Annotated in this window: 37 protein-coding genes and 1 pseudogene; 17 read left to right on the top strand and 21 right to left on the bottom strand. The window is 72.6% G+C overall.

Translation table 11 applies throughout. The features are described from left to right. Window positions 1–252 precede the first annotated feature (252 nt). A complete protein-coding gene (locus ABZ948_RS33895) occupies window positions 253–1,194 on the top strand; it encodes an LAETG motif-containing sortase-dependent surface protein (RefSeq protein ID WP_359766117.1) in 942 nt (313 codons plus the stop codon). 108 nt (window positions 1,195–1,302) lie between these two features. Here the strand turns inward: ABZ948_RS33895 and ABZ948_RS33890 are convergent, their stop codons facing one another. Both ABZ948_RS33890 and ABZ948_RS33885 read right to left on the bottom strand, forming a co-directional pair. Further along, window positions 1,303–2,259: a nucleoside hydrolase gene (locus tag ABZ948_RS33890; protein WP_359766115.1), complete on the bottom strand. Its 957-nt coding sequence runs from the start codon at window positions 2,257–2,259 to the stop codon at window positions 1,303–1,305. Between the two features lie 87 nt (window positions 2,260–2,346). Next, window positions 2,347–2,886: a YceI family protein gene (locus ABZ948_RS33885; RefSeq protein WP_359766113.1), complete on the bottom strand. Its 540-nt coding sequence runs from the start codon at window positions 2,884–2,886 to the stop codon at window positions 2,347–2,349. Between the two features lie 156 nt (window positions 2,887–3,042). On the opposite strand from ABZ948_RS33885, the gene sigJ reads away from it, so the two are divergent. Further along, the gene (sigJ, locus tag ABZ948_RS33880; protein ID WP_359766111.1) at window positions 3,043–3,972 is read left to right on the top strand and encodes an RNA polymerase sigma factor SigJ; all 930 of its coding nucleotides are present in this window, start codon (window positions 3,043–3,045) and stop codon (window positions 3,970–3,972) included. A gap of 47 nt (window positions 3,973–4,019) precedes the next feature. Next, on the top strand, window positions 4,020–4,844 hold the full coding sequence (locus ABZ948_RS33875; RefSeq protein WP_359766109.1) for a nucleotidyltransferase domain-containing protein: 825 nt from the start codon (window positions 4,020–4,022) through the stop codon (window positions 4,842–4,844). 12 nt (window positions 4,845–4,856) lie between these two features. On the opposite strand, the gene thrS is transcribed toward ABZ948_RS33875, so the two are convergent. After that, window positions 4,857–6,077, bottom strand: coding sequence for a threonine--tRNA ligase (thrS, locus tag ABZ948_RS33870; protein ID WP_359766107.1), 1,221 nt, complete (start codon window positions 6,075–6,077; stop codon window positions 4,857–4,859). Window positions 6,078–6,786: 709 nt separating this feature from the next. Between thrS and ABZ948_RS33865 the strand changes: the two genes are divergently transcribed. After that, the gene (locus ABZ948_RS33865) at window positions 6,787–7,569 is read left to right on the top strand and encodes a hypothetical protein (protein WP_359766105.1); all 783 of its coding nucleotides are present in this window, start codon (window positions 6,787–6,789) and stop codon (window positions 7,567–7,569) included. A 22-nt stretch (window positions 7,570–7,591) separates the two neighbouring features. Here the strand turns inward: ABZ948_RS33865 and ABZ948_RS33860 are convergent, their stop codons facing one another. The 4 genes from ABZ948_RS33860 to ABZ948_RS33845 all read right to left on the bottom strand — a co-directional run bounded on the left by ABZ948_RS33860 (window position 7,592) and on the right by ABZ948_RS33845 (window position 11,732). Then, window positions 7,592–8,374, bottom strand: a complete 783-nt coding sequence (locus ABZ948_RS33860) for a GAF and ANTAR domain-containing protein (RefSeq protein ID WP_359766103.1) — start codon at window positions 8,372–8,374, stop codon at window positions 7,592–7,594. A 172-nt stretch (window positions 8,375–8,546) separates the two neighbouring features. Then, window positions 8,547–9,314, bottom strand: a complete 768-nt coding sequence (locus ABZ948_RS33855) for a TIGR03943 family putative permease subunit (protein WP_359766102.1) — start codon at window positions 9,312–9,314, stop codon at window positions 8,547–8,549. Then, on the bottom strand, window positions 9,311–10,318 hold the full coding sequence (locus ABZ948_RS33850) for a permease (protein ID WP_359766100.1): 1,008 nt from the start codon (window positions 10,316–10,318) through the stop codon (window positions 9,311–9,313). The genes ABZ948_RS33855 and ABZ948_RS33850 overlap by 4 nt, the downstream gene beginning before the upstream one ends. A gap of 70 nt (window positions 10,319–10,388) precedes the next feature. After that, window positions 10,389–11,732 (bottom strand): helix-turn-helix domain-containing protein, encoded by a 1,344-nt coding sequence (locus ABZ948_RS33845; RefSeq protein ID WP_359766098.1) that lies wholly within the window; start codon window positions 11,730–11,732, stop codon window positions 10,389–10,391. 128 nt (window positions 11,733–11,860) lie between these two features. Here ABZ948_RS33845 and ABZ948_RS33840 point away from each other — a divergent pair, with 128 nt between their 5' ends. After that, the gene (locus tag ABZ948_RS33840; RefSeq protein WP_359766096.1) at window positions 11,861–12,013 is read left to right on the top strand and encodes a hypothetical protein; all 153 of its coding nucleotides are present in this window, start codon (window positions 11,861–11,863) and stop codon (window positions 12,011–12,013) included. 158 nt (window positions 12,014–12,171) lie between these two features. After that, entirely contained in the window at window positions 12,172–13,044 is an 873-nt protein-coding gene (locus tag ABZ948_RS33835) for a M48 family metalloprotease (protein WP_359766094.1), read from the top strand. On the opposite strand, the gene ABZ948_RS33830 is transcribed toward ABZ948_RS33835, so the two are convergent. From ABZ948_RS33830 to ABZ948_RS33805, 6 genes are all read right to left on the bottom strand, one after another. After that, a complete protein-coding gene (locus tag ABZ948_RS33830; protein ID WP_359766092.1) occupies window positions 13,045–13,260 on the bottom strand; it encodes a hypothetical protein in 216 nt (71 codons plus the stop codon). After that, window positions 13,239–13,715: a hypothetical protein gene (locus tag ABZ948_RS33825; RefSeq protein ID WP_359766090.1), complete on the bottom strand. Its 477-nt coding sequence runs from the start codon at window positions 13,713–13,715 to the stop codon at window positions 13,239–13,241. Before ABZ948_RS33825 ends, ABZ948_RS33830 begins: the two co-directional genes overlap by 22 nt. Window positions 13,716–13,808: 93 nt before the next feature. Continuing rightward, window positions 13,809–15,209, bottom strand: a complete 1,401-nt coding sequence (locus ABZ948_RS33820; protein ID WP_435857710.1) for an extracellular solute-binding protein — start codon at window positions 15,207–15,209, stop codon at window positions 13,809–13,811. Next, window positions 15,209–17,725: a vWA domain-containing protein gene (locus tag ABZ948_RS33815; RefSeq protein WP_359766086.1), complete on the bottom strand. Its 2,517-nt coding sequence runs from the start codon at window positions 17,723–17,725 to the stop codon at window positions 15,209–15,211. The genes ABZ948_RS33820 and ABZ948_RS33815 overlap by 1 nt, the downstream gene beginning before the upstream one ends. A gap of 4 nt (window positions 17,726–17,729) precedes the next feature. Next, entirely contained in the window at window positions 17,730–18,065 is a 336-nt protein-coding gene (locus ABZ948_RS33810; RefSeq protein WP_359766084.1) for an effector-associated constant component EACC1, read from the bottom strand. 125 nt (window positions 18,066–18,190) lie between these two features. Continuing rightward, window positions 18,191–19,252 carry a serine/threonine-protein kinase gene (locus tag ABZ948_RS33805; protein WP_359766082.1) on the bottom strand — a complete coding sequence of 354 codons (1,062 nt, stop codon included), beginning with the start codon at window positions 19,250–19,252 and terminating at the stop codon, window positions 18,191–18,193. 194 nt (window positions 19,253–19,446) lie between these two features. Between ABZ948_RS33805 and ABZ948_RS33800 the strand changes: the two genes are divergently transcribed. Beyond that, window positions 19,447–19,887, top strand: a complete 441-nt coding sequence (locus tag ABZ948_RS33800; RefSeq protein ID WP_359766080.1) for a hypothetical protein — start codon at window positions 19,447–19,449, stop codon at window positions 19,885–19,887. A gap of 112 nt (window positions 19,888–19,999) precedes the next feature. Then, on the top strand, window positions 20,000–20,971 hold the full coding sequence (locus ABZ948_RS33795) for a hypothetical protein (RefSeq protein WP_359766078.1): 972 nt from the start codon (window positions 20,000–20,002) through the stop codon (window positions 20,969–20,971). Here the strand turns inward: ABZ948_RS33795 and ABZ948_RS33790 are convergent. Then, entirely contained in the window at window positions 20,868–22,226 is a 1,359-nt protein-coding gene (locus ABZ948_RS33790) for an aminotransferase-like domain-containing protein (protein WP_359766076.1), read from the bottom strand. The genes ABZ948_RS33795 and ABZ948_RS33790 overlap by 104 nt on opposite strands. Window positions 22,227–22,305: 79 nt before the next feature. On the opposite strand from ABZ948_RS33790, the gene ABZ948_RS33785 reads away from it, so the two are divergent. Both ABZ948_RS33785 and ABZ948_RS33780 read left to right on the top strand, forming a co-directional pair. Continuing rightward, the gene (locus ABZ948_RS33785) at window positions 22,306–23,133 is read left to right on the top strand and encodes an alpha/beta fold hydrolase (RefSeq protein ID WP_359766074.1); all 828 of its coding nucleotides are present in this window, start codon (window positions 22,306–22,308) and stop codon (window positions 23,131–23,133) included. Between the two features lie 43 nt (window positions 23,134–23,176). Further along, window positions 23,177–24,178, top strand: coding sequence for an endonuclease/exonuclease/phosphatase family protein (locus ABZ948_RS33780; RefSeq protein ID WP_359766072.1), 1,002 nt, complete (start codon window positions 23,177–23,179; stop codon window positions 24,176–24,178). A 61-nt stretch (window positions 24,179–24,239) separates the two neighbouring features. Here ABZ948_RS33780 and ABZ948_RS33775 read toward each other — a convergent pair whose 3' ends face one another. After that, window positions 24,240–26,324, bottom strand: coding sequence for a PhoX family protein (locus ABZ948_RS33775; RefSeq protein ID WP_359766070.1), 2,085 nt, complete (start codon window positions 26,322–26,324; stop codon window positions 24,240–24,242). A gap of 280 nt (window positions 26,325–26,604) precedes the next feature. Between ABZ948_RS33775 and ABZ948_RS33770 the strand changes: the two genes are divergently transcribed. The 4 genes from ABZ948_RS33770 (at window position 26,605) to ABZ948_RS33755 (ending at window position 31,521) form a co-directional block, all read left to right on the top strand. Beyond that, entirely contained in the window at window positions 26,605–28,326 is a 1,722-nt protein-coding gene (locus tag ABZ948_RS33770; protein ID WP_435857707.1) for a VWA domain-containing protein, read from the top strand. A gap of 89 nt (window positions 28,327–28,415) precedes the next feature. Continuing rightward, window positions 28,416–30,032, top strand: coding sequence for a methionine--tRNA ligase (metG, locus tag ABZ948_RS33765; protein ID WP_359766066.1), 1,617 nt, complete (start codon window positions 28,416–28,418; stop codon window positions 30,030–30,032). 122 nt (window positions 30,033–30,154) lie between these two features. Continuing rightward, window positions 30,155–30,520 carry a PH domain-containing protein gene (locus ABZ948_RS33760; RefSeq protein WP_031118097.1) on the top strand — a complete coding sequence of 122 codons (366 nt, stop codon included), beginning with the start codon at window positions 30,155–30,157 and terminating at the stop codon, window positions 30,518–30,520. Between the two features lie 86 nt (window positions 30,521–30,606). After that, window positions 30,607–31,521 (top strand): RpnC/YadD family protein, encoded by a 915-nt coding sequence (locus ABZ948_RS33755; RefSeq protein WP_359766063.1) that lies wholly within the window; start codon window positions 30,607–30,609, stop codon window positions 31,519–31,521. Between the two features lie 66 nt (window positions 31,522–31,587). On the opposite strand, the gene ABZ948_RS33750 is transcribed toward ABZ948_RS33755, so the two are convergent. Then, a complete protein-coding gene (locus ABZ948_RS33750) occupies window positions 31,588–32,943 on the bottom strand; it encodes an MFS transporter (RefSeq protein WP_359766061.1) in 1,356 nt (451 codons plus the stop codon). Between the two features lie 185 nt (window positions 32,944–33,128). Then, window positions 33,129–34,892: an aspartate--tRNA ligase gene (gene aspS / locus ABZ948_RS33745; RefSeq protein ID WP_359766059.1), complete on the bottom strand. Its 1,764-nt coding sequence runs from the start codon at window positions 34,890–34,892 to the stop codon at window positions 33,129–33,131. Between the two features lie 168 nt (window positions 34,893–35,060). On the opposite strand from aspS, the gene ABZ948_RS33740 reads away from it, so the two are divergent. Then, window positions 35,061–37,199 (top strand): ATP-binding SpoIIE family protein phosphatase, encoded by a 2,139-nt coding sequence (locus ABZ948_RS33740; RefSeq protein WP_359766057.1) that lies wholly within the window; start codon window positions 35,061–35,063, stop codon window positions 37,197–37,199. Here ABZ948_RS33740 and ABZ948_RS33735 read toward each other — a convergent pair. The 3 genes from ABZ948_RS33735 to ABZ948_RS33725 form a co-directional block, all read right to left on the bottom strand. Next, window positions 37,154–38,248, bottom strand: coding sequence for an AI-2E family transporter (locus ABZ948_RS33735; protein ID WP_359766055.1), 1,095 nt, complete (start codon window positions 38,246–38,248; stop codon window positions 37,154–37,156). The genes ABZ948_RS33740 and ABZ948_RS33735 overlap by 46 nt on opposite strands. Window positions 38,249–38,313: 65 nt before the next feature. After that, a complete protein-coding gene (locus ABZ948_RS33730; RefSeq protein ID WP_359766053.1) occupies window positions 38,314–39,291 on the bottom strand; it encodes a pirin family protein in 978 nt (325 codons plus the stop codon). Window positions 39,292–39,450: 159 nt separating this feature from the next. Continuing rightward, complete coding sequence (locus tag ABZ948_RS33725; RefSeq protein ID WP_359766051.1) at window positions 39,451–40,950, bottom strand: MFS transporter; 1,500 nt, start codon at window positions 40,948–40,950, stop codon at window positions 39,451–39,453. Window positions 40,951–41,089: 139 nt separating this feature from the next. Here ABZ948_RS33725 and ABZ948_RS33720 point away from each other — a divergent pair, with 139 nt between their 5' ends. Continuing rightward, window positions 41,090–41,827, top strand: a complete 738-nt coding sequence (locus ABZ948_RS33720) for a TetR/AcrR family transcriptional regulator C-terminal domain-containing protein (RefSeq protein WP_359766049.1) — start codon at window positions 41,090–41,092, stop codon at window positions 41,825–41,827. 42 nt (window positions 41,828–41,869) lie between these two features. Here ABZ948_RS33720 and ABZ948_RS33715 read toward each other — a convergent pair whose 3' ends face one another. Then, window positions 41,870–42,337 (bottom strand): SseB family protein, encoded by a 468-nt coding sequence (locus tag ABZ948_RS33715; RefSeq protein ID WP_031118109.1) that lies wholly within the window; start codon window positions 42,335–42,337, stop codon window positions 41,870–41,872. Between the two features lie 132 nt (window positions 42,338–42,469). Here ABZ948_RS33715 and ABZ948_RS33710 point away from each other — a divergent pair. Next, window positions 42,470–42,684, top strand: a pseudogene (locus tag ABZ948_RS33710) (intradiol ring-cleavage dioxygenase); the annotation flags it as partial.

Raw genomic sequence — 42,684 nt, 5'->3', positions numbered from 1 at the left:
AAGAGGAACCATCACACCGATCGGAGTCATCCGTTCCTGCTGTGATGAAAGTGTGATGAGGGAGCAACTCCCTTTGCATACTCGCAGGTTGACAGCCTGATGTGGCGCGGACACCATGGGGGCGCACCGAGGCGCATATGACCAATGAGCCCAGTGTTTCTCAGACCACTCACCCCCGGTATGGCCGGCGGCCGCATGCTGCCCTGCTGCCGTCCCCGGGTTCCGGCACACGCCAAGAAACGGGATACCCCTATGTCCATAGCGAGACGTGTCACCGCGCGCCGCCTGCTGGGGACGGGCGCCGCGGCCCTCGCCCTCTGCGCCGCCTCCGCCACCACCGCGTTCGCCACCGGTACGCCCGGCGGTGACGGCTGGTCGTCCGGCGGCAGCTACAAGCCCGGCACGGGCGCGGGCACGGAGACGGGGACCGACCGCTGCCAGTTCTCGCTCGACGGCGTGAACTTCTTCGACTCGGTGAAGGTCGACGACCAGAACCTGAAGCCGACCGAGGACGGCAAGGTCCACATCAAGGTCCGCACCGCCGGTGACGCGGCCACCTGCACGGCCTCCCTCGCCTCCTACCTGGCGCACGGCGCGACCTTCGCGACCTCCGGCGAGCAGGTCTTCGTCGACTTCGACACGGTGACGGTGAAGCCGGGCGGCACCGACTCGCTCGACATCGCCATCCCGGACAAGGGCTGCTTCGGGCAGATCGACCTCTACCGGGGCGCGGTGAAGTTCGACGGCGAGCTCGACGCGAAGGACGGCTTCGTCCACGGCGAGCTGCCCAAGGGCCCGGACCGCCCGGTCATCAAGGACAAGCTGATCGCGGCCTGGAACGGCGGCGTGAAGGACTGCACGACCCCGCCGCCCGCCGAGGAGGAGCCGCCGGCCTCCACGCCGCCCGCGAGCCCGTCGGAGCCGGCCGAGGGGACGACCCCGCCGGCCTCCCCGTCCGAGCCGGCCGAGCCCTCGACGCCGCCGTCCTCCGACACGGACACGCCCACCCCGACCGCCTCCGAGTCGAGCACGCCCCCGGCGCCCACGCCGAACGGCGGTGGCGGCGACCTCGCCGAGACCGGCGCCAACAGCAGCACCGGCCCGATCGCCGCCGGCGCGGCGGTCCTGCTCGCGGGCGGCGCGGCCCTCGTCGTGGTGACCCGCCGCCGCGCGGCGAAGCGCAACGCCGCCTAGCCGCTCAGTCGCGCAGCCGCCGGCACCCCGCAGCGCCGGGTTGCGCACGCCCCGCCCTGACGGTGTCCCACCAGGACCCGTCAGGGCGGGGTCTTCGAACAGGCAGCGCTACACCGTCTCCAGCCACAGATTCACGTACCGCTCCACGTCCACGTCCAGCGCGACCTCCACCAGCGGCTGGTCCCGCACGCCCTCGTGGATCTCGGATTCCCCGGGCCGCGGCCGGCGGTCGACGATCGTCTGGCCGCGCGAGGGCCCCGGGGCCAGCACGACCTCGACCGGCAGGCGCTCGGTGGTCAGCCCCTTCGGGTCGACGACCGCGCAGACCGCGCCCGCGTCACCGAGCCCGCCCATGGGCGTGGGGTCGCCGGACGTGGCCGGGTCCCGGTGGGCGAGCAGCTCACCGGCCATCCTGAGGCTCGGCTCCGGACTCGCCCGCAGCCGCTGCACCTCCCCCGCGGGCACCAGGACCTTCTTGAACACGTCCAGGCCGTACATCGTGATCGGCACGCCCGCGGTGAGCAGGATCGCGGCCGCCTCCGGGTCGTGCCACACGTTGAACTCCGCGACCGGGGTGGCGTTCCCCGTCGCCACCGCGCCGCCCATGAACACGATCCGCTCGATGTTGCGGGTCACCTCGGGGTGCGTGCGCAGCAGCAGCGCGATGTTCGTCAGGGGCGCGGTCGGGATCAGCGTGACCGGCCTCGGCGAGGCGAGGATCTCGCGGCGCAGCAGCGTCACCGCGTCCACGTCGACCGGCACGCGGGTCGGCGCGGGCAGCCCCAGATCGCCCATGCCGTCCTGCCCGTGCACGTGCCGTGCCGTCCGGACGGGCTCGATCAGCGGACGCTCGGCACCCCTGGCGACGGGGATGTCACCGGCGCCGGCCACCTCCAGCACGGTCAGGGTGTTGCGGACGACGCCGTCCACGTCCGTGTTCCCGGCCACGCAGGTGATCGCGCGCACGTCGAGCGCCGGGTGCCGGACGGCGAACAGCAGGGCGAGGGCGTCGTCGACGCCGGTGTCGCAGTCGATGACCACGGGGATGCGCTGACCGTCCGTCACGGCGGGGACTCCTTCCGCTTCGGCTCACCCCGGGCGGGGGCCGTACCGGCGACCTTACGGCCTCGCTCCGACGGCGTGCCGCCGTGATCAGGGCTGCCGTATCGCCGCGATGTCCAGCTCCAGTGCCACCTTCCGGCCAACCATGCCGCGGCCCCCGCTCACGCCCCAGTCGTCCCGGTCGATGACCGCCCGGCCCGTGAAGCCGACCCGGAAGGCGCCCCGCGGGTCGTTCCCGGCGCCGGTCAGCTCGACGTCCACGGTGACCGGCCGGGTCACGCCGCGGACGGTCAGGTCACCGGTGACCCGGAAGCCGGTCGCGCCGGCCCGCTCCACGCGGGTCGAGGTGAAGGTGAGGGACGGGTGGACGTCCGCGTCGAGGAAGTCGCCGCCGCGCAGGTGGTCGTCGCGCTTGTCGTTGCCGGTCCCGACGCTTCCCGCGCGGATCGCCAGCCGCACGGCGGACCTCGACGGGTCGGCGCCGTCCAGCCGCCCGCCGCCCTCGAACGCGCCGAACGTCCCGCGCACCCTGCTGACGAGCAGGGCCCGCGCCACGAAGCCGATGCGGCTGCCGGCGGGGTCGAGGACGTAGTCGCCGGTCAGTTCTCGAAGGGTGCTCGTGGTCGTCATGGTGGTGTCTCCTGGTAGGGAAGGCCTGGTGCGGGTCACGCCGGTACGACGACACAGCCCCGCGGAATGTGAGGCGGCGCGGGCCGGCCTCACATTCCGGGGCGCTGTCTCGTCATAGGGGTGAGGACCCGCGCGACCGAGGGAGCCAGCCGCACCATGACCACACCGTCCGAGCCCGCAGCCGACCCGAGCGCGATCACGCGCGAGCGGCGCCGGCTGCTCAACCTCGCGTACCGGCTGCTCGGCTCGCTCGCCGAGGCCGAGGACGTCGTGCAGGAGACCTACGCCCGCTGGTACGCCCTGACCCCGCGGCAGCGGGACGGCATCGACTCCCCCGGCGCCTGGCTGACGACCGTCGCCGGCCGCGTCTGCCTCGACCTGCTGGGCTCGGCCCGGGCCCGGCGCGAGCGGTATGTGGGCACATGGGTCCCGGAGCCGCTGCCCAGCGGTCCCGAGTGGGTCGGCGGGCGGTGGGGCGGCAGCACGGCCGACCCGGCCGATCCCGCCGACCGTGTCACGCTCGACGAGTCCGTCAGCATGGCCTTCCTCGTCGTGCTGGAGTCGATGACCCCGGCCGAGCGGGTCGCGTTCGTCCTGCACGACGTGTTCCGCTACTCCTTCGCCGAGGTCGCCGAGATCGTCGGCCGTACCTCGGCCGCATGCCGCCAGCTGGCCTCCTCGGCCCGCCGCCGCGTACGCGCGGCCCGGCCTACCGCGCCCCCGGCGGCCGAGCGGGCCGACCTCGTCCGCTCCTTCCGGCGGGCCTGGGAGGCCCAGGACATCGACGGCCTCATCGGCCTGCTGGCCCCCGACGCCACCGCGACCGGCGACGGCGGCGGACTCGTCACGGCCGCGCTCCACCCGGTCGAGGGCGCCGAACGGATCGCCCGCTTCTTCGTCGACCGGGCCCGCGCGGTCCCCGGCGTGACGCTCCTGGAGTGCGCGGTCAACGGCCAGCCGGGCCTCACGGCCCGCAAGGACGGCGTCACCGTGTCGGTGCTGGCGTTCGATGTCGCGGGCGACCGCATCACCCGCATCTGGGCCGTCCTCAACCCGGACAAGCTCCGCCCCTGGACGGCGGCCTGACGGGAAATCAGCTGAACTCCCGGAGCCCCTTGCCTAGCATCGCGCCCATGCGCTCCGCCTCCCCCGCACTCGACGACCGCATCGACCGCCTGCGCGAACTCGCCCACGCCGACCCCCGCCTGGAGGGCGTCCTGCTCTACGGCTCGTGGACCGTCGGCGAGGCCGACGCCCACTCCGACATCGAGGCCTACCTCTACATCCGGGACGACCAGGCCGACGGCTTCGACGGCCGCGCCTTCCTGGAGCAGCTCGCGCCGCTCCGGCTCGCGTACACCAACATGTGGGGCATCCTCGCCGTCGTCTTCGACGACCTCATGCGCGGCGAGTTCCACCTCACCCCCGCGGGCCCCGGCATCGACGAAGTCCCCACCTGGCAGGGCCAGATCCACCTGCCCCGGCCCGACGACGCCGTCCTGCTCGACCGCACCGGACGGCTGACGCGGGCCGCCCGGCAACTGGCCGAGCTCCGCCCGCGCGAGCCGGTGTCCACCGCCCGGCAGCTCACCGACGAACTGGCCAACTGGACGCTGATGGTCGCCCACGTCCTGGCCCGCGGCGAGATCGCCCGCGCCCACGCGGTGCTGCACATCGTCGTCGCCCCGCTGCAGCTCCAGCTCTGCCGCCTGCTGCGGGACAGCACCGCCCACTGGCTCACCCCCAGCCGCGCCCTGGAGCAGGAGCTGCCGGCCGCCGACCGCGAGCGCTACGTCGCCGTCACGGCCACCGCCCGCGAGCAGGAGGTGCGCAGGGCCGCGCGCGAGAGCTGGCGCTGGAGCCGGGACCTGGCCGGCGAGGCGGCCGGACGCTGGGCGCTGGACCTGCCGCACGAGCTGCACGACCAGATCACCGGTCTCCTGGACGCCCCGCGCTGACCCCGTCCCGTCCTACGCCGCTTCCCACAGGAGGGTTCCGCGCGCCGCCACCCGGTCCGCGATGCGCCGCAGCAGCTCCTCGTCCGGCAGCGGATCGGGCCGGCGCCCGTCCCGCAGGCGCGGTGCCACGAGGCCGGCGTCGGCCTCGCGCCCGCCGATCACCGCCTGGTACGGCACCAGCCGGGCCGCGCGGATCCGGGCGGCGAGGGTGCCCTGCTCGGGCCCGGCGACCTCGGCCCGCAGTCCGAGCCCGTGGGCGCGCTCCACCAGGGCGTGGGCGTGCCCGGCCTGCTCCTCCCCGACCGGCAGCACCACCAGCTGTACCGGGGACAGCCACGGCGGGAAGGCGCCGCCGTGCGCCTCGATGAGGTGGGCGACCGCGCGTTCCACGCTGCCGATGATGCTGCGGTGCACCATCACCGGGCGGTGCTTCGCCCCGTCGGCGCCGATGTAGTGCAGGTCGAAGCGCTCGGGCTGGTGGAAGTCGATCTGGACGGTGGACAGGGTGGCCTCCCGCCCGGCCGGGTCGGTGATCTGCACGTCGATCTTCGGGCCGTAGAAGGCCGCCTCGCCCTCGGCGGCCTCGTAGGGGATGCCGGAGCCGTCCAGGACCTCCCGGAGCAGGGCGGTGGCCCGCCGCCACAGGTCCGGGTCGGCCACGTACTTGCCGCCCTCGCCGGGCAGCGAGAGGCGGTGGCGGAACGCGCTGATGCCCAGGTCGGCGTAGGCGCGGCCGATCAGCTCCAGTGCCGCCCGGGCCTCCTCCACGGCCTGCTCCAGGGTGCAGAAGATGTGGGCGTCGTTGAGGGTGATGGACCGCACCCGGGTCAGTCCGCCGAGCACGCCGGACAGCTCCGAGCGGTACATGCCGCCCAGCTCGGCCATGCGCAGGGGGAGTTCGCGGTAGCTGCGGGAGCGGGAGCGGTAGATCAGGGCGTGGTGGGGGCAGAGGCTGGGACGCAGCAGGACCTGCTCGGCGCCCAGCTCCATCGGCGGGAACATGTCGTCGCCGTAGTGGTCCCAGTGGCCGGAGATCTCGTACAGCTCGCGTTTGCCGAGGACGGGCGAGTACACGTGCCGGTAGCCGGCCCGCCGCTCCGCCTCGCGGATGTACTCCTCCAGGGTGTGCCGCACGAGCGCGCCGTCGGGCAGCCAGTACGGCAGCCCCGCGCCCATCAGCGGGTCGGTGTCGAACAGGTCCAGTTCACGGCCGAGTCGGCGGTGGTCGTGCATGGTGGCTCCTCCGGATCTGGGACGAGCACCACGCGACGAAGCCCCGGGGCACTCGCCCCGGGGCTTCGGACACTCACGTCAGCTGTCAGCGCGCCGGGACACTCTCCGGCGTCGTCGTGCGGAACGGGAACGGCTGGGCGCGCTGCATGGACGGGACCGTAGCAAGGGGACCGACCTCGGGTCGACGGATTTTCCCGTCCCTGCTCGGCGCCGGGGCGACGGACTTCCCGTACCCGCTCGACCCCGGGGCGACCAACTTCCCGTACCCGCTCGACTCCGGGGCGACCAACTTCCCGTACCCGCTCGACTCCGGGGCGGCGGACGTTCCCCAACCCCGCTCGACTGTGGGCCGGTGGACTTCCCCACCCCCGCTCGGCGCCGGGGCGACCAACTTCCCGTACCCGCTCGACTCCGGGGCGAAGGACCGTCCCCGGCCGCCCCCGGCGCGAACGACCTCCCCACCTCCGCCTGCCCCCCGGCGCGACGTCGTTTCCGTTCCCGCTCGGCTCCGTGGCGGGCGGATTTTGCGCTCCCGGGCGGGTCGCCGCGGCTGTGCCGCGCCGTGGTCTCACCCGGACGGCCCGTCGCGCTGGTGGGCGGGCGGGCGCGGTGGTGCCGTATGAGCAGTACCCGATCCGGTGCCGTAAGAGCAGTGCCCGATCTCGGCCCGCCCGCTCCCACCGGGCCCGCCCCACCAGGAGGCACCCCGATGTCCCACCCGCCGGCCGCCGCCCGTGCCCTCCTGGCCTCCGCGCTGTCCGTGACCGCCCTGCTGGCCACGGCCGGCTGCTCCGTCGACGACGGGCCGCGCCCGCGCTGGTTCTCCGCCTCGGCCTCCGCCGCCTCGCCCGCCGTCGAACAGCCCGCCGGGCCGGGCGGCGCGCTCACCGAGGCGCAGGCCCGGGCGGCCCTGATCACCGAGGCCGACCTGGGGGAGCCGTGGGGCCCGACGCGGGGCGCCAGGACCTGGCGGGACGGGCTGCTCAAGGCGACCACGGACGACCAGGACTGCCAGCGGCTGCTCGACGCCCTGTACACGGAGGAGCTCCTCGGCGTCCCGAAGGGCCCGCACGCGATGTCCGCGCTGGACGACGGGGAGACCGACGCCCAGGTGCGCTACCAGGTCGCCGCCTATCCGCCCGCGGACGTGGACCGCGCCCTGGAGTGGCTGAAGTCGCTGCCGGGCAGGTGCGGCCAGTTCACGGCCACGACCGTCCGCGGCGTGGTCCAGGGCGTGGAGGTCCGCGACCTGCCGCTGCCGCCCGTGGGGGACGCCCGCCAGGCCCTGCGGGTGACGCTGGCCGGCGAGACGGAGGAGGGGGAGCTGACGTACCTGACCATGGACCTCGCCGCCGTGCGGGTCGGCGAGGAGGCCATCGTCCTCACCCACGGCGGTCTCGACGAGGTGTACGCGGAGGTCACCCAGCAGGCCGTGGAGCTCGGTACGCAGCGGCTCGTGGAGATCGGCGCGAAGGGGCGGGCGCAGATCTGACGCCCCGGGCCCCTCCGTCACGTCAGTCCCGGTCGAAGCGCCTGCGGTGGGCGATCACGTCACGGGCCACGTCGAGGGCCGTGCACCCGCGGGCGAAGGCGTCACCCCTCAGCCGCGCCAGGGCGTCGTCGGCGCCGACGCCGAGCTGCGCCATGATCATGCCGACGGCCTGGCAGACCTCGTGATGGTCGGCGGCCAGCCCGCCCAGCCAGGGCTCCCCGCCCCGCGCCTCGGCCTCGTCCTCGCGGGGGAGCGCCATCAGGGCCACCGTCATGACACCGGCCACGAGCCGGGCCACGTGCAACTGGCGGTCGGTGAGGCCGCCCGGCCTGTCCCGGTAGAGGTCCAGCGTGCCCACGCACACCGCGTCGCTGCCCAGCGGCACCGCGTACACCGCCCGTACCCCGGCCGCCGTCGCCTGCTGGGCGAAGACCGGCCAGCGTCCGGCGTCCCGTCCCGTGGTCAGATCGCAGGCCAGCACGGGCTCGCCCGCCTCCAGCGCGCTCTGGCAGGGGCCGTCGCCCAGGGTCGCCTGGATCTCCGCCAGGTGCGCGGCGTGCGCGCTGCTCGCGCTCAGCCGTACGGGCATGCCGTCGCTGCGCAGCGACACGCTGGCGCCGGTCACCGGCAGCAGCTCGACCGCCACCTCGCACAGCCGCCCCGGCACCTCCCCGGGCTCGGCCCCGCGCACACCTCTGGCGATCACGTCGGCGGCCCGGGCCCCGTCCAGGTCCAGGTCGCCGCCCCCGGTGCCGCGGGGACCGTGGTCGCCCCCGGGGGCGCCTGGGTCGTCCCTGGGCCGCACGACAACCGCCTCCTCTGATCACCGCGGCCTGCACGCTTGACGGTCTTCCGGGGCGGGCCCCTGGCTGGGTGCGGCGAGGTACGGCGCGCGACCGCCCTCCCGGAATCGAGCCCCGACTACCCGAGGCGGGTAGGGCGAAACCCGTGCCGGGCCGTCGCCGCGGGGCTCGTCGTCAGCGCTTCTCGTACGGGTTGTCCGGCTGCGCCACCTGCCGTACGGACGCGGCGTCGACGACCGGCGGCCAGGCGGCGTCCGAGCCCGGCGCGCCCTCGGGGCGCCAGGTGCCGGTGACCGTGACCCAGGTGTCCTCGGGCGGGGCGTCGGCGCCGCGGACCTCGGCCCTGGCGGTCGTCGCGTCGGCGGCGCAGCAGGAGACGAGGAGGCGGGTGACGTACCAGGTGCCGTCGCCGTCCCGGGTGACGAAGCCGGTGAGCCGGACGGTGCGCCCCCGCAGGGAGCGGTCGCTGTCGTAGACCGCCCGGGAGCCGAACTCTCCGAGCGTGAGGTCGACCGGGTCGCCGGACGGCAGCGCCGGGAAGCTGCCGACGCCCCGGGCCGCCCGCTGGTCCGCCTCGCGCTGCGCGCTGTAGGAGCCGAGGGCGGGCGGCGGGAAGAGCAGCAGGGCGAGGGCGGGGAGGGTGAGGAGCCAGGCGACCCGGGGGCCGGCGGGGCCGTGGTCATGACCGTGACCGTGGTCCTGGTCGTCCAGGTGCTGGTCGTCAAGGTCCTGGTCGGGGTCGTCGTCGTGGTCCCGCTTCCCCGCCGTCCGCGTCAGCACCGCCACCACCACTCCCAGCAGCACCAGCGACGCCCCGGACACCACCAGGTAGGGCCGCAACCCCGGCTGTACGTACCGCAGGTACAGCTCGCTGAAGGCCGACACCCGCAGGATCGCCGCCCCGACGAGCGCGAGCAGCACGGCCGGTCCGTAACGCCTCACAGCAGCCACCACCCCACCAGGACGCTGGCGGCCACGGCCACCACCCAGGTCGCGGCCGAGAACCGCAGCGCGAAGGCCCTGCCGAACGTGCCGGTCTGCAGGGCGATCAGCTTCAGGTCCACCATCGGCCCGACCACCATGAACGCCAGCCGCGCGGTCGGCGAGAAGCCGCTCAGCGACGCCGCCACGAACGCGTCGGCCTCGCTGCACACGCACAGCACCACCGCCAGCAGGGCGAGCAGCAGCACCGACAGCCAGGCCGAACCGGTGAACACCTCCAGCACCGACCGCGGCACGACGATCGCGAAGGTCGCCGCGGCCGCCGCGCCGACCACCAGGAAGCCGCCCGCGTGCAGGAAGTCGTGCTGGAGCCCGGCGACGAAGGCGCGCGGCCCGCCGCCCGGCCCGGGCGCGCCGCTCCGCTTCGGCGGCCGCAGCCACTCCTCCCGCCCGAACCGCGCCCACAGCCAGCCCATCGCCACGGCCGTGGCGAGCGAGGCGGCCAGCCGGGCGAGGACCATCTCCGGCTGCCCGGGGAAGGCGACCGAGGTCGCCACCAGGACGACGGGGTTGATGGCGGGCGCCGACAGCAGGAAGGCGAGCGCGGCGGCCGGGGCGACACCCCGCCGCATCAGGCTCCCCGCCACCGGCACGGACGCGCACTCGCAGCCCGGCAGCACGACGCCCGCCGCTCCCGCGACCGGCACGGCGAGCGCCTCGCGGCGGGGCAGCAGCCGGGTGAAGACCCGCTCGGGCACGAACGCCCCGATCGCCGCCGACACGACCGTGCCCAGCAGCAGGAAGGGCACGCCCTGCACGGCGATCGCGGTGAACACCGTCCACCAGGCCGCGACCGGCGGGGTGTACAGGTCGAGCGCGACCATCGGCCCGAGCACCGACACCACCGTCACCACGGCGATCAGCGCGGCGCCCCCGAGGACGGCGTACACCAGGGCCCGCAGGCCCAGCCGTATGCCGTCGGCCACCGTCCGTTGGTTCTCCACGCGCCCCGCCCTGGTCGTTCACATCCCCGCAGGAGGCTAACCCGCACGGCTGTGCGACGCCCGTGCTTCCTCAGAGAGGAGGCTGTGCGGGCGCGGGCCCGAGGGTGGTCGTGCCGGGGGCCGTACGGGGCCCGAGGCCCGTCCGGTAGGCGTCCAGGGCCGCCTCCACCCGCCCGGTGCGCCGCAGCAGGTCGCCCAGCAGCCGGCACAGGTCGGCCAGGTCCCCGGCCGCGCCCGCCCGCTCCAGCAGGCTCAGGGCGCGGACGTAGTGCTCCTCGGCCTCCTCGGTGCGGCGGGCGTCCTCGGCGATGATGCCGAGCAGCCGGTGCGCGGCGGCCGAGTGGACGGCGCCGCGCTCGGGGGAGAGGTGCCCGAGGACGTCGTGCAGCAGGGCCGCGGCCTCGTCGGACCGGCCGCGCCGGTGCAGCACGTCGGCCAGTTCGACGGTGACCTGGCTGCTGTACAGGGCGGCCCGCCTGGCCGACAGCATGCCGAGGGCCTCGCGCAGCTCCTCCTCCGCGCGCTCCAGTCGCCCGTCCTGGGCGTAGACGTAGCCGCGCATCCAGTGGCAGTTGGCGAGTTCCGTGCGGATCTGCAGGCTCCGGTACAGCTCGGCGGCCTTGGCCAGCGAGGCGTCGGCCTCGGCGAGGCGGCCCTCGGCGACCAGGGTGCGGGCGACCGAGCGGTGCATGCGGGCGACCAGGGCGGGGTCGCCGGACTGCGGGGCGAGCGCCAGGGCGAACTCGGCCGCCTGGGCGGCGCGGGCGTGCGCGCCCATGTCCATGTACGGGCCGATGGCGCTGGCGTAGAGCAGCAGCAGGGCGTCCGGGTCGTGCAGGCCGCCGCGGTTGAGTTCGTCGAGGGCGGTCTCCAGAAGGTAGACGGCGTAGCGGAGTTCACCGGCGAGGTAGTGGGCGACGGCCCGGCCGCGCAGGGCCGGGACGCGGGCGGGCAGCGGTGCCCCGGCGAGGCAGGCCTCGGCCCGCTCGAAGTACTGCCGTCCCGCCTCCAGCTCGCCGGTCTCCAGGGCGCACTCGCCGAGCCCGAGCAGCGCGGCGGCCTGCTCCGCGGCCACGTTGTGCGTCTCGGCCTCGCCGAGCAGCCCGGCGTACTGCTCCGCCGCGGCCTCGGCCTCGCCGACGGCGAGGGTGCGCTGCGCCTCGGTCAGCCGCAGCCGCAGCTCGGTGACGAGCCGCGCCGAGTGCCCGCTGGCGAGTTCGTCGAAGGCGACGCCGAGCCGCCCGGCGAGGTGCCGCAGGGCGTCGTCGGAGGGCCGTACCCGGCCGGACTCCAGGGTGGAGATGTAGGCGGGCGTGTACACCGGCTCCGCCAACTGCCTCTGTGTCAGCCCACGTTCGACACGCAACCGCTGCACCCGGCGGCCGATGGTCCCCGGATCGTCACGCTCCCCCACGCCAACTCCCCCTGCGCCTCTTGCCGTTCGGCCTGGACAGCCCCTAGGTTAAACGGAGTGTTAAGCGGCAGTGTTGGACACGCTTAATACTCCGCCGTCATAGTCGCCGCCCCTGTTGCGAGGTCGCCGTGCTCGAACGCACACGCACCGCCGAGCGGTACGCCAGAGGCTTCGCCGCCGCCGTGGTCGCCGTCGCGACACTCCTGCTGGCGGCGAACACGGGACCGGCACGGGCCGTGGAAGCGCAACAGGCCCCCCAGACGGTCACCGACGCCCACTGACAACCCCCTCCCCGGCAGGCGAAAAGGGCACGTCAGGAGGAGAATGGGACGGAGGGAGCTGAGACATCATGGCCCATCCCTTTGCTCCGGACGCCCCGCCGCAGGTCCGGTACTCGCTCGCACGACACCCGCATGAACGCACCAGGCTCGTACTCGCCGTGGGCAGCGTGTGGACCGGCTTCTTCATCTTCCTGATCATCGCGATGACGGCGGGGGGAGGTGCGGGAATTCTGTATCTGTTGCTGGCGATCCTCGTCGTCATCGGTTCCGAGTGGCTCTTCCACAGGCTCCGGAAAGCCGAGCTTCTCGGACGTGCGATCAAGGTGACACCGGACAGCTTTCCGGAGATCCACGCGGAAATCGCCGAACTCCGACGAAGGCTCGACTACCACCGCCCGATCGACGTCTACATCCTCGACGAAGTCGACGGGAAAATGGAAGTGACCAGCATGCTCGGGACGCGGGTCCTCCTCATCAAAGGAGAATTCGCGGCGGCCCTCCAGGAAGACGGCCCCGCGTCCCTGCGTTTCATGCTCGGCAATTTCATCGCCTGGCTCAAGGCCCGGCACGGGCGGCTGGCGCTGTCCGTGCTCATTCTCGATTATCTGAAGTGGCTGGCGTTCATCGACCCCTGGATGCTTCCCTACCGGCGCTCCGCGACCTACACGTGCGACCAGTTCGGTTATCTGTGTGCCGAGGACCTCTACGCGTCACTGGGCGTGCTGGCCCGGCTCGCCGTCGGCAGGGAGATGGGTCCCAGGGTCTCCCCCACCGGCGTGCTCGAGCAGGCCCAGCAGGCGTCCCGGCGTCCCCTCTCGCGCTACGCCGAGCTGTTCCAGTCGGAGCCCCACCTCGTGAAGCGCTACGCCAACCTCGTCGCCTTCGCGGGGGCCGTGATGCCCGCCGACCAGGAACGGTTCCTCGCCGGTCTGGACGAGAAGGGCCGCCGTATCCTCCGCGACCTGCTGATCCGGTCGCCTCATCGTCAGACGCCCGGATCGCGGCCCCGGCCGGCGGCCCACCCCGGCTGACTAGTGCGCGTCCCCGCGCGAGCGGACGAAGCGCCACCCGAAGTAGCACGCCCCGAGCGCCCCGCCGACCGCGCCCACGGCACACGTCGCCGTCGCCCACGCCGCCATGTCCTGGCCGATCCACAACAGGCTCACCACGACCAGCGCCAGGGAGAACAGCAGGCGTTCCCCGTGGCCCGGGCCGCGACGTCCGGTCAGTCCCCGGTCGCCGTGCACTTGTACGTCACGCCCTTCATCCTGATGTCGCGGTACCCGACCTTCACGGTCGGAGTGGCGGGGGCGACGTCGGTGCCGCCGCCACCGCCGCTGTCCTTCTTACGGCAGTAATAGCCGAGCGCGTCCAGCTTCTTGAGGTCGCTCATCGCCTGGTACTTCTTGTAGGACGCGATCATGGCGGCCCGCTTCTGCGCAGGCGTGGCCTCCTTGGCCTTGGTGTAGGCGTAGCACCCGATACTGGCGCCGATCCCCACCCAGGAAGCCCCCTTGGCCAGGGCCTTGGAAAGGCCCGCCGCGCCACTGCCGATCCCGAGGACCGCGCAGATCTCGTCCGCTCCGGCGCGTACTTCCGGTTGAGCCGGAGCCGCATTGGCCGCCTGCGCCCCGGCGCAGCACAGCGCGCCCGTCATGGCGAAAGCGATGACAGTGGATATTCCCTTGCTTCGTATGCTCACGAAGTCCGTCCCCGTTTTGCTGAGTTGCATGGTCAGTGCGGTAAAGAGGCTACGCACGGGGCGGACGCGTATGCAATGGCGAAATTGTGAACATCACTGGTTGGACAAGACTTTACGCAATGCCGCGTGCAGGCGTTTCGCCAACTCCGCGTCGCCCGGCGGGTCCGCTTCGGCCCGCGGACCGTACAGGGCGTCCAGTTCCGTGATGAGGGTCTGGCTGACCGCGCCGTACAGGGGAGTGCGCGGGCGATGGACCGCCTCGCGGAGGGCCGGGAGCAGGATGTCGCGGGAGTAGCTGAGGCCGCCCGCCAGCCGGTCGGGTGCCGTGCGCTGGGCCCTCTCCCCCGTGGGGGACGCCGAGGGGCCCTCGGCGTAGGCATGGGCGTGCCGGCACGCGGGGGCGGTGCCGGTCTCCTGGTAGGCGGAGACGCGGGTCGCGGCGAACCCGGCGCGCAGCAGGCAGCGTTCGCTGTCGGGGTCGGTGAGGAACGCGATCAGCTCGGCGGCCTTCGCGGCCCGCTGCTCGGTGGTGGCGGAGGTGACGGCCAGGTTCTGGCCGCCCAGCACGGCCTTGCCGGGCAGCCGGGCCACCCCGAGGTCCGCCTTGAAGGTCTCGGACAGGGTGGGGTAGACGTACGGCCAGTGCCGCAGGAACGTCGTGCGGCCCTCGGCGAAGGCGCTGAGCGATTCGGCCTCGCGGGACGCGGAGGTGTCCTTGAGGGTGTACGGCGACACCGTGCGCTCGCGGAGTTCGGTCACCCCGGCCGTCAACTGCTCCTCGTCGGCGGTGTACCCGCCGTCCGCGTCGGTCAGTTCGAAGCCCGGCACGGCCGAGGCGAACGCCTCGATCGCGTTGACGGTCCGGCCCTCGTAGGCGGCGAGCTGGGTGGTCCAGTCCGCCTGGGTGCCGACGCCGTTCACGGCGTCGAACATGCGCCGCAGCTCGTCCCAGGTCAGCTCGTCGTCGCCGAGGTCGGTCCGGGAGACGCCGGCCTCGCGCAGATGGTCCTTGCGGTAGTACAGCAGGCCCGCGTCGCTGTTGAAGGGGACCGCGTACCGCTTGCCGTCCCAGTACGACGTGCTGTCGACGGAGGGGATGATGTCGTCGGGCGCCTTGACGGCCGCGTCGGTCAGCGGGCGGATCAGGTCCGCCTCGGCGAACTCCGGGACCCAGGTGACGTCCAGGTTCACCACGTCGTAGTCGGCGCTGCCGGACTGGAGGGCGCCGAGCAGCTGGCTGCGCTGCTGGTCGGCGGAGCCGGGCAGTTCCACCAGGCGGGCCTCGTAGCCCTGCGCGCCCTCCGCGGCGTTCCAGGCGTCGATGAGCTGCTGCCGTATGCCGTTCTTGCCGGTGACGTCCTGGCCGCTGGCCACCACGATCCGGCGGCGCTCGTCGGCTGCCGTCGGCTCTTCGCGGACGTCACCGCCGGTGCAGGCGGCCAGGGACAGCAGGGACAGCAGCGCCAGTACGGCGGCGGGCAGGCGCCGGGCCATCATTCCTCCCCCCTTCCGATGCGGGCGACCTCGTCGCGCAGCGCGGGGACGAGGTCGTCCCCGGCGTCCAGGCAGCGGCCCTGGGCGGCCTCCGCGACGCGTGTGCCGGGGCGGTCCCGGTCGCAGCCCCCGCTGTTCAGCGTCACCATGACCACGGGCACCCCGGAGGCGCGTGCCCGCTCCTCCACCTCGCGGAGGCGGTCGCCGCTGAGGCGCTCGTCGTCCTCGCCGTCGCCGAGGTAGACGATCAGCTGCGGTCGTTCGTCGGAGGCACCGCGCTCCCGCATGAACGCCAGCGCGTCCAGCAGGGCGGCGCCCGGATCGGCTTCCGCGTCCCGCACCTCGGCGCCTCCCTTGCCGGTCTTGAGGGCCTGTTCCGCCCGCGCGCGGGAGTGCGTGCCGAAGTCCAGCAGTTCGGTGTGGGTGCGGCCCTCCAGGCCGTGCACCGCCCACACCCCGTACTCGTCCCCCCGGCCGAGTCCCTTCAGCGTCTGCTTGAGGATGCCGGGGCCGCCGCTGGGGCCGTCCCACAGGCCGGCCATCGAGCCGGAGCTGTCGAGGAGGTACAGCACCCGGCCGGGCCCGTGGGCGTTGCCGTACAGCTCCAGTGTCCGGTCCAGTTGTGTCGCGTCGGCGGGGTCCGCCGGCGGGACGGAGGTTTCCAGTCCGTGGTCGTCCGCCTTCCCGCCGAGCAGGCCGCGGGCGCCCGTCGCGGACCTGAACCCGTGCTCGCCGAGCACCTTCCGGCCGTCCTCGCCCGTCAGCCAGTCACGGAACCGGTCCACCTCGTCGTCGCGTGCCTGCTCGTCCTGGTCACCGCCCTCCCAGCGCACCCGCACGAACGTCGGCTCCAGACCGGGCACGTCGTCGGGGTAGAGGGCGGTGCGCTCGGCGCGCGTGACCGAGTGGCAGCCGACACCGCTCCTGAGCAGGAACTCCGGGACGAGGACCGCGCTGCGGCCGTCCGCGGCGTCGTCCTCGGGCAGTGTGCACAGCAGCCTGACGGCCGAGGACTCGGGCCGCCCGGCCCGGTCGACGAGCTGTTCGGCGCCGCGCACATCGGCCCCGGCGCCGTACAGCCCGGCCGTGGCCAGCAGCGCCGCGTCGCTGAACTCGGGGTCGGGCCTGCGCACTTCGGCCTTGGGGTCGGCCTGCTTGAAGGCACTGACCAGCTCCGTCAGCGACCGCCCGGTGGGCGGGAGGCCGGCACCGAGGTCCTTCGGGACGGCCAGCACGACCGGCGAGTACGCGAACGGCTCGGCGTCCGGCTCCAGCCGGGCGAAGACGCGTTCCACCTGTGCTTCCTCGGCCCGGCCGACGTCCGCGCGGGTCGCGGGGATCCACACGTCCGGCTGCGGGCCGATGTCCCGCTGCGGATTGACGTCGTCACGCGGCTGCTGCCACGGGTCGGACCGCTCCCCCAGGGCGGTCACCACGTGGGCGGCACCCGCGCTGTAGGGGGTGATGCCGCTGCGCCGGCACCCCTCGTCGGTGGTGTTGGCCGCCGAGGCCAGATAGGCGTCCGCCGCCGCCCGCATCGCCGGCTCCAGGTCCGGATCGGTGAGGACCCGCAGCTCCAGGGGCGGTTCGCAGGGGCCGGAGTCGCCGGTCAGGACCAGGACGCCGTAGCCGCCGGCGCCGGTGGCGATGAGCGCGAGCAGGGCCGACAGGGCGGTGCGGCCGAGCCGCTGGGCGGCTTTGCGGGCGGCGATGACGACACGCCGGAACCAGGAGGGCTCCTGGATCGGCCGTGACGAGATGGGGCCCGCCGCCAGCAGCACGTCCGCGTCCGGGTCCCACGGGGGCGCGAGCGCCTGCGGCCGCTGCGAGTCGTTGTCCTCCGCCTTGTACTTCGCCGCGGCCATCCGCTGCTTCACCGCGTCGTACAGCTTGGAGAGCCACACCTCCCCGCCCTCGTCGAGGACGCGCACCATCTCGCGGGTGAACGGCGTCGCGACGTCGGCGTCCCCGCCCAGGATGCAGCGGTTGGGCTGCACGCTCATCAGCAGCAGGATCTTGTGCTTCTTCCGCTTCGGGTCGTCGAAGCGGTGCCAGACGCCAGCGGCGTTGCCGGCGTAGCAGCAGTCGAGGATGACCACCACCTGCTCGGCCTTGCTCTCGACGAGTTCGCCCAGCACCTCGCTGAAGCTGACCGAGCCGGGCAGCCCGTTGCCGGTGAGCACCCGCGCGGTGCGCATCTGCAGGTGCAGTTCGTTGCCGGAGGTGGAGGTGACGGCATGCCCGGCGAAATAGAGCAGGAGCAGCCCCCTGGCCTCTTCGCAGGCGCGGTGCAGTGCCCCCGTGAAGTCGTCCGGGGTCGGCGAGGCCAGGGCCCGCACCTCGCCCGTGCCGAACACATGGCCTCGGTTCAGCGCGTTCTCGAGTGCCGTCCGGTTGCGCAGCACGGCGGGGAGCTGGCCGTTGACGCCCTGCGGATCCGGCGCCGTGTGGTCGTACTCGGACACACCGACCAGCAGCGCCCGGTTCACTCTGCCGCGCGGGTCGAAGCGGCTCACCGGCCTACTCCCCGTCGGGGTCCAGCGAGCGGATCTGTGGATCGGGATCGCCGCCCTGGAGCCTGCGGCGGTTGTTCGCCCAGGTCTTCACCGCGCGGGCGGTGTACTCGGTCAGGGCCGCGACCGTGACGACGTCACCGAGCACTTTCAGCACGAGCTCGAGGTCGGGCCCGAGGCGCCCGTCGGCCCCCTCCGTCCCGGCCTGCTCCTCGATGGTCAGTTGCCCTGTGGAGACGAGTTCCTCCAGCGACTCCTCGCGCTCCAGCCACGTCTTCAGGGCTCTCACATCGTCCGCGGTCGCGCCGGCGCCCAGCCGCACGCGTACGCCTAAGACAGCCACTCGCTCCCCCTCTGTCATGCTCGCCATCATGACACCGGGTCGGGCCTCGGCGGCAGACCTGTGACGCGACCCGTGCAAGCGATTGCACGCCCCCTTCACGCCAGGCGCACACGGCGCACGCGTGTTCAGGGCTGGGTCTGCAACTGCCTCAGCTGCCGCTGCACATGGTCGAGCGCCCCCTCGCGCCGCCCGGGGACCCGTCCCCGCAACTGGGCGAGGGCGGCGCCCAGTTCGCGGGCGCGGGGGGTGTCGTGGACCTGGCCCCACTGGTGGTGGGCCCGGTCCACGGCGGCCTCGACGGCGGGCGCGTCCGGCGCCTGACCGGCGTTCAGGCGGGCGGTGGCGATCGTCAGCCAGGTGCGGCAGCTGCGCGCCGCGTCCCCGGCGAACATCGCCAGGTCGGCCCGTACCTCGGCCCAGTGCAGGGCCTCCTCGGAGGCGGGCCCGTGCGCGGCCACGGCGGCCTGCTCGTGCCGGGCGGCGAGCGCGTCGGCGTCGGAGTGGCGGCCGGCCTGGACGGCGGCGGTGATGGCGGCGTGCGGGTCCCCGGCCGTCGGGCCCGGTGTGCTCACCACGAGGTCGGCGCCCGCGCTCTCGGGCGCGATCCGGGCCAGGGCCTGCTGGTGCAACTGCTCCGTCGGCGGCCGGAATCCACTGCGCAGGATCGTCGCGACGGCCTTCATGTACGCCGGTGCCGCGACCGTGCGTCTGGAGGGCGGCGGCGCGATCCGCCCGTGGACGGCGTTGCCCCGCCCCGAGTCCAGGGGCGTGCTCCGCAGCAGCTCCCAGGTCTCGGCGTCCGCGTGCAGGTCGAGCAGGAGGGTCGTGGCCCCGGCGGGCCGCAGCCGCAGCTCCTCCCGGAACCAGTGCCAGGGGAAGGCCGTGTAGCGGGCGGTGGAGGGGGTGGTGCGGGCCAGCGCGAGGTGGGGCAGGCGCTGGCGGCGGTCGAGCTGGAGCTGCCCGGTGACGTACACGGTGAGCGGTCCGGGGGCCGCGGCGGCGGCCCGCAGCCGGGTGAGGACGGCCTGTGGTTCCAGCGGGTCGGCGAGTTCGACGACGTTCGCGGTGTCCGTACCGGCCAGCACGGCGGGCGGCACGGCGGCCAGGACGGGGAGCACGGAGGCGGCGTCCACCAGGCGCCCCCTGCCCACCGGTGAGGCCGCCAGCAGCAGCACGGTTCCGGGCATCGCCCCTCCCCCTGTGTCGATCACGTACGTCAGCACCGTAACCGCTGCGGCTGCGAAGGTGAGCCCCAGGACCGCAAACGCCCGCCTTCGGGTGCTTCGCCCCCGTTGTCGCGGTGCGGGGCGCTCCGCCGACTTGCCCGCACCGCCGCGGCGGTGTGCTCTGGAAGCAGGGGCAGAGAGAGAGGAGAGCTCTCATGGCTCACGCGGCACCCGCCTCACGCAGGGTGACCCGGCAGCGGCGCAGGCCCGACGTCTTCGGCGCGCGGACCCACGCCGCAGCGAAGGTCGCGCTCCCCGTCGTCCTCGGGCTGATCTACGGCTACTGGGCCGCCGCCAACCGGCGCGACTCCGGGCCCATCACGGGCTGGAACCTCCTGTTCGGCTTCCTCACGGCGCTCGTGTTCGCCGTGCTGTTCGCCGCCCTGTGGGAGGTGGCCCCCAGGCTCGGGCGCGAGCTGCACGCGCTGGCCTGGTTCGTGTTCACGGGCTGCGCGGTGGGCTTCCTCATCAGCCAGTCCGACGACTCCGTGCTCAAGTCCGCCGGGCTGGGGGTGGTGGTCGGGGCGGGCGTCCTCGTGACGCTGTTCTACCGCTACTACACGCACGAGGACGCCGCGGGCCGCCGCGTCGACTGATCCGGAGCCGGCAGGGCTCCCCGGACCACCGGACGCCCGTCCGGGGAGCCCTGGGGGCCCGAATGCAGTCATCCCGCTCGCGGGCCCGGCCCGGTCCGCCTTGCCTGGAGGGGTGTCCGAGCGCGACCGGGCGTCCGTACCGGAGAAGGCGGCGCCCCCACGACCGCGGAACGTCCTGTCGGCCGTTCTGCTGGCCCTCGCGTGCCTGCTCCTGCCGTTCGGGGCGCTGGCGTCCTGGGCGGCGCACGGGCTGACCGACACCGGCCGCTACGTCCGCACGATGGCGCCGCTCGCCGCCGACCCGGACGTGCGGCACGCGGTGGCGGACGCCGTCGGGGACGGGTTCATGCGGGAGGCCGGACACGAGTTCGACACCGGTCCGCTGCGGGGCGCGGTGGAACCCTTCGTGCGCGACGCGGTGCGGTCCTTCACCCGGACCGAGGCGTACCGCACCGGCTGGGACGCGGCGAACCGGGCCGTCCACACCGCCGTGCTGCGCACCCTGCGCGACGAGGCCGCGCCCCCGGGCCCGGTCACCGTCGACATCGCCCCGGTCGTCAGCCGGGTCAAACACCGGCTCTCCGACGACCACGTGCCGTTCGCCCACCGCATCCCGGTCACGCACCTGCGCGTCCCGGTGCTCCCGGCCGCGGACGCGGACCGACTGCGCAAGGGGTTCCACGTGCTGGACACCGCCGCCTTCTGGCTGCCGCTCACCGCCGCCGCCCTCGCCGTCGCCGGGATCGCCCTGGCCGCGTGCCGCCGCCGCGCGGTCACCGCCCTCGGCCTCGGCACGGCCCTGGGCGGCGCGCTGCTGGTCCTCGCCGTCGCGGTCGGCCGCCGCCTCACCCTCGCCGACCTGCCCGACGCCCCGCACCGCCCGGCGGCGGGCGTGGTCTACGACGCCCTGACGGCCACCCTGCGCTCGGTGTCCTGGCTGCTGTGCGCCCTGGGCCTCGCGGTGGCGCTCGGCTCGTGGCTCACGGGACGGTACGGTCCCCGGCTCGCCGCGCGGCGACGTGCGCCAGGGTCCGCAGGGCCCGCCGCAGATCCGGCTCCGGAGCCGACGCGAGCCCGAGCCTGACCGCGTCCGGCGTGTGCCCGGGGGCGACGGCGAAGGCGGGGCCGGGCGTGACGGCGATGCCGTGCGCGGCGGCCGCGGCCGTGAAGGTGTCCGCGCGCCAGGGAGCGGGCAGCTCCCACCAGGCGAAGTAGGCGTGCGGGGCAGACCGTACGGCGAAGCCCGCGAGTTCCTCGGCGAGGATCAGCCGGCGCCGCGCCGCGTCGGCCCGCTTGGCCTCGACCAGCCGCGCCACCGTCCCCTCCGCGGCCCACCGCACGGCCGCCTCCAGCGCGAACCGGCCCGCGCTCCACCCGCCCGAGCGCACCGCGTCGGCCACGGCGGCGACCCGGTGCGGCGGCACGACGAGGAAGCCGACCGTGAGCCCGGGGGCGACCCGCTTGGAGAGGCCGTCCACGACGTGGGTGAGCGCCGGGGCGTGGACGGCGAAGGGGTCGCCGGGGGAGTGGAGGAAGGACCAGATGCGGTCCTCGACCACGGGCAGGTCCAGGTCGTGGACGAGGCGGGCGAGTTGCAGCAGCCGGGTGCGGCTCGTCGTCAGGGACGTGGGGTTGTGCAGCGTCGGCTGCACGTAGAGCGCGGACAGCGGCGCCGAACGGTGCGCGGCGGCGATGGCCTCCGGGAGCAGCCCGGCCGCGTCACCGGCCAGCGGCACCAGGGTGATGCCCAGCCGGGCCGCGATCTCCTTGACCAGCGGATACGTCAACTGCTCCACGCCGACCCGGCCGCCCGGCCGGACCAGGGAGGCCAGCACGGCGGCGATGGCCTGGCGGGCGTTGCCGGTGAACAGCAGCCGCTCGGGGCCGGGGCGCCAGCCCGGGGTGGCGAGGAGGCCGGCCGCGGCCTCCCGGGCGGCCGCGGTGCCGGTGGCGGCCGCCGGGAGCAGGGCCTCGGCCAGCACGTCGGGGCGCAGCAACGGCGCGAGCGCGGAGGCGAGCAGCTCCGGCTGGCCGGGCGCGGACGGGTAGTTGAGCTCCAGATTGACGGGCGCTCCGGCCGGACCGGCCTCGATGAGCGCCTGCCCCACCGGCCCGGCCGGAGCGGCCCGCACGAAGGTGCCGCGCCCGACCTCGCCGACGACCAGCCCGCGCCGCACCAGTTCCGCGTACACCCGCCCGGCCGTCGACGGGGCGATGCCCCGGCGCCGTGCGAACGCCCGTTGCGGAGGCAGCCGTTGCCCGGGCTTGAGCCGCCCGCCCGCGATGTCGTCGGCGATGCGGTCGGCGATGCGCCGGTAGTCCCGCCGGTAGTCGTCCATCGGTCGGCCTCCCCCTTGGATTGCACCGAGAGCAAAGATCTTATTGCACCGAGTAGTTGGGCCGCCTAGGGTCGACCTCATGGCACCCTTCCTCGCATACGAGGACAAAGGCCCCGTCTCTCCCGGGCAGCCGGTTGTCCCTCTGGTTCCCCTGGTCCTCGTCCACGGCCACCCCTTCGACCGCACCATGTGGGCCCCGCAGCTCCGGACGTTCTCGACGGCCCGCCGCGTCATCGCCCCCGACCTGCGCGGCTACGGCGCCTCCCCGACGACCCCGGCCGTCACGGACTTCTCCGCCTTCGCCCGGGACATCGAGGCCCTGCTGGACGAGCTGGAGGTGGAGTCCTGCGTGCTGGCGGGCCTGTCGATGGGCGGCCAGATCGTCATGGACTGCTACCGCCTGTTCCCCGAGCGCGTCCGCGGCCTGGTCCTCGCGGACACCTTCCCGTCGGCCGAGACCCCTCAGGGCGTCCGCGACCGCGACGCCATGGCGGACCGCCTCCTCGCGGAGGGCATGCGCGGCTACGCCGACGAGGTCCTGGAGCGGATGGTCGCCCCCTACGCCCCGGCCGAGGTCAAGGCGCACGTCCACCGCATGATGACGGCCACGTCCCCCGAGGGCGCCGCCGCGGCCCTGCGCGCCCGCGCCCGCCGCCCCGACTACGGCGACCTGCTCACCCGCGTCTCCGTCCCGGCCCTGGTCGTCGTCGGCGCCGACGACACCTACACACCGGTCTCCGACGCCCGGGCCATGCACGCGGCCCTCCCGGAGTCGGCCCTGCACGTCATCGACGGCACGGCCCACATGCCGAACCTGGAACGCCCGGCGGAGTTCGACGCGGCACTGGCGGAATTCCTGGCCCGCGTCGACGAGCGGCAACCTTCCCCCGCCCCGCCCCGTCTTTGAGGGAGGATTCGGGCATCACACCCCGTGAACGGAAGGCCGGGCCTTGGACACCGCCGCTGCCGAGTGGACCGCCACCGACGACGAGCCGGACCGCCGTCCCCCCGGACGGCGGCTCGGCGCCTGGTGCGCGGGCCTGCTGCTCGCCGGAGTGAGCGTGATCGTCGGCTTCCGGACCGCCGACAGCGACGGCATCACACCCGTCCCGCAGGTCCTCGCCTTCCTCCCCTGGCTGCTCGCGCCCACGGCCCTGGCGCTGCTGCTCACCCTGCTGTCCCGCTGGTGGCTCGGGACGGCCTGGGGAGTCCTCCTGCTCGGCCTGCTGGCCTGGTTCATCGAGCCGTACGGCAAGACGGGCGATCCCGCGGGCCGCCCGGTCGCCGAGCTGCGCGTGCTGACCTCCAACGTCGAGTTCGGCCAGGGCACCGGCTCCCTGGTCGCCGCCGTCCGCCGCGAGAAACCGGACGTCGTCTTCGTGCAGGAGTGCGAGTACACCTGCGACGCGCGGCTGAAGCGGGACCTGGGGCGGGACTACCCGCACCGCCGCGCCGTCGAGGGCGGCGGCTCCGAGGGCTCCGTCATCCTCAGCCGCCACCCGCTGCGGCCCACGGACGGCGTCCGCGCCACCATGGGCATGCCCGGCGCGATCGCCGACGTGGACGGACACCCCGTACGGCTCCAGCTCGCCCACCCCATGCCCCCGATACCCGGCCAGGTGGACCTGTGGAGCAGGGAGCTCGACGCCGTGCGCGACGCGGCCGCCGCCGATCGCGGCACCCCCCTGGTCCTGGCCGGCGACTTCAACGCCTCCCAGGACCACGCCGCCTTCCGCCGCATCCTCGACACCGGCCTCTACGACGCCGCCCGCCTGGACGGCGAAGACCGCACGGCCACCTGGCCGGCCCCGACCGCCAGGACCTTCGGCACACAGATCGACCACGTGCTGGTGTCCGGGCAGTTCACGGCCGACCGCACCCGCGTCCTGGACCTGGCCGACACCGACCACCGCGCGGTCGTCACGGACCTCACGCTGCACGACAGCCGATAGCGGCGGCCGGAAACAGGCAGGGGGCGCCCACCGGACGCCCCCTGCCCACTGTGAGATGCCGTCAGCAGCCGATGTCGCCGCCGTCGGCACGCCACACGGCCACGACCGCCGGCCGGACGTAGCTGCCGGGCCCGTCGGGCCAGGTGCTGGCGGGCTTCTCCACGGACGCGCCGTCGATCTCGCCCGGGTGCTGCACGGCGACGAGGACACGCCGGTCCTGGATGATCGGACCGCAGGTCTCGGCGCCCTTCGGCACGGTCAGGAACTGCTTCAGCTCACCGCGCCGCTCGCCCCGGGTCGCCACGCCGAACAGGCCGTCGTGCGAGCCGAGCTGGGCGCCGTCGGTGGAGATCCACAGGTTGCCGTAGGGGTCGAAGGCGACGTTGTCCGGGCAGGAGATGGGGCTGACGCCGTCCTTCGGGAACCCTGCGAAGTAGGTCGCCGGGTCGTCCGGGTCACCGGCGACCAGGAACAGCGACCAGGCGAACCTGGTGCTCTCGGGCCGGTTCCAGCGCTCGGTGAGCTCCAGCACGTGCCCGTGCTTGTTGGCGTTGCGGGGGTTGGCCTCGTCCGCCTTGGCGTTGGAGCCGACACCGCGGTTGCTGTTGTTGGTCAGGGCGACGTAGACCTTGCCCGTCACCGGGTTGGGCTCGATGTCCTCGGGCCGGTCCATCTTCGTCGCGCCCACCTTGTCACCGGCGAGCCGCGTGAAGACGAACACCTCCTCGGCGCTCATCCCGTCCACGTGCGAGACGGCACCGTCGGCGGTGGCGGTGGCCAGCGGAATCCACTGACCGCTCCCGTCGAACTCGCCGTCCTTCGGCAGCTTGCCCGTGCCGTCGATCTCGATGGCGGGGGAGTCGCCGGTGAGCTTGGCGACGTACAGCGTGCCCTCGTCGAGCAGGGAGAGGTTGTGCTCGCGCACGGCCCGGGAGGTGCCGCGCTTCATCCGCTTGCTGCTGACGAACTTGTAGAAGTAGTCGAACCGCTCGTCGTCACCGGAGTAGACGACCGGCCGCCCGTCGTGCGTCAGCCGCACGGTCGCGGCCTCGTGCTTGAACCGCCCGAGCGCGGTGTGCTTGCGGGGCGTGGAGTCCGGGTCGTACGGATCGAACTCGACGACGTACCCGAAGCGGTGCACCTCGTTCGGCTCCTGGGCGACGTCGAACCGCTTGTCGAACCTCTCCCACTTGCGCTCGCTCGCCCCGGTCCCGACGCCGTACCGCTTGTCGGTCGCCCGGCTGCTGTTGGCGAAGTACTGGTTGAAGTTCTCCTCGCCGTGCAGGGTCGTGCCCCACGGGGTGACGCCACCGGAGCAGTTGTTGAGGGTGCCGAGCACCTTGGTGCCGCTCGGGTCGGCGGAGGTCTTCACGAGGCCGGACCCGGCGACGGGCCCGGTGAGCCGGAACTCGGTGGTGGCGGTGACCCGCCGGTTCAGCTGGTGCCGGGAGACGGCGGTGAGCTTCCCGCTCCTGCGGTCCTCCTCCACGACGACGGCGGACAGCCCGTGCGCGGCCCAGGCGATCTCGACCTGCTCCCGGGTGGGATTGGCGGCGTCGTACCCCCGGAACATCAGGATCTCGTCGGTGTACTCGTGATTGGCGACGAGCAGCTGCCGGCCACGCTCACCCGGCAGCGGGAGGAGCGCGAGGAAGTCGCAGTTGTACCCGAACTGCCCGGCCTGGGCCTTGGCGGACTGCTTCTCCGGGTCGAAGGCGGGCGCGCCGCGCAGGATGGGCTCGCCCCAGCGGATGACGACGTTCTGCCCGTACCCCTCCGGCACGGTCACGGCGTCCGCCGTGTTGGGCGCGACGGGCGCGAAGCGCAGCCCGCGGGCGCCGGACTTGCGCCGGGCGACGTCGGAGGCGGTGGCGGCGGTGGCGGCCGGGACGGCGGCGGCCTGCGGGGCCTGCCCGGCCCCCACGGCACCGGCCCCGGCGGCGGTCACGGTCACGACGGCCGCGGCGCGCATCATCGACCGCCGGCTGAGCGCACCGGCGATCACGTCACCGACGTACTCGTTGGTGCTGGTGTTGGGCACCTCGTGGAAGCAGGCGTCACCACACCGGAAACGACAGGTCAGGGCGGACCGGCCGCCGGGATGCGAACCGGACGGCGTTCCGATCAACGGCAGCAGCTTTCGCACTTTGCTCTCTCCTTGGATGCCCATGGTGTCAGCGTGACCGTAGGGGCACATACGTGCGGGAGCCGGGCGCCCGGATGAACAACGAGTGAACCCACAGCAGCCGTACGGGGGTTGCCGCCCTTCAGCGTGGCGACACCTGCGCAGGCCGGATGTGCCCCTTGACAGGGTGGATCCCGCACACCTGACCCTGCCCAAGATCGCGCAGGAGGGCCGCTAACCTTACGTGTCCGTCCTGGCCAGGGATTGACGGGCTTCAACTCACGCGAAGGGTTGCGCGCACATGGGCATTCTCACTCTCTTGCGGAACGCGTTCGGACGGTCACGCAAGTCACGGACCGCCGAGGCGGAGGGTGCGGCGCAGACGACGACCACGGGGGCGGCGCCCGCGCAGGAGCCGCCGACGTCCCCCGCCACGGTCCCGTCCCAGGAGACCCCGGCGTCCCCCACCACGGTCCCGACCCAGCAGACCCCGGCGTCCCCCACGCCGGACCCGAAGGTCCCGTCCCCCTCCCCCGAGCCGCCCCCCAGCGCCTCGGGCACGGTCCCCGACCCTCGCGCATCGTCCCCCGACGAACACGACCTCGTGGCAGCGGCCTTCGACCACGTGACGGTACCGAGGCCTACGCGACCGGCGGAGGGGGAGCCGACGGTTTCGGAGCCGGCGGTTACGGAGTCGACGGTTACGGAGTCGACGGTTTCTGAGGAGACGGCTTCGGAGGAGGCAGCTTCGGAGTCGGCGGTTTCGGAGGAAGCGGCTGTTGCGGAGCCGGCGGTTTCCGAGGAGCCGGCGGCTGCGGGGCCGGCGGTTGCGGAGGAGCCGGCCGCGGCGGAGGAGCCGGTTGCGGAGAAGTCCGCGGTTGCGGAGGAGCCGGCGGCTGTGGAGGAGCCGGCCGCTGCCGAGAAGCCGGCGGCTGCGGAGCAGTCCGCGGAGGTCGCGGAGCCGGCCGTCGAGGAGCCGGAGGTCTCGGGGCCGGAAGGCGTGGAGGAGCCGGTCGCCGAGAAGGCCGAGGCAGGCGAGCCCGAGGCGCCCGCGGCGTCGACCGCCGAGCCGGAGATCGCCGAGGAGCCGGTGGCGGAGACGGCGACCGAGACCGACGCGCCGGCGGAGCCGTCGGAACTCGAGCCCGCAGCCGCCGACGGCGCCCAGCCCCCGCAGGGGCCACCCGCAGCCGACGACGAAAGCCGCACGGGTGGTGCGGGTGGGAACGACACGGCCGAAGGCGAAGCCGAGGCCACGGCCGACCCCGAACCCGCCGACGGCGCCGGTGCGGGTGGGAACGACACGGCCGAAGGCGAAGCCGAGGCCGCGCCCAAGACCCCCACCACCCCCGCCACCCCCAAGCCCGCCCTCACCCTCACCCAGCTCAAGACCCGCGCCCCCGGCCTGGCCACCGCCTACCGCACCGCCGCCACCACCCTCAAGACCCACAACCTCACCGGCACCCGGGCCAAGGTCTACCTCGTCCTCGACCGCTCCGCCTCCATGCGCCCGTACTACAAGGACGGCTCCGCCCAGGCCCTCGCCGAGCAGACCCTCGCCCTCGCGGCCCACCTCGACCCCGAGGCCACCGTCCCGGTCGTCTTCTTCTCCACCGAACTCGACGGCACCGGCGAGATCACCCTCACCGACCACGAGAACAAGATCGACGACCTGCACGCCTCCTTCGGCCGCATGGGCCGCACCAGCTACCACGCGGCGGTCGAGGCCGTCCTGGCCCGGCACGACAAGGAGACCCCCGGCACCCCCGCCCTGGTGGTCTTCCAGACGGACGGCGCCCCCGACGCCAAGACCCCCGCCACCCAGTCCCTCACGGACGCCGCCAAGACCCACCCCAGCGTCTTCTTCTCCTTCGTCGCCTTCGGCGACCCGGAGAACAAGGCCTTCGACTACCTCCGCAAGCTCAAGACCCCCAACACGTCCCACTTCCTCGCGGGCGAAACCCCCCGAGAGCTCACGGACAAGCAGCTCTACGACGGCGTACTGGCGAACTGGCGCCCGTAGCCCCGCCCGGGGTGGACAGGACGGAACCCCCTGTCCACCCCACGAAACGCGTGTGAGTCGATCTCCGACGGACCAGTAGGATTTCGACCATGGCGGCCACTGGATCCGAGAAGCAGGGGGCGAAGGCGTACTACGTCTCGACCCCCATTTACTACGTCAACGACGCTCCTCACCTGGGCCACGCCTATACGACCGTCGCAGGCGACGTGCTCACCCGCTGGCACCGTCAGCGCGGCGAGAAGGTGTGGTACCTCACCGGCACGGACGAGCACGGTCAGAAGATCATGCGCACCGCGGAGGCGAACGGCGTCAGCCCGCAGCAGTGGGCCGACAAGCTCGTCACCGAAGCGTGGAAGCCTCTCTGGGAGCACCTGGAGATCGCGAACGACGACTTCATCCGCACCACGCAGAAGCGGCACACGGACCGCGTCCAGGAGTTCGTCCAGGACCTGTACGACAAGGGCGAGATCTACAAGGGCGGCTACGAGGGCCCGTACTGCGTCGGCTGCGAGGAGTACAAGCTCCCGGGTGAGCTGCTCGACGGCGAGGGCGAGTACGCGGGCCAGAAGCTCTGCCCGATCCACAAGAAGCCGGTCGAGATCCTCAGCGAGGAGAACTACTTCTTCAAGCTGAGCGAGTACGGCGAGAAGCTCCTCGCCCACTACGAGGCGAACCCCGGCTTCATCCAGCCCGAGTCCGCGCGCAACGAGGTCGTGAACTTCGTCCGCCAGGGCCTGCAGGACCTCTCCATCTCCCGCTCGACCTTCGACTGGGGCATCCCGATCCCCTGGGACGACAAGCACGTGATCTACGTGTGGGTCGACGCCCTGCTGAACTACGCCACGGCGGTCGGCTACAACGAGAACCAGGCGAAGTTCGAGGAGACCTTCCCGGCCGACGTCCACCTCGTCGGCAAGGACATCCTCCGCTTCCACGCGGTGATCTGGCCGGCGATGCTGATGGCGCAGGGCCTCCCGCTCCCCGGCAGGATCGCGGCCAACGGCTGGCTGATGGTCGGCGGCGAGAAGATGTCGAAGTCGAACCTGACCGGCATCAAGCCGCAGGACCTGACCTCGCACTTCGGCGTGGACGCGTACCGCTGGTACTTCCTGCGCGCGATCGCCTTCGGCCAGGACGGCTCCTTCTCCTGGGAGGACTTCTCGGCCCGCTACACCAGCGAGCTGGCGAACGACTACGGCAACCTGGCGTCCCGTGTCGCGGCGATGGTCGGCAAGTACTTCGGCGGCGAGCTGCCGGCCTCGACGGCCGACGGGGAGGCCGAGAAGGCCGTCCACGAGGGCCTGACGAAGGCGGTGGCGGAGGCGGACCGCCGCATCGGCGACGAGCTGGACTTCCAGGGCGGCATCCTGGCGGTCTTCGACTTCGTGAAGCAGGTCAACGGCTACATCACGGAGCAGGAGCCGTGGAAGGTGGCCAAGGACACGTCCGACGAGGGCAAGGCCCGCCTGGCCACGATCCTCTACACGGCCGCCGAGTCCCTCCGGGCGGTGGCGGTCCTCCTCAACCCGGTCATGCCGGAGACGTCCCAGAAGCTGTGGGACTCCCTCGGCGCGGAGGCGTCCCTGGGCGCCCTGGCGGACCAGCGGATCCAGGAGGCCGGTGACTGGGGCAGGCTCCCGGCCGGGACGACGGTCACCAAGGGCGCGGTCCTCTTCCCCCGCCTGGAGGAGAAGCCGACCGCGTAACAGCGGTAACACGCTCGCTACAGCACGGGCCCGGGAGAACGAGTCACCTTCTCCCGGGCCCCACGCTTTGCGAAGATCCCCTGAGGACGGCCACCCGGCCGCCACACACCTGGGGGACATCCATGGCACTGTTCGGCAACGCCCACACCGTAGACCCGGCCTCGGCCCAGCAGGACTACGCCCGCCTCCTCGGCCACGGCGAGCAGGTCCACGCCGCGTTCCTGCTGATCCGCGACACCATCCTCTTCACCGACCGCCGCCTGATCCTGATCGACAAGCAGGGCATCACCGGCAAGAAGGTCGAGTACCACTCAGTCCCGTACCGCAGCATCACCCACTTCGCGGTGGAGACGGCCGGCACGTTCGACCTCGACGCCGAACTGAAGATCTGGATCTCCGGCACCCCCACGCCCCTCCAGAAGACCTTCACCAAGGGCGTGGACATCTACGAGGTCCAGGCAATCCTGACCCAGTTCGTCGCCAGGTAGCCCCTGAACGTTCCTCCCAACCTCGAAAGGGTGAACCGACCCGGTGTGCTGCATATGCCAGGGCGTGATCGACCTAGCTTGCACACATGGTCACATCAACCCATGAGACCTCCCACCGGATCTTCCAGGACCATCCGGAGGTTCTCACCCCCGTCTTCGAGGCATTGGGCTTGTCCCCGCCCGCGAAGGCGACCATCGAAGCCCTCACACCCGACGCCACGGAGATCAAGCCGCTGGAGCGCCGGGTGGACACGGTGCTCAAGGTCGAGCCGTCCGAGGGAGACGGCTTTCTCATCGCCATCGAGGCGCAGACCGCCAGAGCCCCTGGCAAGGGATTCAGCTGGTCCTACTACGTGGCGTACCTGCGCGCGAAGTACGGCATGCCCGTGCTGCTCGTCGCGGTCTGCAAGAACCGGCCGACCGCGTCCTGGGCGGCGGGCCCCTTCGAGTGCCGCGTCGGCACGTGGACGACACAGAGCACCCGGCCCTTCGTGCTGGACCCGGACAACGTTCCTGAGATCACGGACGAGTCCGTCGTGGCCCGGCAACCGGCCTTGGCCACCTTCTCGGCCATCGTCCATAGCGAAAGCGCAAACGCCGCCACCATACTGAGCATGCTGGCCCGCGGCATGCGGTCGTTCGACAAGGCAACAGCGAAGTACTGGTGCGAATGGCTTGAGGTCGGGCTGGAGGACACTCCGGTCCGGGAGACATGGAGAGAGCTGGAGAAGATGGTCGCCACATACTTCCCGGGCAGGGGAACCCTCTTCGAGGAGACGTACCTGGAGGGCAAGGCGGAAGGCAAAGCCGAGGGCAAAGCCGAGGGCAAAGCCGAGGGCAAGGCCGAGTCCATCCTGAGCGTGCTGGACAAGCGCGGGATCCCCGCCTCCCAGGAAACCCGCGACCGCATCACCTCCTGCACCGACCTCGACACTCTCACCACGTGGTTCGACCGCTCCCTGACAGCCGGCACCGCGGAGGAGTTGTTCGCCGAGGAGTGACCGGGCCCGGATGACATGTCAGGGCCCGCCCCACCGAGGAGCGGGCCCCGCGTCCGTCGGGTCGGGTCAGCGCGCCTCCCCCGCGACCGGCTTCCCCGCCACCGCCGTCGTGCCGGCGGCGGAACCGCCCTGCGTCCCTCGCTTCGTGTGCCGCACGAACGCCACCCCGACGACCGCCAGCACGGACGCCGCCGAGAGGGTGTACAGCCCTCCGTTCGTGCTTCCCGTCGTGTCCTGGAGGTAGCCGAACAGGGTCGGCGAGACGAAACCGCCCAGGTTTCCGATGGAGTTGACCAGCGCCAGCCCGGGCGCCGCGATCTTCAGGTCGAGTCCCGACTGGGCCATCGGCCAGAACAGCGTGGCCGCGCACTTGCCGCCGACCGCCGCGAGCGTGAGGGCGACGAGGCCGAACCAGGGCGACCCGAGCGTGGCCAGGAAGGTGCCGGTCGCGGAGAGGACCAAGGCGATCGCGAGGTAAGGACGCCGGTCGGGGGCCCGGTCCGTGAAGTGGCTCATCGTGTACATCGCGATCACCGCGCAGATCCACGGGATCGCGGACAGCAGGCCGATCTGGAAGGGGGACAGCCCGCCGATCTCCTCCACCAGGCTGGGCAGCCAGAACGTGATCGCGTAGCCGGTGAGCGCCATCGCGAAGAAGACCGCGGTCAGCACCGCCACCTGCGGGTGCAGGATCAGCTTCCAGCGCGACACCGACGGCGCCCGGTCGCGCGCCTCCTTGTCCCGGGCCACCGCCTCGCTCAGCGCGTCCTTCTCCTCCCGCGTGAGCCACTTGGCGTCCTGGATCCGGGAGACGAGGAAGAACCCGGCGATGAAGCCGACCAGGATGGAGAAGGCTCCCTCCAGGGCGAACATCCACCGCCAGCCGGCGATGCCGCCCGCGCCGTGCAGCTCCAGCAGCGCGCCCGTGATCGGGCCCGTCACGATGTACGCCGTCGCCGATCCGCCCAGGAAGATCGCGCTCGCGCGGCCCCGGCTGGAGTCCGGCAGCCACTGGGTGAAGTACAGCAGCACCCCGGGGAAGAACCCGGCCTCCGCGACGCCGAGCAGGAAGCGCAGGGCGTAGAACATCCACACGTTGTGGATGAAGCACATCGCCACGATCACCGCACCCCAGGTGATCATGATCCGGGTCAGCCAGATCCGCGCGCCGAACCGCTCCAGCCACATGTTGCTGGGCACCTCGAACAGCGCGTATCCGATGAAGAACAGGCCCGCGCCGAGGCCGTAGGCGGTGGCGCTCACCCCGACGTCGGCGCGCAGCTCGTCCTGGACGAAGCCCACGTTCGTCCGGTCCATCTGGTTGACCAGCAGCATCAGGACCAGGATCGGCAGCATGCGGCGCAGGAATTTGCCCACCGCACGCTGCTCGGCCTCGGGTATGGCTGTCGCGGTGTCTGACATCGTTGTCTCCCTTGTTGTACACGTACATGAACAGCAATCACGTACGCGTTGTCCAAGGGACCTTATGGAGGCCTGCATTCCGGGTCAACGGGTCGGGCAGAAGTCCATGTATGTGAACAACAAGAGCCTGGGTATGGAAGTGGCCCGGAACCGACGGCGGTTCCGGGCCACTCTCACATCCGTGCCTACTTCGGCTGCGGCTTGCGCACCGACAGGTGCAGCTCCTTCAGCCGCGCCTCCTCCAGCTCCGTCGGCGCGCCCATCATCAGGTCCTGGGCGTTGCCGTTGAGCGGGAAGGCGATGGTTTCGCGGATGTTCGGCTCGTCGGCGAGCAGCATCACGATGCGGTCGACGCCGGGGGCGATGCCGCCGTGCGGCGGGGCGCCGAAGCGGAACGCGCGCAGCATGCCGGCGAACTTCTCCTCGACCGTGTCGCGGTCGTAGCCGGCGATCTCGAAGGCCTTGAGCATGATCTCCGGCTCGTGGTTCCGGATCGCGCCGGAGGACAGCTCGACGCCGTTGCAGACGATGTCGTACTGCCAGCCCAGGATGTCCAGCGGGTCCTGGGTCTCCAGGGCCTCCAGGCCGCCCTGCGGCATCGAGAAGGGGTTGTGCGAGAAGTCGATCGCGCCGGTCTCCTCGTCCTTCTCGTACATCGGGAAGTCGACGATCCAGCAGAACCGGAAGACGCCCTCCTCGAAGTGCCCGGCGCGCTTGGCCGCCTCGACCCGGACCGCTCCCATGATCTTGGAGACCTCGTCGAACTCGCCCGCGCCGAAGAAGACCGCGTGGCCGGCCGCGAGCGACAGGCGCTTGGTCAGCTCGGTGACGTTCTCCTCGGTGAGGAACTTCGCGATCGGGCCGGACAGCGAACCGTCCTCGCCGACGCGGACCCAGGCCAGGCCCTTGGCGCCCTGGGAGACGGCGTAGTCGCCGAGCTGGTCGAAGAACTTGCGCGGCTGGGCGGAGACGTCCGGCACCGGCAGGGCACGCACGTGCTTGCCGGCGAAGGCCTTGAACTCCGAGCCCTCGAAGATGTCGGTGATGTCGACGAGTTCGAGCTTGGCGCGCAGGTCGGGCTTGTCGGAGCCGTACTTCAGCATCGCCTCGCGGAACGGGATCCGCGGGAACGGCGAGGTGACGTGGCGGCCGTTGCCGAACTCCTCGAACAGCTCGGTCATCAGCTTCTCGACGGGCTGGAAGACGTCCTCCTGCTCGACGAAGCTCATCTCGATGTCGAGCTGGTAGAACTCGCCCGGCGAGCGGTCGGCACGCGCGTCCTCGTCGCGGAAGCAGGGCGCGATCTGGAAGTAGCGGTCGAAGCCGGAGATCATCAGCAGCTGCTTGAACTGCTGGGGCGCCTGGGGAAGGGCGTAGAACTTGCCCGGGTTCAGGCGGGAGGGGACGACGAAGTCGCGGGCGCCCTCGGGGGAGGTCGCGGACAGGATCGGCGTCGCCATCTCGTTGAAGCCGAGGGCGACCATCTTCGAGCGGATCGAGGCGATCACCGAAGACCGCAGCATGATGTTCTTGTGCATGCGCTCGCGGCGCAGGTCCAGGAAGCGGTACTCCAGGCGCCGCTCCTCGTTGACCCCGTCCTCCGTGTTGATGGTGAAGGGCAGCGGGGCGGCCGCGCCGAGGAGTTCGACCTCGCCGACCTCGACCTCGACCTCACCGGTCGGCAGCTCGGGGTTGATGTTCTCGGCGCCCCGGGAGACGACCTTGCCGTCGACGCGGACGGTCGACTCCTTGGAGAGCTTGTCGAGGGCCTCGTAGGCGGGTGTGCCGGGACGGGCCACGAGCTGCGTGATGCCGTAGTGGTCGCGCAGATCGATGAAGAGGATGCCGCCCAGGTCGCGCCGATTGTGCAGCCAGCCACTCAGCCGGACGTCGGTGCCGACGTCAGAGGAGCGGAGCTCGCCGCAGGTGTGGGACCTGTACCGATGCATCGTCGTTCATCCAGTCTTCGCTGATCGGGGTCTGTGTTCCACGTGAAACACAGACCCCAGCGTACCGGCCGGGCGAAGATCGGCTCTCCCGAGTTCTCCATGGTTACCGATCGAGCACGCTTCCGCTTTCGGTGGCAGTGTTCGAGCGCGTCTTCTTAAAGTAGGGCAATGCGCACTGGCGAGCCTTTGCCCGCCGTGGGGGAGGCCCTCGCCGCCCTCGCGACCGGCCTGTGGCACTGGGACACCGCCACCGGGCTGGTCACGGTCGACGCCGAGGCGGCACGGTTGCTCGGGCTGCCCGCCGAACAGGTCAGCCTCACCGAGGCCCAGGCCCGGGCCCGGCTGCACCCGGTCGACTGGAACGAGATCACCGGCGTGATCCAGCTCGCCGTCTCCGAGGGCACCCTCGCCGAGGTGCGGATCCGGATCATGGACGAGCAGGGCCGGGTCGTCCGGGTGGTCCGCAGCCGCTCCAAGCCGTCCTTCGACCGGGCCCGCAAGGCGTATCGGCTGATCGGCACCCTCCAGGAGGTCACGGAGCCGGCGCCGGGCACCCCTGCCGGGCGCAGCGCGGTCACCGGTGACTGGCGGCGCTCGCGGGAGGCGTTCCTGCTGGACGCGGGCCGGGCCCTGGCGGAGGCGCGCTCCACGCAGGAGGTCCTGCGGGTCACGGCCAACCTGTCGATGCCGGGGTTCTCGCCGGACGGTCTCGCGGTGTTCGGCGTGGAGGGCGACCGGCTGACGATCATCGGCCACCACGGGCAGCAGCAGGGCGACGAGAACCCCTTCTCGGACATGCCGCTGGACACGGACTACCCGGCGGCCGAGGTGGCCCGGACCGGCCGGGCCGTGTATCTGTCCTCCGCCGAGCAGTACAAGGCCCGCTACCCGCTGACCTGGCCGCTCGCCGAGCGGTTCGGCCGCAGGTCCTGGGCGTTCCTGCCGCTGACCGTGGCCGGTCGCACGATGGGCGCCTGGATGGCGGCCTTCACCTACCCGGTCGCGTTCACACCGGACGAGCGGTCCGTGCTGGCGACGGTGGCGCGGATGCTGGCCCAGGCCCTGACCCGGGCGGGCGTGGCCGAGAGCGAGCGCGCCCTGACCGACGGGCTCCAGCGCACGATGCTGCCGAGGCTCGGCCCGCAGCGCATCCCGGGCATGAGCGTCGCCGCCCGCTATGTCCCCACCGGCGGCGGACTCCAGGTCGGCGGCGACTGGTACGACGTGATCCCGCTGCCCAGCGGACGGTTCGCCCTGGTCATCGGGGACGTCCAGGGTCATGACGTACGGGCGGCGGGGCTGATGGGCCAGCTGCGGATCGCCCTGCGGGCCTACGCCTCGGAAGGGCACCGCCCGGACGCGGTGCTGTCCCGCGCCTCGCGCTTCCTGCACGGCATCAGCGACGAGGACCCGGCCGACCCGCGCTTCGCGACCTGTGTCTACGTCGAGGTCGACCCGGCCACGGGGGTGCTGGACATCGCCCGCGCCGGGCACCCGGACCCGGCGATCCGAATGGCCGACGGCACGGTGCTGACGCGGCCGACGTCCGGGGGGCTGCCGCTGGGCATCGACCCGGACGCCGACTACCCGACGACCCGGCTCGCCCTGGAGCCGGGCGAGACCATGCTGATCTGCACGGACGGCCTGATCGAGACCGGCGGTCACGACCTGGAGACCGGCTGGCGGCGGCTGCGCGCGATCCTGGAGGAGCACAAGGGCGATCTGGAGGAGCTCGCCGACGGCCTGGTGCAGGCCGTGCACGGGCCGTCCTCGCACCACACCACCGGCCCGCTGGCCGACCGCCGCGAGGACGACATCGCCATGCTGCTGCTGAGCCGGGACGGCGAGGGCTGCGGCTGCGGCGGGTCCGTGACCGTGCGCCCTCCGGTGCGGCGCTCGGTGCTGACGGTCGCGCAGGCCGAGCCCGAGCGGGTCGCGGTCTCCCGGCAGCAGCTGCGCGAGCTGCTGCACGACTGGGCCTCGCCGGACCAGGTCGACTCGGCGGTGCTGCTGCTGTCCGAGCTGCTGACCAACGTCCTCGTGCACACCGACTCGGACGCGCTGCTCGTCGCCGAGATCACCGGTGAGGTGGGCGACCGGCGGCTGCGGATCGAGGTCACCGACGCGGGCGACGACCTGCCGCACAAGCGCAGACCCGGGGAACTGGCGTCCTCCGGCCGCGGCCTGGTGCTGATCGAACTGCTCGCGCACGCCTGGGGGGTGGATCCGCGGGGCGAGGGCAAGAGCATCTGGTTCGAGCTCTACGAGTCGGTGAACGGCTCGGCCGAGGGCTCCTGGTCGCCGTAGCGGATGCGCAGTTCCTGGACGACCCCGAAGGCGGCCGCCGTGAGGGGCACGGCGAGCAGCATGCCGAGCACGCCGGCGACCGACGCGCCGGCCGTGATCGTCACCATCACGACCGCCGGGTGCATCTGCACGGTCCGGCTCTGGATCGCCGGCTGGAGCACGTGCCCTTCCAGGACCTGCACCGCGAGCACCACCCCGAGCACCCACAGCGCGATGACGAACCCCCGGTCGGCGAGCGCGACCAGCACGGCCACGGCTCCCGAGACGAAGGCGCCGAGGTAGGGGATGTACGCCCCGACGAAGACCAGCGCCCCCAGCCCGGCCGCCCCGGGCACGTCGAGGACGAGCAGTCCGACCGTGATGCAGAGGGCGTCGATGAGGGCGATGAGGGTGGTGCCGCGCATGAACCCCTCGACGGCGTGGAACGCCCGCCGCGCCATGGCCTCCAGGGTGTCGGCGGAGCCGCGCGGGGACAGGGCCCGCAGCGTCCCGGCGGCCCGGTCGGAGTCGCGCAGGAAGAAGAAGACGAGCAGCAGTGCGAGCACGGCCATGGCGAGGGACTCGCCGACCACGCTGACCCCGCTGATCACGCCGGAGGCGGCGGTGCCGCCGAACCTGCCCAGCAGCTCCCGGGCGTTGGAGGCGAGGTCGTCCAGCGACGTCCCCGCGGCCCCGAAGTGGTCGGAGACGCCGCGCGCGGCCTCCTTGAGGGAGGCGACGATCTCGTCACCGGTGTCGATGAGCGCGGCGACCACGATGTAGACGGCCCCGCCGACCACGGCGACGACGGCGACACAGGTGAGCCCGGCCGCGACCGACCGGTGCACCCCGGCCCGCACGAGCCTCCGGTGCAGCGGCCGGAGCAGCGCCGTCCCGAGCAGCGCGAGCAGCACGGGCACGACGGCGGTGCGGAACTCGTCGCACAGCCGGATGCCGACGTAGACGACTCCGGAGACGAGCAGGAGGAGCACGCACCAGGCGGCGAGGCGCCGGAGGGGGTCCGGCAGGAGGGGCCCGGGGCCGGGGAGGGGCGGCTTGGAGACCTGCACGCCTCCACCCGAACACGCCCCGGGCGGGCCGTCCCGTCGGAACGGCCCGCCCGGGTGAGGGGGCGTCAGCCCTGGGGGCCGCCCGCCGTCATGCCGTGCACCGCCGGGACCGTGCCCAGGCGGCCCTTCTGGAAGTCCTCGAAGGCCTGCATGAGTTCTTCCTTGGTGTTCATCACGAACGGGCCGTAGTGGGCCATCGGCTCACGGATCGGCTGTCCGCCGAGCAGGACGACCTCCAGGTCCGGCGTGTGGGAGTCCTGCTTCTCGTCCGCGCGGACGGTCAGCGAGGAACCGGCGCCGAAGACGGCGGTCTGGCCCGTGTGGACCGGGCGCCGCTCGGTGCCGACGCCGCCGCGCCCGGCCAGCACGTACGCGAGGCCGTTGAAGTCCTCGCGCCACGGCAGGGTCAGCTCCGCGCCCGGCGCCAGCGTCGCGTGGATCATCGTGATCGGCGTGTGCGTGATGCCGGGGCCCTGGTGCCCGTCCAGCTCACCGGCGATGACGCGGAGCAGCGCGCCGCCGTCGGGGGTGGTGAGCAGCTGGACCGAGCCGCCGCGGATGTCCTGGTAGCGCGGGGCCATCATCTTGTCCTTGGCCGGGAGGTTCACCCACAGCTGGAGGCCGTGGAAGAGACCGCCGGACATGACGAGATGCTCCGGTGGTGCCTCGATGTGCAGCAGGCCCGAGCCCGCGGTCATCCACTGGGTGTCCCCGTTGGTGATGGTGCCGCCACCGCCGTTGGAGTCCTGGTGGTCGAAGATGCCGTCGATGATGTACGTGACGGTCTCGAAGCCGCGGTGCGGGTGCCAGGGGGTGCCCTTGGGCTCGCCCGGCGCGTACTCCACCTCGCCCATCTGGTCCATCATGATGAACGGGTCGAGGTGGCGGTAGTTGATCCCCGCGAAGGCCCGGCGCACCGGGAAGCCCTCGCCCTCGAAGCCGCTCGGAGCGGTCGTGACGGCCAGCACGGGCCGGGCCACGGCGTCGGCCGGCGCGGTCACGCGGGGCAGCGTCAACGGGTTCTCGACGGTCACAGCAGGCATGTCGGTTCCTCCTCGTGTACGCCCAGTTTAGTTGAGCGTTGAACTTTCCGCCACCCCAAACAGAGAAAACCGGGAGGGCATTCCCAGCGGACACGGCAGGCAACCCTGGAACGGAAGAAAGGCCGGCACCCGAGGGGTGCCGGCCTTCGTCCGCCCTGGTCAGGCGACCAGTTCGCGCTCCTCGCGGTCCTCCCCGGCGGGCTCCGCCTTGCGGTCCCGCATCACCAGCGCGGCGACGACGGCCGCGACCAGGACACCGATCGCGCTGATCGTGAAGGTCGTCGACATCGAGGCGGTGAAGGCCTCCCGGGCCGCCCGGACCAGGCCCGAGTCGCCGCCCGCGACGGCCAGGGCCCCACCGATGGACTCCCTGGCCTGCTCGGGAGCGCCGGCCGGCATCTCGTCCGCGTAGCCGCCGGAGAGCAGGGAGCCGAGGATCGCGATGCCGAGGGCGGTGCCGGACTGCTGGATGGTGTCGTTGAGGGCGGAGCCGACGCCCGCCTTCTCCTCCGGGATGGTGCCCATCAGCGCGGCCACCGCGGCCGGCATGGCCAGACCGGCACCGAGACCCAGGATCCCCAGCGCCACGGCCGGGACGGTGAACCCGCTGTCGGCGGTGAGCGTGGTCAGCAACCCGAAGGAGACGGCCATCAGCAGCATCCCGCCGAGGATGACGAACCGGTTGCCGGCCTTGACGGCGAGCTGCGCCCCGGCCGCGTTGCCGGCCAGCGCGGCCACGGCCAGCGGCAGGAAGGCCAGGCCCGCCTTGACCGCGGACCAGCCGAGCACGAACTGGAGGTACTGGGTCAGGACCAGCAGCAGGCCGGCGTTGCCGATCTGGACGAGGGCCAGGGAGAGCGAACCGCCGCTGAAGTTGCGGTGCCGGAACAGGACCAGCGGGACCATCGGCGCGGAGGTGACGTTCTCCCAGACCACGAAGCCGGCCAGGGCGACCACCGCGACGGCCAGGACCACCAGGGAACGGCCCTCGAAGGCGCCGTGCTGCGGGATCTCGATGATCCACCACACCAGGGCCGTCATCCCGACCGCCGAGAGCACCGCGCCCAGCGGGTCCGGCTTCTGCCACGGCGCCTTCGACTCCGGCATCAGCAGCACACCGGCCAGCAGCGCCAGGGCGACGATCGGGACGTTGATCAGGAAGATCGCCTGCCAGGCGAAGTGGTCGATCAGCACGCCGCCCAGCACCGGGCTGCCGACCAGCCCCAGCATCGACACCGAGCCCCACGCCGCCATCGCCTTCGGCCGCTCGTCCTCGTCGAAGACGGTGATCAGGATCGACAGCGTCGACGGCATGATCAGCGCCCCGCCGACCCCCATCGCGATCCGCACCGTGATCAGCTCACCCGGGCTGGAGCAGAACACCGCCCCCAGCGAGGCCGCCCCGAACAGCAGGAGGCCGATCAGCATCACCCGCCGGCGCCCGAACCGGTCCCCCAGGCTTCCCGAGGTCAGCAGCAGCCCGGCGAAGACCAGGGTGTAGGAGTCGAGGATCCACTGCATGTCCTGGGCGCTCGCCCCGATGTCCTCGGTCAGCGCGGGCACCGCGACCGTCAGCGCCATGTTGTCGACCACCAGCACCAGCGTGCTCAGGCACAGCACGACCAGGATCCACCAGCGGCGTGGATTGCGAGCGTCCATTCCCTCTTCCCCTCCTGCGAACACCGTTCCTGCCTTGCGAACACTGTACGCATGGCGGAACGGTGTGCGCAACCCTTGAGTTCTGTACGCTGATTGCGCACGCTGTTCGCACGCCGAGGGTCATGCAGAAGGAGCGCCCATGAGCAGGAGCAGGACGACGGACAAGAACCCGATCCCGTCCGTCTGGACCCGGGAACAGCGCCGGACCGACCAGCCCGCGCTCAGCCGGGACGCGATCGTCCGCGAGGCGATCGCCATGCTCGACGCGGACGGCATCGAGGCGCTCAGCATGCGCAAGCTCGGCGCCCGCCTGAACGCCGGCGCGACGTCGCTGTACCGGCACGTGGCCACGAAGGACGAGCTGATGGAGCTGGCGGTGGACGAGGTCGCCGCGGAGATCCACGTCCCGCCGGCCGACAGCCCGGACTGGCGGGCCGCGGTGACCGAGGCGGCCGGGTCCTTCCGTACGACGGCCCTACGGCACCCCTGGCTGACCCTGGTCCTCGGCCAGGCCGGGCTCGCCTACCTCGGGCCCAACTACATGAGCTTCTCCGAGCGCCTCGCGGCCCTGTTCACCGCCGCCGGATTCCCCGAGCCGAGCCGCGCGATCGACGCCGTCTTCTCGTACGTCATCGGCATGAGCACGACCGAGGCCGCCTGGCTCACCACCGTGGCGCGCTCCGGTGAGTCGGAGGCGGAGTTCGTGGCCCGGCTGCTGCCCACGGCCCAGCAGGTCTCGGCCGGCTACGACCACCTGGCGGCCGCGGGACCCGAGACCAGCGCGCAGGCCGCCGACCCCGCGAAGCTGCGCGACGACAAGTTCGCCTACGGCCTGGAGGTCGTCCTGGACGGCCTGGCGCTGCGCCTGCCGAAGTGAAGGGGGCCGGCGCTGCGCCGGCCGAAGTAAAGGGGGCTGGGCTCAGCCGCCATACATCCGGCGCATCGCGAACTCGACCATCTGCTCCACGGCCTTCGCGTCGAACACCATCCGGTGCTCCCCCTCCATGTCGAGGACGAAGCCGTAGCCCGTGGGCAGCAGGTCCAGCACCTCGGCGCCGGTGATCACGAAGTACTTGGACTCCTTGCCCGCGTACCGGCGCAGCTCCTTGAGCGTGGTGAACATCGGGATCACCGGCTGCTGGGTGTTGTGCAGGGCGAGGAAGCCGGGGTTGTCGCCGCGCGGACAGTAGACCTTCGACGTCGCGAAGACCTGCTGGAAGTCCTCGGCGGCCATCTGCCCGGTCGTGAACGCGCGCACCGCGTCCGCGAGCGAGGGCGGGGACGGCTCGGGGTACAGCGGCGGCTGCTGCCCGTACCCGCCGGACATCGGCTGCTGCGGAGGGGCGTACTGCGCTTGCGGGCCCGCTGTCTGGTCGTAGCCGTACATGAGCGCAAGCGTACCGAGAGCGGCCGGTCGGGCGGTGCGGTACGGCGGTGACGGCGAACCGACAGTGACTCGACAGCGACCTGACAGCCGCGGCTATGGATCGGCACAGCCGCGGCTCATAGCGTCGCAGTCATGAGCGAACGCCACGACGAGGGCCCCCACGAGCACGACAGAGGCCTCTCCTACGACCTTCCCGTCCTCGCCCGCCGCCGGATGATCCGGCTGATGGCCGGAGCGAGCCTGATACCGCTGGTGGGCTGCACGTCCCAGGAGGAGGCCCCGGCGTCCTCCGCGTCCCCGGCGTCCTCCGCGGGCTCCTCGTCGTCCTCGTCCGCCGCGTGCGCGGA

The sequence above is a fragment of the Streptomyces olindensis genome (assembly GCF_040645895.1).
GTDB classification, from domain to species: domain Bacteria; phylum Actinomycetota; class Actinomycetes; order Streptomycetales; family Streptomycetaceae; genus Streptomyces; species Streptomyces olindensis.
Note: the sequence above shows the minus strand (reverse complement) of the source record. Positions and strands in the feature narration are given on the sequence as shown.

What these genes read in the sequence shown, in the direction of transcription:
- thrS (WP_359766107.1), bottom strand. Translation starts at nt 6,077, where the DNA reads ATGCACGACCACCGCCGACTCGGCCGTGAACTGGACCTGTTCGACACC.
- ABZ948_RS33720 (WP_359766049.1), top strand. Translation starts at nt 41,090, where the DNA reads ATGAGCAGGAGCAGGACGACGGACAAGAACCCGATCCCGTCCGTCTGG.
- ABZ948_RS33885 (WP_359766113.1), bottom strand. Translation starts at nt 2,886, where the DNA reads ATGACGACCACGAGCACCCTTCGAGAACTGACCGGCGACTACGTCCTC.
- ABZ948_RS33740 (WP_359766057.1), top strand. Translation starts at nt 35,061, where the DNA reads ATGCGCACTGGCGAGCCTTTGCCCGCCGTGGGGGAGGCCCTCGCCGCC.
- ABZ948_RS33790 (WP_359766076.1), bottom strand. Translation starts at nt 22,226, where the DNA reads ATGGACGACTACCGGCGGGACTACCGGCGCATCGCCGACCGCATCGCC.
- ABZ948_RS33730 (WP_359766053.1), bottom strand. Translation starts at nt 39,291, where the DNA reads ATGCCTGCTGTGACCGTCGAGAACCCGTTGACGCTGCCCCGCGTGACC.
- ABZ948_RS33800 (WP_359766080.1), top strand. Translation starts at nt 19,447, where the DNA reads ATGGCTCACGCGGCACCCGCCTCACGCAGGGTGACCCGGCAGCGGCGC.
- ABZ948_RS33875 (WP_359766109.1), top strand. Translation starts at nt 4,020, where the DNA reads ATGCGCTCCGCCTCCCCCGCACTCGACGACCGCATCGACCGCCTGCGC.
- ABZ948_RS33715 (WP_031118109.1), bottom strand. Translation starts at nt 42,337, where the DNA reads ATGTACGGCTACGACCAGACAGCGGGCCCGCAAGCGCAGTACGCCCCT.
- ABZ948_RS33755 (WP_359766063.1), top strand. Translation starts at nt 30,607, where the DNA reads ATGGTCACATCAACCCATGAGACCTCCCACCGGATCTTCCAGGACCAT.
- ABZ948_RS33865 (WP_359766105.1), top strand. Translation starts at nt 6,787, where the DNA reads ATGTCCCACCCGCCGGCCGCCGCCCGTGCCCTCCTGGCCTCCGCGCTG.
- ABZ948_RS33820 (WP_435857710.1), bottom strand. Translation starts at nt 15,209, where the DNA reads ATGGCCCGGCGCCTGCCCGCCGCCGTACTGGCGCTGCTGTCCCTGCTG.
- ABZ948_RS33785 (WP_359766074.1), top strand. Translation starts at nt 22,306, where the DNA reads ATGGCACCCTTCCTCGCATACGAGGACAAAGGCCCCGTCTCTCCCGGG.
- ABZ948_RS33750 (WP_359766061.1), bottom strand. Translation starts at nt 32,943, where the DNA reads ATGTCAGACACCGCGACAGCCATACCCGAGGCCGAGCAGCGTGCGGTG.
- aspS (WP_359766059.1), bottom strand. Translation starts at nt 34,892, where the DNA reads ATGCATCGGTACAGGTCCCACACCTGCGGCGAGCTCCGCTCCTCTGAC.
- metG (WP_359766066.1), top strand. Translation starts at nt 28,416, where the DNA reads ATGGCGGCCACTGGATCCGAGAAGCAGGGGGCGAAGGCGTACTACGTC.
- ABZ948_RS33760 (WP_031118097.1), top strand. Translation starts at nt 30,155, where the DNA reads ATGGCACTGTTCGGCAACGCCCACACCGTAGACCCGGCCTCGGCCCAG.
- sigJ (WP_359766111.1), top strand. Translation starts at nt 3,043, where the DNA reads ATGACCACACCGTCCGAGCCCGCAGCCGACCCGAGCGCGATCACGCGC.
- ABZ948_RS33805 (WP_359766082.1), bottom strand. Translation starts at nt 19,252, where the DNA reads ATGCCCGGAACCGTGCTGCTGCTGGCGGCCTCACCGGTGGGCAGGGGG.
- ABZ948_RS33725 (WP_359766051.1), bottom strand. Translation starts at nt 40,950, where the DNA reads ATGGACGCTCGCAATCCACGCCGCTGGTGGATCCTGGTCGTGCTGTGC.
- ABZ948_RS33895 (WP_359766117.1), top strand. Translation starts at nt 253, where the DNA reads ATGTCCATAGCGAGACGTGTCACCGCGCGCCGCCTGCTGGGGACGGGC.
- ABZ948_RS33770 (WP_435857707.1), top strand. Translation starts at nt 26,605, where the DNA reads ATGGGCATTCTCACTCTCTTGCGGAACGCGTTCGGACGGTCACGCAAG.